Origin of the sequence: endosymbiont of Lamellibrachia barhami (assembly GCF_011947365.2) — a bacterium.
Lineage (GTDB): Bacteria > Pseudomonadota > Gammaproteobacteria > Chromatiales > Chromatiaceae > QGON01.
In genome coordinates, this window is record NZ_JAAVSH020000001.1 from 826,831 (window position 1) to 883,913 (window position 57,083).

Sequence of the window (57,083 nt, forward strand, 5' to 3'; positions counted from 1 at the left end):
ATATTGCTTCGTTCAGTTACGTATTGCTCGTGGACTATTTTTCCGGGAACCTACCCGGAAGAACCTATGCGGTTGGCGACATATTCTGCACTCGTCAGTAGCGCCATCGAAAAATTCAATTCACTGGATGAATTGCCGTTCCAACCATCATCCAGCAGGTTGCCGCCTATCGAGGCGCCAGCGATCAAAACCCAATAAATAGTGTAACTGTTCAAGATGCAGGCCCGATCAAGTGCTTAGCGGATCGGGCCTGTAATGAATTCCCGTCCCTTCAGCACGCGTAGATATGCCATCAATGATGTCAATACCGGTTCCAACTTACGGCGCATCAAAGAGCCGATCGCGTCAGAATGACTGAATACAGGGCGCACGACGCCATACCCCATGCCGGAAAAAATACGCATCGCCTTTAACTCGCCCGCCAACTCAGGCACAGCATCCAGGCAACTCTCAAAGGCGCGACAAGCGGCCTTTCCTGCAAGCAGCTGTTCCGCTTCCTCTTCCAGCGCTTCAAGGGTCAGATCAGGGTTTCCTGCAGGCCTCAGTGGCGCGAAATAGTCTCGCAGGACATCAAGCAGCAGGGTAACCACATCCTGATTAGCGGGTTTGACCATCACCCGCCCGACTGTATCGATAAAGCTTTGGCCCGGGGCAGAGAGTATCTTCAACACTATTTCCGCATAAGGGTTTCCTGCCTCTGAAAGCGCTGCGAGCGTGCCTGCATGGTTATCCCGGTCTCCACGCGATTGCAACTGATCCGGCAACTGGTCCGGGATGCTGGCAAGAAATCCGAGATAGTAGACAGGTTTGCGACTGCAACGTTTCCATAACTTCTGTCTGACTTCATCCGAAACCAATCCCGGTTGAAGTACGAGTTTCAGGCTTTCCACCATCATCTCCGGTTCAGTCTCAAAGGGGAGGTATTCGATCAGAAACTCCGCCAACTCGGCACCCATCTCTCCGGCAACCACGGCAGGATTAGCCAACATCCGCCGGGCATTTTCCGGCTCCTGACCTGACCACCAGGCCAGGCGCGCCAGCTCATCCGTCAGTCCGCTGGCACAGGTAACGGCGACCACCGCTTCCGGTTCACCAAGCAGGAGCAACTGTTCAAGGTTTTCACCCCGGGTCTGACCCATTCGGGTCCAGCGTTTGAGAAAAAGCGGGTAGCCACCGGGTGATCCCGTCGCATGACCGGACAGTAGTTCCCGCACCCGGACAAGATATTGGTCGTCACGGCAGTTGGGATTGAGCTGAATCTTGGCCTCACCCTTGTCAGAGAGACCGTAAAGCGTCATTGAAGACTCATTGATTCTGATGGCGCGGGGTTTAGTGGCAAGCAGCACATTCAGACGCAGCGCGTCTTCATTGGATAGATCCATCAGAAGGTGGCTCCGGGAGTGGTTGGGTGCTTCTATCCTGTTAAAGGGGACAGGCTGTTTTGGTCTAGGCAGTACCGCTACTCGATGAGTGGAGAATCACTCCCCCTGATCGGTGTTCTCAGCTACAGGAGGAACATAGTTGGCGTCTTTCGGATTGATGAAGATGAATTGTTTCTCGCCATCTTCCGTCTCCACGTAATCCATAGTCGTTTCATTTAGCATCGGAACATATTCGGGTTCCATAACCAAGTCGATGCCCTCAGAGATAAAGGTTATATCGTCATCCTTCACCTCGTCGAATCCCATCAGATAGTCAAACGCCCCATCTTCCTTCTTACGAGTTGCAAAACGTAGCACCATACCCTCTGTTCCGCCCTGCTCTGCTGCCTGGGCAATCTGTTTAGCCGCCCTTTTGGTCAATTTAAACATCTTTATTACTACCTTAATTTCCCATTTCCAGTGCTTTTATCGCCCTGACATGCGACAAAAAGCGCTCTACCCAGTGACATCCACCCACATTTCGCATGTGCGTGTAGTTAGCAAGCAGGTTTTTGTAGATATAGCCATCATGCCTGCTGTCGATTCCTGTGCCTCGGACCACTTTATAGGCAAAATCGCTACTTTCAGCATCCAATCCTTCGAGAGCCGAGTAGTGGAACTCATGAGCGTTGATGATGCCATCGCCATCTTTTTCCGCGATTTCTCCCCAGCGGGAGTTGCCAGATTCCGTGAGACGGACGTAGCCCCGACCTTGTGGCCTTTCATGCATGACCGCATCAGCAGGAATTATACCGACCATTCTACATTTTTTGCCTTGCCAGGTCAGGCTTCTGCAAAGGTACATCAACCCTCCACATTCTGCGTAAACCGCCCCACCCTGCTCGATATAGTCTCTGATTGCCCCTCGGATCGAACTATTTGCCTCAAGCGCCTCCATCGACGCCTCGGGAAACCCCCCACCGATAAAGATCCCGTCGACCTCAGGCAGTCGTTCATCGTTCAGGGTGTCGAAAGGAACCAGTTCAGCCCCATGATGCCGCAAAGCCTCCAGGTCATCGGGGTAGTAGAACCCAAAGGCCGTATCTTTCGGGTAACCTATGCGCAATGTTCCATCTTGGCGTGAAGTCTCCTCCACAACCGCCAAACGGGGAACACTGCGGGCTTCTCCGGCAATCTCTATCAGCCTGTCGAGATCGACACAGTCGGTTACCGTCTTTGCCAGATAGTCGATGACCTCTTCTGCCTGCGAGCGCTCATTGTTCGGCACCAACCCCAAATGCCGCTCATCAATTCCCAGTAACGGATCATTGGCGACGGCCCCCAGCACGGGAATGTCAGTATAGTGCTCTACGACATTTACCAGCTTCGATTCGTGGCGGCTGCCACCGACTTGATTGAGGATGACACCTGAGATAGAGATGTTGTGGTCAAAAGCCTGGTATCCCAGCAGCAGCGGAGCAATTCCGCGGGTCATGCCCTTTGTATTGATAACCAGAACTACAGGAACATCCAGCAGGGCTGCCAGAGCGGCATTGCTGTTGCTGCCTTCAATATCCAAGCCATCATAGAGTCCCTTGTTACCCTCGATGAGGCCAATATCTGCTCCTTGCATTCGACGACGATAGAGCGCTTCGATCTCTTCCCGGTGCATGGTGTAGAAATCGAGATTGTAGCAGCCACGCCCAGTTGCTGAGTGCAGCCAAAGCGGGTCAATGTAGTCGGGACCCTTTTTGAAGGGCTGAACCGTCAGGCCGCGGCTGGCGAGAGCACGCCCCAATCCAATAGAGAGGGTGGTCTTCCCGGATGACTTATGCGCAGCAGAGATATAGATAGAGGCCAAAGGCTTTTTCTTTCGTGCAAAAAAATACCCACCGTCAGCACATGCTGACGGTGGGTATTCTTATTGTCTTACAACCAGATTACAAGCTGTAAATCAGGCGCTCTCCCCTGGATCTTCCAGGGATTCAGGAAACACCTTGAACATGCGGGCACCGACAGCAACCATCGTCATGGCGATGGCGATGCCACCAATGCCAAGCAGCATTTCCGGAAGGCTGGGCGCATAGGCGTTCACGGTTCCATCATAGAAGCTGCTCTCAAGCACTTCCTTACCCGGAAAAATCGACATCGGGAAGGCCTGTCCACCTATTACTATCACATAGATCTGGAAGAAACCGCCGATCAGCACCATCACAGAAGCCACAGCCACCGCCCAGCGGGCTTTATCAAACGCCGGAGAGTAGATCAGGAACAGCGGAATAACACCACCGATCAATATCTGGCCAATCCAGAACATTGCGGTATACACGCCGCCATTGAGTAGGATAAAACTCTCGATGCCGTGGTGTTGAGTCACATACAGGTTGGTGAGGTGATAGGCCAGAGCAAAGTAGAGTACCGCACCGACAAACACACCAAGCAAATTTTTCAAGCGCGCCAGACGCAGATCACCCAACTCGCGATTACCCCAGACATAGGCGGCAATCAGCGTAATGATGAAGAAGGCCAGACCGTAGCTGAAAGACATGATAATGAACATCGGCGCCATGATCGCGGCATCATAGGCCTCACGGGCGACCAGGAAACCAAAGATGGAGCCGGTACCGGTGGTCAGTGCGAGACGCCAGAAAAACGCAGCGAAACCAAGCGTGCGGTAGTAACGGTTGGCCTTTCTGTCCATCATGGTCCAAAGGTAGATACCCACGATAGCGAAGAAGCCCGAATAGAGAATAATATTCCAGGCAAAGATCGATTTGAAATTATAGTAGGTCATGGCGATGATCAGGCGGTCGGGCCGACCAAGATCCAGCAGCAGCACTACCAAGCCACCCGCCAGCAAACCAATCGCCAGCAAACTCGAGAAGCGTCCGAGGGGCTTGTACATCGGCCCGCCAAACACCGAACCAATCGATGCCACATTCAATGCGCCGGATGCAGCGACAATCAGGTAGATTGCAAAGACATGCGGCAGTCCCCAAACCACCTGATTGGTCATTCCAGTTACCCAGTGACCATTGTGTTCCATGTAGAAGGCAGCCCCCAGTGCGACCGCAACAATCGTACCGAGCAATGCCATCCCTGCCCAATAGCGGACAGGTGTTCCACAGTAGAGCTCACGATAATACATCTTACTCATGTTCTATATGCCCCCTGCTATCACAGATTCTGATACCGGACACCGGTATTCAGTTTGAGGTCAGCGCGAATCTGCTGACTGGCCTGTGATTTAAGTGCTTGACTGATTTCGCTATCGGGATCTTTCAGGTCGCCAAAGACAATCGCGCCATGTCCGTCCTTGTGACAGGCTTCCTGACAGGCGGTCATCGTCTCACCACGATCGATCCGGTGTACGCACATCGTGCAGCCCTCAACACATCCCTTACCTCGAGGAGCGTTAACAGATTGATCCTTGAGGTCTTCATGCACGAAAGAACGTGCCTTATAGGGACAGGCCATCATGCAGTAACGGCAACCGATGCATGTATGACGATCCACCAGCACAATGCCATCAGCGCGTTTGAAGGAGGCGCCCGTCGGGCAGACATCGACACAAGGCGGATGTTCGCAGTGCTGGCACATCATTACCAGACGGTTGATATGTCCGGTATTGAGATCCTTCAGTTTGACGGTGCGGATCCACTGGGCATCCGTCGCCGGACGACCGTGGCTGGTCAAGCCGTGTTCACTGTTGCAGGCATCGACACAGGCACTGCAACCTTCCGCACATTTATTCGTGTCGATCAACATTCCCCAACGATGCTTGGCAGACGCGCCCTGGGATTCAGGGTCAGCGCCGGCCACTGCATGCAGTAGCATACCAGGAGCGACGACAACCGCTCCCGCCGCTGCAACTGTCGTTCCGACAAATTTGCGGCGGTTCATATCCGGCTGGTCATTTTTAACACTCACGATCAGTCTCTCCGCATATTACCTGGCAGACTCGCTGCCGGCATGGATAACAGGATGCCACTCTTTCAACGATGAGGCATTGAGGCTCTGGAACTGCATCTGTTCAAGGTCTACTGCCCCAAGGGAACCCTTACCCTGCATAGGCGTCGTCCGGTGACACTGAAAACAGGCAGGACTCACAGCCACATAGGCATGACAAGACTGGCAGAACTGGCCTTCATCAGTCACCGGAACCGCATTGCCATCATTATCTTTGGATGCATGGCAATCGACACAGCCAATAAGACTGAACTTAGCTCCGCGAATACCGTCACGCACGGTCTCAACCCGCTGGTGCTTGAGGTAATCCATGTGGTTTCGACGCATATCATTCGTCTCCGCCACACAGTTTTCCATCGAAGCGGCCTTCGAGCCCTTGATTACAGCGGTATCACCTGTAGCCTGCAGGCTGGTCACTGCAAAAGCAGCACCTGCCAACAGGTAGGTGAAACGCCTGATGCTGTTGAAAGAACTTCGCATCACAGCTCCTATTTATTCGCCGAGACCCATCTGAATGTAGCCTGTAGGACAGACATCAGTGCAAACGTGACAGCCAATACACTTGGAGTAGTCGGTATCTACATAACGACCGGTGGTTGATTCGCCACGTTTGACACGGAAGACCGCATCCTGGGGACAGAAAATCACGCAGTTGTCGCACTCAAAGCACATACCACAACTCATGCAACGCTTCGCCTCTGCCTGAACCTGTTCCGAATTCAGAGGAATCAGACGCTCTTTGAAGTGGCCAAGCACGTCGTCCGAACTGGGAACTTCCTCACTACGGATATTGCGGGCCGTCGGCTCGAAGTAACCCAGAAAGAGTTGATCGGCGGGGATGATCTCGTGCTTGGAACGATCCTCAAAGTTATGCACCGCATATTTGGCAAAATCGGTGCCTCGCAGATCACCATCGGTTTTGTCGAAGTGCTCAGGTTCCATGTGAGCCTCTTTCAGCTTATCCAGGAGGCTGAAATGGTGAACATCGACCTTCGGACGCTTGCCCTGTTCTTCGTGCTTGAGGAAGTGATCAATACTTTCGGAGGCGATGGAAGCCTGACCAATCGCAGTCGTCAGCAGATGCGGGCGGATGATGTCGCCTGCCACGAAGTGACCCGGCTTCCCTGGTATCTGATAAAGCTTGTCGGAGTCGATGAGACCACGACCATTATCGAAATCCTCAAGGCCAGTCATGTCACCACCCTGACCAATCGCGGCAACGATGAGATCCGCTTCGAGAACACGCTCGGTGCCCTCTGTGGGGATGGGCGTCATGCCATCCATGGTACAGTCGCACACTCTCAGCGCCTTTGCCCGGCCGTCTTCACCCTTGATGACTTCCAGGGGCATCACGCCGTCGAGGATGGTAACACCCTCAGTCGTCGCATCACTGATCTCGTGTTCTGCGGCCATCATCTCAGGTTTAAGGAAGAGAGAGGTCAGTGTCACATCAGAACCCTGCGCTGCAGCGGCATTTGCGGCATCATGAGCCACGAAACCATCCTTCACAACCAGCTCAGGACGGTCCGTCGGGTTGGTATGTTCGATGTGACCAAGGCGGCGGGCAACCGACACCACGTCGATAGAGGTATCACCACCACCGATACAGATCACCTTGTCGGCGGTCACTTTCATGCGACCTTCGTTAAAGGCCTTCAGGAATGCAACACCGCTAACGCAGTTGGGGGTATCGTCCCAGCCAGGAATAGGCAGGCCCCGGCCACTCTGACAACCCAGTGCCCAGAGAAGCGCATCAAAATCTTTCTCGACATCTGCAACCGACACATCTTTACCAACTCGTGTCTCCATGCGCAGTTCAACGCCCATATCGACAATACGCTGAAGTTCAGCGCCCAACTTGTCACGGGGAATACGATAGCCGGGGATGCCATAGCGCATCATGCCGCCAAGCTCCTTGTTCTCGTCGAACAGGGTGACGCCATGACCCATGCGGCGCAGCTGGAAGGCTGCCGCCATACCGGCAGGACCACCACCGATGACCGCTACCTTTTTGCCGGTATCTTCACCTGCGGTAAACGAGTAACCCTGCTCGATGGCATTGTCGCCGATGAACTGCTCCACAGAGTTGATGCCGACGAAGTCTTCAACCTCGTTACGGTTACAACCATCCTGACATGGGGCGGGGCAGACACGTCCCATCATTGAAGGGAAAGGATTGGAGCCGGTGGCACGTTCGAACGCATACTGTTGCCACTCTTCACCCTCTACCGGCTTCTCCTGTTCGCGAACAATCGCCAACCAGCCTCTGATATCGTGTCCGGAAGGGCAGCTGCCCTGGCACGGTGGGGTGCGATGGATATAGGTAGGACACTTATGGGAGGTATCCTGGGCAAAGATCATGTCTGTCCAGTCATCCCACTGATCATCACCCTCTTCATACCGCCGCCAAGTGATATCTTTTTTCATCTCTTCACTAGGAGTAGCCATTTTTGTCTCCTTAACCTATATCTAATTTTTTGAATCGCCGGTCAGCATCACAACTTACCGGTGAATATTAACCGCTAGTCTAAATCTTAATCGTCATCATCTTCGCCATAACCGGGAGCCTCTTCCGGCGGCGTTTTTCTGTTCAGCACGATGGCATCGCTTACCAACTGGTGAACACTGACAATCTGATACATGTCCATGCCGTAGTAGGGCAGAACCTTGGTAAACTGGCTCTTACAGATGGCGCAGATCGCCGCCATGTGGGTAACACCCTTCTCGTTCATGACATTCTGAAGCGCTGTCATGCGAGGCAATGCACCCTTGACTCGAATTTCCATCAGGTCATCGGTAAGAAGACCACCGCCGCCACCGCAGCAGAAGGTCCGTTCGTGGATCGTATCCCACTCCATGTCATGGTAGTTGTTGCAAACCGCCTTGATGACATTACGAGGGATATCAAACTGGCCCCCCGGGGTGTCCCCCATGCGGGTGGCGCGCGCAATATTGCAGGAGTCGTGGAACGTGAGCGTCTTGTCATCGTTCGCGGACTTATCCAGCTCCAGGGTACCCTGCTGGATCTCATTCCAGGTATATTCGCAGATATGCTGCGGCACCGGGTAGTCCGGATCCAGGAAGTCGAAGGGACCTGCCAAGGTATTCAGAAAACTGTAGGCCACGCGCCAGGCGTGTCCACACTCACCAAACACAATGCGTTTGACACCCAGTTCCAGTGCAGCCTCACGTACCCGCAGCGAGATGCGCCGCATGTTCTCGTAGGAGCCGATGAACATACCGAAGTTGGCCGCCTCTGACGCCGTGGTACTCAGAGTCCAACTAACACCCGCTTCGTGAAATACCTTTCCGTAGCCGATCAGGCCGTCTACATGGGGCTCTGCAAAGAAGTCGGCAGAGGGGGTAACCAGCAGAATATCCGCGCCCTTGACATCCAGAGGATATTTGACGGCGACTCCATCCTCGTCGTAAACATCCTCTTCCAAACCTTCGAGGGTATTGGCCAGCGCACGTCCAGGCAGGCCCAGGTTATTGCCGATCTTATATACCTTGGCGATGATCTCATTACAGTATTTCTGACCAATACCCACGCTCGCCAGGATCTCACGGGCAGCCATGGATATCTCTGCGGTATCGATGCCATAGGGGCAGAAGACCGAGCAACGACGGCACTGGGAACACTGATGGAAATAGCTGTACCAGTCGTCGAGCACCTCTTCCGTTAGATCTTCCGCACCAACCAGTTTCGGAAAGTATTTACCCGCGAAGGTAAAGTAACGACGGTAGACCTTTCGCAGCAGATCCTGACGCCCTACGGGCATGTTCTTGGGATCCTTGGTGCCGAGGAAGTAGTGGCACTTGTCCGTACAGGAACCGCATTTTACACAGGAGTCCAGGTAGACCCGGAACGAGCGGTAACGACTAAGCAGATCGCCCATCTTCTCGATGGCCTTGTCATGCCAATCCTCCACCCTCTCACCTGGAAAGTTCAGTGGTTCCTGGTGCTCAGGTTTGGCCACAAAGCACGTGGAGTGCGCCATAGCCCCTTCTTCGATATTCGGAACATCAACATATTCTGAAAGTTCCGGTGTTTTAAATTTCGCCTTAGCCATCTGCAGCCCTCTTAGGCCAAGTTGATATTCTTAGGATTCTTCGAGCTTTTTCGCCCAAGGAGCCAAGTGTCGTTTCTCGCGTGGATTATCGACCTGGTTTCTGGACGGGCTGAAGAATATGCCAGGGATATGCAGCAATTTGCTGAAGGGCAAAATGATCATCAGCAGAGCAACAAGTGTCAGATGCATGATCAGCGCAAAATCCATCGGCAGTTCGCCACCACTAAGGGTAAACAGTCCGCCGAAGAACTGTTTGACCATAACAATGTCAGTGTGGATGAAGAATGTCATCATCAGGCCGCTAAAGCCGATGAAGATGAGCAGTAGCAACATCAGGTAATCTGAAGGCGCTGAAATATAACGTACACGATCAACGAAAATACGCCGCAGGAAGAGACCGCCGAGTCCGGCAACCATGGCAAATCCTGCATACATGCCAAAAGGCTGGATCAGTGCGATCGGAAGCGGAACGGGATCGACAAAATAACGGACATGCCGTGCCAACACCAAAAACAACCCCATGTGGAACATCCAGGAAAAGATCCAGGTCCACTTGGTGCTCTTGAAAAGGCTTTCAAAGAAAACCACTTCACGGAACATTCGCATTACCACACCGGCCTGAGTCACAGGAGCCGGGGTAGTGGGAATCTTTAATGGTGCAGGTGTCCTGGCGTATTGCACGATTTTCCGTGCCAGACCAAGTACCAGAACGATGGTCGCTACGATAAACAGCAACGCGTAGGCAGTTGACATGTTCCTGCGTTCCTCAGAAGGATTAATTGACCGGGAGGAAAAACTCCTCCCAGACTTCAGCTACTGTTTAGATGCAGCCAGTAGGCTTGGGCAGACCGGCAAAGCGGCAAGCCTGCTTGCCAGGACCGTAAGGGAACAGACCGTACAGGTACTTGCTGTTACCCTTCTCTTTACCCAGTTTCTTACCAACAGCCTTGGTCAGAACGCGAACAGCAGGAGCGATCTGATACTCTTCGTAGTATTCACGCAGAAAGTTGATGATATCCCAGTGCTCATCAGTCAGTTCAAGGTCATCTTCCTTCGCCATCTCTTCTGCAACTACGGGCTCCCAATCAGCCAGAGTTACCAGGTAACCCTCTTCGTCAGTCTCAAAAACTTTACCGTTAGCTTCGATAGCCATAAGTATTTCTCCAATTTAGAGTTAAATTATTCAGTTGGGATCTATCAAACCCAGGCTGAAACTTTATCGTTTTCGACAGCCAGGTTGACAAAACCCGCGTAATCCACAATTTCAATGCCTTCAGCAAGCTTCTCTTGCGAGATGCCGCGGGCCTTCAGGTCAGGGCCAAGGGCATAAAACTTGACACCCGTTGCTGCAGCCACCTTCTCAGCAACGGCGCTACCCTTCATTGCCCCATAAACGCCATCTTCATACATCAGAACAGCGCTACCCTCTTTTGCATAACCCAGGCACTCTGCCAGTGAGTTCTTCTCAAAAGGGGATTTGTTAACAGTATGCAAAGTACTCATGCGATCTCTCCGCCTTTAGAAGCTATAGATAATATCCTGGTCATCCAGGACGTCCGCCAATTCAGCGCGACTGACGAGACGGATGGAATCCTTCTCTGCCCAATCTTCATCTTCGTCTTCCCAGGTAAGAGGCATCAGGTCATCAAGGGTCAGACCTCTCTCTTCCAGAGACTCTTTCTCCACATAGAGCTTGGTAACATCGTAATCACCCAGCGCCTTGTAAGTGGTAGAGAAGTTCTTCATACCGGACTCAGAGGTATCCTGACCTTCGAGCAGCTGATAGACCCCGTCTCCGATAAACGCCAGACTGACATCCTGATCGAATGCAGCACCGATCAGCACAACCTCCAGTGACTCCCACGCATAGATAGTGCCATAGGGGGCACGGCGGTTGAGATACATGAATTTCTTGATAGTTTCAGACATCGTTCAACCTCTAACCTCAATCACCGAAAACCATGAGACGCTCGGACTGGATACCCGCCTCAATCAGCTGACCGAGACCGGAGATCCGGAATCCGTCAGCGATATTCTGCGCATCTTTACCGTTACGTTGCATCTCACCCTCGTCCACGATACCGCGACGTTGTGCGGCTGCCACGCAGACAACCATGTCGAGATCGTGCTCCTTGGCCAGTTCAGACCAGCGGTTGACGATGTTCCTGTCATCCTGGGGAGGTGTCGTCAGATTGGTACCGTTGTTCACGCCATCATGATAGAAGAAGACACGCATGATCTCGTGCCCTGCATCCAACGCGGCTTTGGTGAACTGGTAGGCCGAGTCAGTCGCTTGATGCTGATAGGGCCCCTCGTTTACCTGAATCGCAAATTTCATCAGTTATAACCTTGTCCGTTGAAAGACTTGAGCTTCGATCCGAATCAGAAGCGGATATGAGCAGAAGCATTCAGGTTGGCACGACCGCCACGCCAGTTATCGATATGATACTTGGTGAAAGGCAGTCCGGTCTTCTCGAAGAAGCTCGGCCATCCGATACGATCAGCCCACTCGCCGATACGCTCGTAGTCTTTTGCGTCTGCCTTGTAGGCAGCCAGGATCTGCTTGACGATCTTGGAGACCTCAGGCCAGCGCGGAGGATTGTTCGGTATACCGGACGCGACCAGCTTGTGGAAGGTAGGTTTGGAACGTGCGTTGGAGTGCTTGCCACCGACCCAGATTGCGAAACAGGAGTGCTCCGGATCGTTGATCTGCATCGGCGGACAGGGCGGGAAGCATGCGCCGCAGCAGATGCACTTCTTCTCATCAACTTCGAGAGAAGGCTTGCCATTGACCATCGCGGGACGGATAGCCGCTACCGGGCAACGCGCCACAACTGTAGGACGCTCACAGACGTTACCGACCTGAGAGTGATCGATCTTCGGCGGCTTGACGTGCTGTATGTTGATCGCGATATCACCCTGACCGCCGCAGTTGATCTGGCAGCATGAAGAGGTCAGACGAACACGGTTCGGCATCTCTTCGTGGGTGAACTCATCGATAATCTCATCCATCAGCGCTTTAACAGCACCGGATGCGTCCGTTCCGGGAATATCGCAGTGCAACCAGCCCTGGGTATGGGATACGGTGGAGACGGAATTACCGGTACCACCAATCGGGTTGCCGTGAGCCGTCAACGCATCGATCAGCGGCTGAACCTTTGACTCCTTGCTAACCATGAACTCCATGTTGGAGCGAATGGTAAAACGGATATAGCCTTCCGCAAAATCATCAGCGATATCCATCAACTCGCGAATCTGATGAATGTCCATCTGACGGGATGTGGCCGCACGGACAGTCCAGATCTCGTCACCACTATGAGCCACATGATGCAAAACACCCGGGCGCGGACGATCATGATACTTCCAGTTGCCGTAATTTTTCTTCATCACAGGATGCAAAAACTCCTGTATATCACGTACGCCTATCTCATCTGGCATGCGAGGTGCGTCAGCCATGCTAACCTCCAAATTTCAAAAATCGAATTCTATTCTACGCAATAGCGTTGATATGTGGTTGACATGAGACAAGTCACCGGGAAATACCCGGTGACTTGCTCCATCAGTTTACTAAGCTTTACGCTCTTCCCACTTGGCTACCTCTTCATCCCATTCATCCATACGGACATAAGGGTTGGTGCGAGGCTGGGCGATCATATTCGGATCGATCTCGATACCGATACCTTCCAGGAAGTTGGTCAGACCAATGCGCTCGATCATCTCACCGGTACGTTCGTGCTCCAGTGCGTTCTCCGCAAAGAAGTCCAGAACTTCGGTACCCAGCTCTTCCAGCCACTCAAAATCCTCATCGGTTTCCATCTTGTGGAAAGGCACGATTACGGTACCCATCAGATCTCCGATCTTCAGGGTACGCTTACCGCCAATCAGGATGCTAACGCCACCATCATCACCCGGAGAGAGGGCCTTGTTCATGACGTTCAGGCAGTGCATGCAACGCACGCAGTTACCGTTATCAACAGCCAGGGTATCGTCGTCGTTCAGTGAGAGTGCCTGGGTCGGGCAGCGGGTGATGACATTGTCGATCACATACTTGCGGCCTTTGTTCTCCACGAAAGCCTTGACCTCAGCCTGGTCGACCTTCATGTCGTCGCGCCATGTACCGATGACAGCGAAATCAGAACGATGAATGGCATTCATGCAGTCGTTCGCGCAGCCGGAAACCTTATACTTCATCTTGTAAGGCAGAGCCGGACGATGCAGATCGTCAAGCGCATTGTTCACCAGGGTGCGCATTGCCCGACCTTCGTCGAAGTTGGACTGCTCGCAACGGGCAGCACCGACGCAGGACATGGAGGTACGCACAGCGGGACCAGCGCCACCCATGTCAAACCCCATCTCATTGATTTCATCAAAGAAGGGCTGAACGTTTGCAGAGGAACAACCCTGGAACATGATATCGCCGGATTGGCCAATACCGCAGATCAGGCCGGATCCGTATTTCTCCCAGATATCGCACATGTTGCGCAGTGTCTTGGTATCGAAGTGAGAGCCAGGAGGCGGCATGATACGAATGGTATGGAACTCAGCCGCATCGGGGAACTTGGGGGTTCCATCCTCGTTCTTCAGCTCGGTAAAGCGGGGAATAACACCACCACCGTAGCCAATAACACCGACTGTGCCGCCCTTCCAGTAGCCCTTCTTGGTCTCGTAGGAAGTCTCCAACTGACCCAGCAGGTCAACTGCAATGTCGTTATCTTTTGCAAGGCGCTTTATACCGCTGATAAAGCTCGGCCAAGGGCCGCTCTCCAGCTGATCAAGCATGGGGGTGTCATGCATCTGTTTTGCCATCACTCTTTCTCCGGTCGTTTGTGTGGGGTGTTTGGCCAGTTTCTATCCTGAATTATTAGCCCGGCCATAACACCGAGCGCAGGAACAGCCATTTCCCCTACAATACAATTCCGCTGCAGGCGAAGACCTGCTCCTACTGGCGGCCAATTTTAGGAGTTCCTAATGCAGCACCATATCCTTCCGATGGGGGGGGGATCTGACATTCTTCTATCCCATATGGGATAGATGCCACTCGCTCCACGCTTTATTGCACACTTATCAGCTCACTAAATATCCAACGATTACAATCAGTAGTAAGAAAATATAATTGAGCTTGCAGACATATAAAGCACCGTAAATCCTAATTAAGCTATATCCCCATATATAAAATATGCTTAATTCAACAACCTGGACCGTGAACTCCAAATACCTCACGAATAGTTGAGTAAATTACTATGTAATTACTCTCTCCAATTCGTTATAATCTCACCCCTGAAACAATTTTGACCCAAGCGTGGCCTAAACAATGCTCTATTTAAGTGAAGTAATGATTCAGAATCCTGACTTCGAAACCTTTGAACAGCTTCAGACCTCCATCAAAGAGCACTCAAAAACAGAGATGTTTTTCCGTATTGACGTAAAGCCGCCCTATCCGGATACACCGGAGAACTGGGAAGACCGACTGGAAGCCAGCTTTACCTAGCTCCTGCACATAGCGAGAAGTACCCGTGAAATATCTCGAATCAGAAACCTTCATCGGTGATGCAGAATGCTCAGATGATGCCATCAAACCGACCCAGCAGCTTGAGGAACGACTCAAAAAGCTGCTTGGAGAGGTCAGCACACTTCCAAACGACGTCTCTATCGAGCAACGCCTCAAGCCCCTCCTTGAAAGCGGCTATATCATGCTTGATCTTGACCGCCTGGACGAAGCCTGGGAGATAACCCGCCCCACACTCGACCAAGCCATCTCAGCCGGGTTGTGGCTGCAGGCGGTCGAAGCCTGCGACATTCTCTATCAGACCGGCAATGATGACGCCCTCAGGGCGCTGGCCCACGGCATCTGGCTCGGCGTCACCTTCCCCATCGAACCGGGGCTGAGCGTCGCCATGCTGCAGCACCTCATCGACGAAACTCCGGACAATTCCGATGGCGCGGCCGTTGCTGCCGCCACTGCCGGCTATATTGCCGACATGCGTGCCAAGGGGCCGGACAGGGAGGAGTTGAAGTTTTTCACCAACCAATTGATGGGCCAGGTCGCCCGCCGCCACAGTCAGGTCGAGGAGCAGGAGATCTTCGACTTCTGGGTGGAGCGCATGGAACTGGATGATCCGTCCAAGTTTTTACCCCGACTGGCCCAGGTGCTGGACATCGTCAACGAGAACGGCTGGTGGTTCGATCGCGATGAACTGAGAGGCAGGATCCCAACGGATCAGTAATTCAAGAGATATCTATCATGCACTGGGAAGAAGAAATCGATGAAACGGTCTATATCGTTCCCGACGACGTAATGGACCTTGCCTACCAGATAAAATGCCGGACACTGCCGGTCGACCACGCCTGGCCGCTGGCTACAGCGATACATCAGGCATTGCCTTGGTTTGCAGAAGAGCCGTTGGCTGGATTACATCTCATATATGGCGCCGACTCCGGCAATGGCTGGGAGCGTCCCCGGGATGCCGCCGATATCCTCTATCTCTCACGCCGCACCCGCCTTGTCCTGCGCCTGCCCAAACACCGCCTCCCCGATGCCGAGGCGCTCACGGGACAGACACTGGAGGTCGCCGACAATCTATTGGCGATCGGCAAGGGCACACCCCGGCTGCTCAGCACGACCACCACCCTCTACTCTCGCTTTGTCGTGGATGAAACGGACGGCGACGAGGATCAGTTCATAACAGCTGCAGTCGAAGGCCTGCGCGCCCTGAATCTGCATTTCAGCAAAGTACTCAGCGGCAGGCGCTTCGCCTTCTCCACACCAGAAGGCGGAATTTCGACTCGGAGCCTGATGGTGGCCGGCCTGCCCCTGGATGATGCGGTGAGGTTACAGGAGAACGGCCTGGGTCCCCTCCGAAATCGTGGATTCGGCTTGTTCGTTCCCCAAAAGTCTGTTTAATATATAGCGTTTTAATGATTTTCTTGATTGACGGATACACATAAACCACCCGTCAGAAATGCACACGAAGGAGAAAACAATGTCGTACGAAGTAAATGGCGCAACCGTCGAGGCCGACGACCATGGTTATCTGGTCAATTCAGCCGACTGGAATGAGGATGTTGCCAAAGCCATCGCCGCTGCCGAAGGTGTTGAACTGTCCGAAAAGGGTTGGGATATCGTCAACTACCTGCGTGATGAGTTCCTCAACAACAACGGCAACCAGCCCAATGAACGCAACATGGTCAAGCACTTCAAGAAAGTCTGGACCGATCTCCCAAAGATGGACACCAAGGTACTCTACAATGAGTTCCCCACCGGCCCCGCAAAACAGGCGGGTAAGATCGCCGGCACGCCTGAGACCAAACGTAAGGGCGGTTATTGATCTAGGCGAAAGGTAAAAAGGCTAAAGGTGAAAGGAGGCCGCCCCGATGGAAAGGCCGAACTCTGTCGTTACCATCGTTGGAGGCTGTAGGTTGGTTCAAGCGTAGCGGAACCGGCAACCTATATCGTTCTGCCATAGCTTGGATGCCCGATCCGCTACGCTTGATCGGGCCTACATGCTTGGCACATGATCCAGGCGAATCTTCGATTTGCCCGCCTTTAGCCTTTAGCCTTTAGCCTTTAGCCTTTAGCCTTCAACAAGTTAGCTCCCCGTCACACTATCTCCAACAACGCCTCCACATCCGACTCCCGAACAGGAAAGGCACAAACCCCAAACAGCGGATAGCGCTGCTGCACCATATCGAGCCGGTATTGGTGGTTGGGATCGTATAGGACGATGACCCGGCTATCTGGACTGTATTTCTGCAGGCTCGCCATCAGTGACTCGAGATTACTCATCCTGTCACGAAATTCTGCATCAAAATTGAACTCAGTGACCACCACCGCAGGCATGTGTGTTTTCAGCCAGGCCTGCGCCTTTCGCACCGAATTGACTGTCTCGACCTGATAGCCGTGACGTTGATAGAGCGGCGTGAAATTGGGATAACCACCAAACTCCACCACCGCAAGTAATTCCCGATCTTTCATGTGCTTGATTTTGTCACGTTAGGAAAAGAAAATTTAAACCGAAGTTTAACTGCCAAGGCGAGTTTGTTTATGCTACTGAATCTGATTATTGGTGAATATTCCATGGATATGGAGATCCAGGAGAACTACCTGGAGACGATGACCGACTCCTTCGACAAAATGGATCAGGACATGAGTCAGGGTGTGCAACTCGGTCAGCAGTGGGTGGAAAAACCCTCTCAACTCCAGCGTTGCCAGGTCGCAGCGGACAAACTGCTGTCCGCGATTGAGAACCACAATGAAACCCTGGCCATGTTGACGGGAGGGTATATCGTCTTCCACCTTTCCGGCATCAAGCAGATCAAGATCAACACCGACGGCGAACCGGCGGAGACTGAGTTCCACTAGAGAGCATACAGTCCGTAGGCCTGATCAAGCGTAGCGGATCAGGCAGTAGGTTCTGCTCTCTCATAGTTTATTCTGTTCAACCAATGCCGCAATCGGCTGAGCCGATTCGTCACCGTACTTGTCGAAAAGATTGAGCAGACGTCTTCCCAGATGTGCCCAGTGCTGTTCCCCGCTGGCGGCTATACGCGTCAATCTTGACAGATCCCCGGTTGCAGCCCACCTATCATAGGCACTGATCAAGGCGGGAAAGATGGTCTTGCGCATCCCCCCGAAGCTGCCGACATAGAAGTGCAGCGAGGCAGTATCCGCCTTCTTCACAAGCGCCGGAAGGGTCACCATGCAGTCGGCCCAGTGGTCCCGTACGGCACGGACCATGAGCTCCGCCGGCGTATGGATCACCGACATCACCATCTCATTCCAGAGGTTGCCGACCTCCTTGCCGACCCGATACTCACCCTGCTCATGCAGCAGCACAGCATTCAGCTCATTCTCAACCATGGCATCGAGTGAAACATCCAGATCATCTTCGAAATCGTAACAGGCAAAGGCCCGCCCCAACGCATTATCCGGCCGTCGCCAACGCCAGCTCTCCAGCTTCTCCCACAACAGGCGCCGGAAAGACTCGCGGCGGATATAGATTCTGTTACCCTGAATCATGGCCGCCGGCGCTGCCAGGTCCCGGGCAAGCTCACGGCCCGCCACCAATACGGAGACCGTCCCCGGCTCCTCCCTGCGTTCCAGGTGACCCAGAAAAAACAGCGGCTTGTTTTTGACCCCATAGCCAGCGCTGTAAACCAACCCCAGAGGTTCCAGCTCCCGATTGATCTCCTCCACCGCAAAGGGATCGAAAACCCGCCCACCCAGGGACAGATCGGCAAAAGCCACATCATCGAGTTCACCCCAGAGGGCCTCCCGCTCGCTCAGCCAGTCCCCAATATCGGCTTTCGGCAGTTGGACATCGTAGGCCAACCCCTTCTCCCAACGGTAGAACTCCCGCATCTTCATAAGATAGGTACAGAGGCCGTACTCCGCACCGTGATGGGCATCGGAGATATGGCAGTTGTGCTGCACCGCAGCAGCAAACTGTTGCAGGGAATCACGCATAAATCTGGCCGTTGAATTTCACTATTTTCCTAGTAAAATAGTTGGGTATTCGTTGAAGGTAGCACGCCCATCGAACGCATCCAAGTCGGAATATCCCGCGAAAAAGTGCCTAAACTCACAGCCACTCAGGCAGTTGAGATATGGACGCGTGCAGTTACAGGAGAAATTATTTTGGGCATCCGCATCAAAAGCCACTGGCACCGCGAGGAGAGCGACCGTTCACCCAAGGAGATCGGTGGCGCCATCGCTTTCATCGCCTGGAGGATCGCCCTCGACAAAGCGATCACCCTCCACGGTGAAGACTACGTTTACAGCAATGACCAGCAGCGCCTCGGCGTCATCGCAGAGTACCTGGCATTTGAGACACAGATCGCCGACCGCATCGTTTACGAACAGATGAAACCGGAGGAACGCCAGGAACTTGTAACCGAACTGGTGCTGAAACTGGCGAACCACTATCAGGACAATGCCAGGGAGATGGTCGGTCCAGGCGATCACGCCGACCAGTTCATCAAGCTGTTCAACCAGCGTTCCAGCGAATATGCCGAGTTCAAACTCACCGACGACGGTCCAAGCTATCCCTTCTACCGCCATCTCGGCTTCGAGATTCAACAGGTTATGGGCGGAGAGCAGGAGAATCACTGGGTCATCGATCAGGTGATGGATAGAGACGCGCCAGACGTCTACAAACAGTTGACCCGTGCGGTCAAAAACCTCTTTTACTAGGATTCAAAATGCGTCCCACACAGTTGTTGACCATTCTTGAGCAGGAGTTCACCAGCACCCGCTTCGGGCACCACACCCCGGTCATGCTCTGGGGTCCACCCGGTGTCGGCAAATCCGATATGGTGCGGCAGGTGGGCGAAAGCCACGCCGTACCGGTGATCGATATCCGCCTCTCCCAGATGGAACCCAGCGATCTGCGCGGCATCCCTTTCCGGGTGGAGAGCCGGGTCGATTGGGCGATCCCCTCGATCCTGCCGGATGCGACGCGTCACGGAGAAGCGGGCATTCTTTTCCTGGACGAGATCACCTCAGCCCCACCCACCGTCTCTGCTGCCGCCTACCAGTTGATCCTTGACCGCCGGCTGGGGGAATACCAGGTGCCAGACGGCTGGGCCATCTTCGCTGCCGGCAACCGCCAGGGCGATCGGGGCGTCACCTACAGCATGCCTGCACCGCTGGCCAACCGCTTCTCTCACTTCGAGGTGGAGGTAAATCTCGACGACTGGGTAGCTTGGGCCTATCGCCACAACATCGATGAACGGGTCATCGCCTTCCTGCGCTTTCGCCCGGAACTGCTGTTCGACTTTGATCCGGCCCACAACCCGGTAGCCTTCCCCTCCCCCCGTTCCTGGGAGTTCGCCCATCGGGGACTGCACAAATTCGACAGCCACCCCAGCTTGCTGCAGGGGGCGTTGCAGGCCTGTATTGGTCCCGCTGCGGGCATAGAGTTGAAGGCATTTGTGGACAGTCTCGACAAGATGCCCGACCTCGATGCAATCCTTGCCGGCGAGGATGTCCCGGTACCCACCGAGATCGACCTGCAGTACGCCGCCGCCTTGGTGGGACGCGCCATCCGCGCCCAGGAGGGAGACGACCGCAAGGAGATTCATGGCCGCATTCTCGACTACGCCGGACGTTTCCCACAGCGCGAGATGGGGGTGATGCTGGTCTCAGACATGCATCGCGCCATCGGCAACGAACTCTTCGAGGTGCCGCAGTTTTCCACTTGGGCGCAGGCAATCTCGGATGTGATGCTGTTTGAATAGAGTGGGGTGCTGCTATCGCAGTGGCGAAGCCAGAATGAATCCATGGACATAGAACATATCGAAACCAAGCTGGCCGCAGCCCGCACCAAGCTGATCCTGGACAAGCCGTTCCTGGGGGCGCTGGTCTTGCGCCTGCCCATGGAAGAGGCCGATGAAGCATGGTGCCCCACCACCGCCACAGATGCTCGCAAGTTCTACTATAACCCAGAATACATCGACCGGCTGACCCTGGACGAAACCCAGTTCATGCTGGCCCATGAGGCACTGCACTGTGCCCTCTCCCACTTCGCCCGCCGCCAACATCGCCACAAACTGCACTGGGATATGGCCTGTGACTATGCCATCAATCCACTGCTGATCGGCGAAGATCTGAAACCGCCTCCGGGCTCCCTCATCATGCCCATGTTCAAGGATATGACCGCAGAGGAGATCTACCCCTGCCTGGATGAGAAGGACGACGACGTACCGCTGGACAACCACGTCTACGACCAGGAGAACACCAAAGGTTCCGGCAGCAGCAAGACCGAAAGAGATCTCTCCTCCCGTGAACCGGATACCGAGACCTCGGAATCGGGGGATGGCAGCCAGGACGACGGTGACGGCAGCGGCGGTGCCTCCCAGCCTCCACCCCTGTCGGCAGAGGAACAGGAGACCCTCAATATCCAGTGGCAGCAGCGTTTGGCGGGAGCCGCCCAGCAGGCGATGCAGGCCGGCAAACTGGATGGCGCCATGGCCCGCATGGTGGATCATCTGTTGCAGCCCCAGCTCCCCTGGCGGGTTCTGCTGGCCCACTACATGACCGCTGCGGCAAGGGATGACTTCAGTTATATGCGCCCCTCACGCCGCGAGGGGGAGTTCATCCTGCCCAGCCTGCGCAGCAACCAGGTGGAACTGGTTGTGGCACTGGACACCAGCGGCTCCATTCAGGAGCAGGAGATGGGAGAGTTTCTGGCGGAGGTCAATGCCCTCAAAGGCCAGATACGCGCCCGGGTCACCCTGCTCGCCTGCGACTCGCAACTGGCGGCGAAGTCACCCTGGATCTACGAAACCTGGGACGAGTTCAAGCTGCCGGAGGCCATCTCAGGTGGTGGCGGCACCAGTTTCAGGCCCGTGTTCGAGTGGGTAAACAAGCAGGGTCTGCAACCTGATCTGCTGGTCTACTTTACCGATGCAGAGGGAGCCTTCCCTGAACACGAGCCGCCCTACCCCGTGATCTGGCTGGTCAAGGGCAAGGAGAAAACCCCTTGGGGACAGCGCATTCAGCTCAACTAGGAACGTCAGCCTAACGCACCACGCTGGCACAACCGGCAAACAGGCGATATTATTAAGGGAACTCCAACCGCCAAATACAATCCACTATGGGTATGGATAGACGCAGCAGTACCCCGATTTTTCCACTCTTCACCCTCCTCATCTCCCTCTGCATCGGCTTCACCGCCACCGCATTCGGTGCAGTGCCTGGAAATGGGACAAGCGAGGAGAAGATCCTCCTGCCGGAACTGGGATCACCATCGGATCAATATCTGACCCCCGCTGACGAGGCCCGCCTCGGGCGCGCCTTCATGCAAAGCATCCTGGAGACACAGCCGGTCCTGGATGACCCGCTGATCACGGAATATATCCAGACGCTGGGTAACCGGCTGCTCAATAAAAGTGAAGCTGCTGGTCAGGAATACCGCTTTTTTGTCATCGAAGAGCCGATGATCAATGCATTTGCCGGACCCGGTGGCCATATCGGTATCTACACCGGCCTCATACTGGCCACCCAGAGTGAAAGTGAGCTGGCTTCTGTCGTCGCCCACGAAATCGCCCATGTAACGCAGAAACATCTACTGCGCGCCTTCGATGCCGCCAACCGCATGAGCGGCAAGACCGCAGTACTCATGCTGGCTGCCATCCTGGTGGGCATCGCCGGTTCCACCGATGCCGGTATCGCCTTGGCTTCGGGCGTCCAGGCCGGGGCACTGCAGGAACAGATCAACTTCACCCGCAGCAACGAGCAGGAGGCAGATCACGTCGGCATCAAGATCCTGGCAGACGCCGACCTTGACCCCCGCTCCATGCCGGTCTTCTTCGAGCGCCTGACCCACGCCAACCGACTCTTCGACAGCGGCATCCCGGAGATACTGCGCACCCATCCGGTCACCACCAATCGTATTGCAGACGCCTTGGGACGCGCCGAGACCTATTCCTACAAACAGTACAGCAGCGACCTGCGTTACTTCCTCACCCGTGAGACCCTGCGCATGCGGCAGTTCGAAAAGTCTGACGAGGCGGTGGAGCATTTCCGTAGCGGCCTCGAAGAGGGACGTTATCTGAACAAGGAAGCACACCAGTTTGGTTTTGTCCTGGCACTTACCAGGGATCGCAACTTCCCAGCTGCAAATAAACTGGTCACCGAACTGTTGAAAAAACGGCCTGACCAAGTCGAATATATCCTTGCGGAAGCTAATATCGCCAAGGAGAGCGGGGGGCGCCAGAAGGCCATGAGATCACTCGAAACGGCCCACACACTACTTCCCGACAGTTATCCCGTCACTATCGCCTACAGTGAAATCCTCCTGGAGGCAGGCGAGGCGGAAGAGGCGAAAAAGACCATTGATCAGGCCCGCACATTTCGCCCGAATGACCCCCGTCTCTTTCGCCTGCTTGCAAAAGCGGAGGAAAAGCTGAAAAACAGCGCCCAGTCACACCGACTGCTTGCGGAAGCCTATGTCGCTGAAGGCAAGCTGGGTGCCGCAATTCAGCAGTTGGATATCGCCCTGAAACAGAAGGAGACGCAGGATTTTTATCAGTCTTCACAAATTGAGGCCAGACTCAGGGAACTCAAAGCACTGAAAAAGCTCGAAGATACAAAGCAAAAGAAGTGACGACTTTTAACCTAACAAAAAAACAGGGATTACGGTTTACCCCAAGGAGAGATCAACTAAACCCAAGCCACCCACACAAGGAAACCCAAGCAGCGCTAGGAGAAGTAGCGCCAGAAACATTATAAATTGCTAATAGATAGGCAATTTTTGCTTGCCATAGCCCGGCATTTCGGTATTCTAACGGCCTACCTGTTAAGGGTATTAAGTAAGCGCACCGATATAGATATTATAATGAGCGCTGCTTTGTGTGTGGAACCAGGAGGATTGAATGCGGGTAACCGCAGCTCAAACAGCCTTTGCTGTCTCCTCCATGTGTACTGCTTAGCGGACTTACTGCAATTTCATCTGTCCATGCAACGGATATTTCAAATATTGCCGAAGGCAAGAAGATTGCCTTCGACAGAGAGCGAAGTAACTGTCTTGCCTGCCATATGATTGATGATGGGTTCAGCCCGGGTGACATAGGTCCCCTCTGATCGCCATCAAAGGCCGCTAACCCGGATAAAAAAGAGCTTCGAGCTCAAATCCGGGATGCAACAAAAAAATAATCCCGACAATCGGATGCCGCCGCTTGGGAGACACAAGATTCTGTCGGAATGTGATATCGATAAAGTAGTCGATTTTTTTTACACCCTTTGAAACAACCTATTCTCAATCTGGAGAGTATTTGATGAGTACTGACATGAAACGCAGGATCTTCCTTAAAGGATCTTTGGCCGCTAGCGCGGTCGGTGTTGCTGCAGGCGCCGGCCTGCTGATGCCCCAGCAGGTGCTGGCTGCATGGCCTAAAGCCGCTTTCGAAGCCAAATCGATTCCCGATGCGCTAAATGCACTGATGGGTTCTGGCGATACCACCACTACCGACAAGATCAAGATAAAGGCCCCGGATATCGCGGAAAACGGCGCTGTTGTACCGATCACCGTCGAGTCTTCCATGGAAGGCATCGAATCGATAGCCATCATCGCCTCTGCCAATCCGGTTCCCCTGATTGCCTCTTTCAACCTGTCAGGTAGCGCGATGGGCTTCGTCTCCACCCGCATCAAGATGGGCAAGACCGGTGATGTCATCGGTGTCGTCAAGGCTGGCGGCAAACTTTACAGTGCCAGCAAGAGCGTAAAAGTCACCATCGGCGGTTGCGGCGGTTAATCAACCCCCGGACAAAAACGACCCGAATATTCTAGAGGTAAACTGAACATGGCAAAATCTAGCATTAAGATCCGCGCCAAGGCCAAGAAAGGCGTCACTACTGTAAAGGCACTGATGACCCATCCTATGGAGACTGGCGGCCGCAAGGACAAGAAAACCGGCAAGCTGATCCCAGCCCACTACATCCAGGAAGTCGTCTGCAAGCACAACGGTGCAACTGTACTGACCGCAGACTGGAGCGGCGGTGTTTCCAAAAACCCCTATGTGTCATTCAAGTTCGCTGGTGGCGCCAAGGGTGACTCCATCGAGATCTCATGGAGTGACAATAAGGGCGGCAGCGGCACTCATAGTGTAAAAATCAAATAAGGCACGCCTGAAAGGCGCTCTATCAAACCTGCTTTGATGAAACGCAGATCCGGGGCACCGCAAGGTGTTCCGGATCCCAACACCACAGATCTCCGCTGAGGAAACTCCTGTTATCCTCCCTGGTCCTTTCGATGCTGGCCAGTTCCTACACTGCTGCGGCAAGTAACCCGGATCCCACTATGCAGCAGGAACAATTGATCGCACTGGATCGCAAGATCGTCTGGCACCCCTACAGCGCCATCGGTGCCGACCTGCCCATCTATGCCGTCGAATCAGCTCAGGGTGTACGACTGCGTCTGTGCGATGGCCGGGAACTGATCGACGGCATGTCATCCTGGTGGTGCGCCATCCACGGCTACAACCACCCACAGATAAACGCCGCACTGCAACGGCAGATGGCATCAATGTCCCACGTCATGTTCGGTGGTCTTACTCACCAGCCTGCGGTCGAACTGGCGGAAAAACTGGTGGCAATCACACCTGAACCGCTGCAATCGGTCTTCTTCGCCGACTCGGGTTCCGTCCTCTCCAACCGAAGTTGCCAGCGAAGATGGCGCGTCAATGGCACGCCAGGGTAAGAGAAAACGAAAGCGTTTCTGGCTACGTCACGGCTATCAAAGTGAAATACGAGTGGCGCCATATCGGTCTGCGACGGATTACCATGCAACCTCTTCAGTGAAACACTGGCACAGCAGTTTTTCGTGGAGCGTCCGGCATGTCGTTTTGGCAAACCCTGCACAACGGAGGATATTGCGCCGTTGGCCGACGATCCTGGTAAAATCATGAAAAGATTACGCTTTGATTTTGACCGATCCGTGCAGGGCGCCGGCGGCAATTTCTACTCGCCGACTATTTACATAAAACCAAAGGGCATTGTTAGCGACCAGCCGCGGCGCTGCTCATCCTCGATGAGATCGCCACCAGTTTTCAGGCACAGGCAAATGTTCAGCCTGCGAGCATTCTATCTCGCCGGATATCCTCTGTCTCCGGCAAATCACTGACCGGTGGTTATATGACGCTGGCGGCTCGCCAGCCACCAGGAAGTCAGCGGCGCCATCGTAAGGAGATCCGGATATAACTTTATGGCCCGACCTTCATGGCCAACCCCTCGCCTGTCTGCCACGCTCACCAGTCTGCAACTGCTATGAATCCCCTGGCAAAAACGGTTGCCGATACAACAAAGGTCTGGAGCAGGACTGGCGCCCTGTCGTCACTTCAAGCATGTCGCGAAGTCAGGGTACTAGATTACCAATCGGTGTTGTTGAAATGAAAGACCATTAGATATGAAGGAATCAGCCCAGGTTGGTGGAGATGGCGGATATCAGTGCCTTCTGCTATCTGGACTTTGAAGCGTTTGATGAGAAGGCCGCTAAAAAGCACCTGCGGCTCGCTGCCCGGGAACCATTGGAAAAGATACGTGAAGCACTGGAGGGGTTGCAGGATTGGACCCCGGAGGCTCTGCATGAGCAGGTGCAACAGGTATCCGAGACCCTTGAGGTGAAGATGGGTAAGGTCGCCCAACCGCTAAGGGTTGCGGTCGTCGGTCGGGCTGCATCGCCGGGGATCGACGTAACCCTGTATCTGGCCGGCAAAGCAGCGACCTTGCGGCGCATCGATATGGCGCTGGAGTATATTCGGCGGCGTGAAGCCCAGACCTGAGGGATAGAGAGACGATGAGTAGTTCAGAGACACCTGCACCCACCAATTTTATCCGTCAGATTATCGATCAGGATCTGGCTCAGGGGAAAAACGGGAGCAGGGTACATACCCGCTTTCCACCGGAACCCAATGGATATCTGCATATCGGTCATGCCAAGTCGATTGCGCTCAATTTCGGTATTGCCGAGGACTATCCAGGCGGTCTGTGCAACCTGCGTTTCGACGATACCAATCCCCACAAGGAGAATGTCGAATTCGTGGAGAGCATTCAGGAAGATGTGCGCTGGCTGGGTTTCGACTGGCAGGATCGACTCTTCTACGCCTCCGATTACTTCGATCGGCTCGCTGATTTTGCGGTTGAGTTGATCAATACGGGCAAGGCCTATGTCTGTGATCTCGATGCCGATGAGATGCGCGCCTATCGGGGAACCCTCAAAGAACCGGGCAGGGAGAGCCCTTACCGCGCCCGCTCGGTGGAGGAGAACCTGGATCTCTTCTCGCGTATGAAAGCGGGGGAGTTCGCCGACGGTGAGAAGGTGTTACGCGCGAAGATCGATATGGCCTCGCCCAACATGAACATGCGTGATCCGACGCTCTATCGCATTCGTCATGGGGTGGTACACCACCAGACCGGTGAGGCCTGGTGTCTCTACCCCATGTATGACTTTACCCACCCGATCTCCGATGCGCTTGAAGGGATTACCCATTCACTCTGTACCCTGGAGTTCGAGGATCACCGCCCACTCTACGATTGGGTGCTGGAAAATATCACCATCTCCAATCAGCCGCAGCAGATCGAGTTCTCCCGGCTCAACCTGGAATATACGGTGATGAGCAAGCGGAAACTGACTCAACTGGCGGATGAGGGGTATGTGGAGGGCTGGAACGATCCGCGGATGCCAACGATTGCCGGGCTACGGCGGCGGGGATATACCGCCGCCTCGATTCGGGATTTCTGCGCACGCATCGGTGTTACCAAGTCAGACAATCTGGTCGAAATGGGGGTGTTGGAGAACTGTATCCGCGAGGATCTGGATAAAAATGCCCCGCGTCGCATGGCGGTGATGCATCCTCTGAAGATGGTGATCGAGAACTTTCCCGAGGGTGAAGAGGAGGCGCTGCAGGCAGCCAACCACCCCAAGGATGAGAGTAAGGGAACTCGCACCATCCATTTCACCCGCGAGGTCTATATCGACCAGGCGGATTTTCGCGAGTCTGCCAACAAGAAGTACAAGCGTTTGGTGATGGGCGGTGAGGTGCGACTGCGCAACGCTTATGTGGTCAAATGCGAAGAGGTAATCAAGAACAACCAGGGTGATATCGTCGAGTTGCGCTGCAGCTACGACCCGGAGACGCTTGGCAAGAATCCAGAGGGACGCAAGGTCCGGGGCGTGGTCCACTGGGTATCTGCCAGTTTGGGTGTCAAGGGCGAGGTGCGCCTCTACGACAGACTTTTTTCCAAGCCCAATCCTGACTCAGTGGAGGAGGGTGGCTTATTCACCGACAATCTCAATCCCGACTCTTTGCGGACCTTGACCGACTGCTATCTTGAGCCGCTCCTGGGAGAAGCCAAGCCGGGGGAGCGTTTCCAGTTTGAGCGCGAGGGTTACTTCTGCATGGATAATGGAGACTCTACAGCTGATAAGCTGGTGTTCAATCGCACCGTTACACTCCGCGATTCCTGGGCGAAGATTGAACAACAGGCAAAAGCTGAGAAGCCCTATGAAGACAAGATACTTTAGTCTTCGTCCCGGCAATCTTTGCGCTCCGGCGGTCTCTGTCTTTAACTGAGGTGTTTCCAGGTGGCCTATGGGTGGTTTCCCTAATGCCCCTAAGTGATTGTCAGATAAAAAGAAACACAAAAAAGAGATACCTGTATCTTTATCCTTGAAACCGTTATGTGATTCTGCTATTTACTCTAAGCAAGTGGGAGCAGTAACAAAATCTTTTGCAGCCTGACTGCAAACAGCTCCTCGGTTTTGAATGCTGATTTTTTGCAGCGACGGACAATCTGTTTCGCTGTCTACATAAAGATTTCTGGAGGATAGTCATGAGTGAAAAAAGCTTGCAGTTATTTGGTAACGTTTGTACATCCTGTATCACAGTCGCCTTGGTGGTAATGGCAGCCGTGAGTGCGGCTACTTTGTTGTGGGTGATGTATCTGCAGTAAAACTTTCCCGAGGGCAAAAAAGCTAGAGCGTTTTCGCTCTCCTTCGGTCATCGATTCAGTGGGTGACTTGAAATAGCAGATCGGGTTAAAAAACCGGTGGACAAACCTTAATTCTTGTCCTAACATGCGCCTCTCTTCGGGGCCATAGCTCAGCTGGGAGAGCGCAACACTGGCAGTGTTGAGGTCGGCGGTTCGATCCCGCCTGGCTCCACCAGATCAAACCCTGCTGCATTGTTGCAGCAGGGTTTTTTCGTTCTGACAAGTAGCGATTTTGTGAGAGGCGGCCACTTTTCGTGGGCTTTTGAATAATTCGCAACTGCCCCATGCTTGTTGTAAAATCCAGATGAATTTCCGGCGCCACTGACTCTTTCTTGCCTATGTCCTGGATCGATATCCTCATCATCGGAATCATTCTCCTCTCGTCCATCATCAGTTTGGTGCGTGGTTTTATAGGTGAAGCACTCTCTCTTGTGACCTGGGTGGCAGGATTCTGGGTGGCCTGGTTCTTTTTTCGGCCGGTTGCCGAATATTTAGTACCCTGGATAGATCTCCCCTCGATACGCCTGGGTGTCTCCTACGGTTTGCTATTGTTGGCCACCCTGATAGTCGGTGGTCTGGTTAACCGTTTTATGGGTCTGTTGGTCGACAGTACCGGGCTATCCGGCACAGATCGCTTGATCGGCGTCTTTTTCGGCGCGGCAAGGGGTGTTGTTGTTGTAGCCATATTGGTGCTGCTTGCCGGATTGACACCTATGCCGAATGACCCCTGGTGGCGTGAATCACAGCTGATCCCCTATTTCCAAGAGATTGCGCTCTGGTTAAGGGAGTTTCTGCCCAGCGACATCGCAAGTAATTTTCGCTATTGACGGTGTGTCCCGCATGAATAACGGCGTATCGATACACTTTTCTCCTCACCTGTTCGAGCAGATCAAGCCTTTGGAGACCCGGAAATGTGCGGCATAGTTGGACTTGTCTGCAAAACGGCGGTTAACCAGTCACTCTACGATGCTTTGATGGTGCTGCAGCATCGAGGTCAGGATGCTGCCGGTATAGTGACCTGCGAGGGTGGCAAACTGCACCTGCGCAAGGGCAATGGCCTGGCGAGCGATGTCTTTCGCACGAGTCACATGATCAAATTGCGGGGCAATATGGGTCTGGGCCATGTGCGCTATCCAACCGCTGGATGTTCATCATCTGCAGAAGCGCAGCCTTTTTATGTCAACTCCCCCTACGGCATCACTCTGGCCCATAACGGTAACCTGACCAATGCGGAAGAGCTGAAACAAGACCTGTTTCGTGAGGATCTGCGCCACATCAATACCTCCTCCGATTCGGAGATTTTACTTAATATCTTTGCCCATGAATTACAGGCGCAGAATAAACTGCGCATCGCTCCGGAAGATGTTTTTCGTGCGGTGGCCGGTGTGCATCGTCGTTGTCGTGGCGGGTATGCCAGTGTCGCGATGATACCTGGATTCGGTATCATCGCTTTCCGTGACCCTTATGGTATCCGTCCGGTGGTCTATGGACGCCGCGAGTCCGACCGGGGAACGGAATATATGGTTGCCTCTGAGAGCGTCGCACTGGATTCACTGGGTTTTGAAAGGGTGCGGGATCTGGATCCAGGTGAGGCGATCTTTATCAGTCATGACGGTCAGCTCTACTCACAGCAGTGTGCCGCCAATCCCATGCGTTCACCCTGTATTTTCGAGTTTGTCTATTTTGCCCGGCCTGATTCGATCATCGACAATGTCTTCGTGCACAAGGCCCGTTCAAGGATGGGACAAAAACTGGCGAAGAAGATCGAGCGGGAGTGGCCCGATCACGATATCGATGTAGTGATCCCGATTCCTGACACCAGTCGTACTGCGGCGCTCTCCCTGGCAGGAAAGCTCAATGTTCGCTACACCGAGGGGTTTATCAAGAACCGATACATCGGCCGGACCTTCATCATGCCGGGACAGACCGTACGCAAAAAATCGGTGCGGCAGAAACTCAATGCCATCGATCTGGAATTCACGGGTAAAAACGTCTTGCTGGTGGACGACTCCATCGTGCGCGGAACGACTTCGCAGCAGATCGTGCTGATGGCAAGGGAGGCCGGCGCGAAAAAGGTCTATTTTGCCTCCGCCGCACCGGCCATACGTTTCCCCAATGTCTATGGCATCGACATGCCTTCAGCCACTGAGCTGGTGGCTCACGGCAGGACAGAAGAAGAGGTGCGTGAATATATTGGTGCTGACAGACTGATCTATCAGGATCTTGATGATCTCATCAATGCCGTGCAGAAGAAGGGCAAGACCGATATTACTCGCTTCGATACCTCGGTTTTCAACGGCGACTATGTTACCGGCGATGTCAGCGAGAGTTATCTGGAGCAGCTGGAGTTGCTGCGTAATGACAGTGCGAAAAGCGAAGAGGATGCGGCGGGCCGTTCCATACTTGATCTGCACAACAACGCCTAGCCGGCCAGGTAATGCAGGTTAAAGGCGAAAGGTTAAAGGTTAAAGGCTAAAGGAAAAAGGAAACAGTGCCACAGGAAAGGCCGAACGTTGTCGTTACCATCGTTGGAGCATGTAGGCGGGTTCAAGCGTAGCGGAACCGGCAACTTCAAAGCTCTGCTAAGTCCTGAGCGCCCGATCCGCTGCGCTTGATCGGGCCTACCTGTATTCCGTGTGGAAAAAGTGTTTGCATTCGGTTGGCCCTGACACATACTTGCTTCGCCTTACGCTTGTCACCTGCCACCGCCCCCTGAGACTCTGCCCAACACCCAATCCATGCCGCGTGTGCTTAACAGCCGTTTGAGTGTGCCAAAAAGGTAAGTGGGGAAGGTGACATAGTAACGGGCTCTGGGTCTGGGGGATTCGAGCGCATGGATCACCTTTTTCAATACGGCCTCCGGCGGCAGGGTGAATGGCACGGCAGGGCCTTCTTTCTCCAGTCTTGCTGCCATGGCGAGGTAATTCGCCTTGTGGACTGAGTGCTCGCTATCGATGTTCCTCTTCCACATCCTGTGGGCATTGGCCCGGAAGTGGCTCTTCACCGGGCCTGGTTCGATCAGGGATACATGAATGCCGCTGCCTTGCAGTTCCATGCGCAGGGTATCGGTGAGTCCCTCGAGGGCATATTTGCTGGCATTGTAGGCACCCCGATAGGGCAGTGCGACCAGCCCAAGTACCGAGCTGTTCTGGATGATCCTTCCCTCTTTCTGGCGGCGCATGGCCGGCAGCAGCAGGCAGGTCAGTTCGTGCCAGCCGAAAAGGTTGGTTTCGAATTGGGCGCGCAGCACATCCCGGGTCAGGTCTTCCACCGCGCCGGGCTGTCCGTAGGCGCCATTATTGAACAGGGCGTATAGTCTGCCACCACAGAGTTCCAGTGCTTGCTCGACCGCCTGCGCAATGCTCTCAGAGTCGTCCAGATCCAGTTGCAGCGCGTCCAGCCCCTGTTCCCTCAATTGTTCCACATCCTTCTCTTTTCGGGCGGTGGCGATTACACGATATCCCCGCGACTTCAGGCCGAGGGCCACACAGTGTCCGATACCGCTGGAGCAGCCGGTGATCAATATGTTTTTCTTTTCTGACATCTTTTTAGCCTAAGCCCTGAGGTGGGGTTGCGCAAAATCGAGCAAAAATGCGGGCGGAATGTTTTTCTTTGGGAAATTAAAGTTTCCCGGGCATTGACCGCTACCTTTAGCGAGTCGGAATTTGATCATGGAATATGCGCTTGAACAATCAAAAATGATGACAATCAGGCCAAACACAATCATACAAATACAGATGCACTGGCGCAGTGTTGGAATGCGGAGAGTAAATTAGGTGGATATTGCGACACTGGTAGGTTTACTTGGAGGACTCGGCATAATCATCGCGGCCATCGCCACGGGCGGTGATGTGATGCTGTTTGTCAATGTCCCATCAATCCTGATCGTGGTGGGTGGCACCTTCATGGTGACGTTGATGCAGGTCTCTCTGGGTGATTTCCTGGGTTCCTTCGGAATGGGTATGAAGGCCTTTTTCTACAAAACCGATGATCCAAAAAAACTGATCGAAGAGGCAGTTGAACTGGCTGATATTGCACGTAAAAATGGTTTGTTGGCACTGGAGGGCCAGGAGATCAGCAACGATTTTTTAGAGCGGGGTATTGGGTTATGTGTCGATGGTCATGACCCTTCGCTGGTCAATAAACTGCTCTCCAAAGATATCAACCTGACCATTGAGCGTCACGAAATCGGACAGACCATGTTCAAAAATATGGCGGTCATGGCCCCGGCGATGGGCATGATTGGTACGCTTATCGGCTTGGTGCAGATGTTGGCGAATATGTCGGACCCGGCCAGTATTGGCCCGGCAATGGCCGTTGCACTGCTGACTACTCTGTATGGCGCGGTCATCGCCAACGTCTTCGCTCAGCCGATGGCCGACAAACTGGCCCGCTCCAGCGCCATGGAAAAGACCAACAAGTCCCTAATCATCGAAACGATTTCCGGTATTCAGGAGGGCATGAACCCCAGGGTCCTGGAACAATTGCTCAGTACCTATCTACCCTCCAGCAAACGTCCTACCGGCGATAGCGATTAACGGGGTCAATCAAGATGGCTGACGATTGCCCAAAATGTGAAGAGGGTCTTCCCGCCTGGCTTGCAACCTTTGCAGACCTGATGTCCCTGTTGATGTGCTTCTTTGTCCTGCTGCTCTCTTTTGCGGAGATGGATGCTATCCGTTTCAAAAAGATGGCTGAGTCGATGAAGGATGCCTTCGGCGTCCAGAGAGAGATTCCCACCAATGAGATCGTGAAAGGTACCAGCGTTATCAAGCAGGAGTTCAGTCCGGCAAGCCGGAAGGAGACACTCATGAAGGAGATCCGGCAGCAGACGACGGATGACACCAGGGACAACCTTGACGTTCACGACGGCCAGCAGAGTGCCGATGAGATCGAGGTGGATGAAGCGATGAAAGCCGCGATGCTGGCGCAGATTGAGGCGGAGGTCGAGCAGCAGGCTGAAGAGCTGGCAGGGCTACTGAAGGAGGAGATTGAGAGGCATGCTTGAGGTCGAAGCCGAGCAGACCAAAATCATCATCGGATTCAGGAGAGGTCGTTTCCCTCCGGTCGAGCCAGCCTGAACCCTGATTTTTGATGTCTCACACAGGTCACCGATATCGTGGCGCAAACTCCTGGGAATATCGTGGTAGCTGGTTTGCTGACAACATACCTATCTCACCCAACGCTTCCGTTCAAACTGGGAACTCTCGTCGGCGCGATGCGGTAACCGTGGTCATGCTATGTTTGATAATTTCGATCTGGATCCTGCGAGTCTTGATTAAAACCGATGATCCAAAAACTGATCGAAGAGGCAGTTGAACTGGCTGATATTGTAATGTAAAATGGTTTGTTGGCAATTCGAGGGCCAGGAGATCAGCAACGATTTTAGAGCGGGGTATTGGGGTTGTGTGTCGATGGTCATGACCCGCTGGTCAATAAACTACCCAAAGATATCAACCTGACCATTGAGCGTCACGAAATCGGACAGACCATGTTCAAAAATATGGCGGTCATGTATTCCGGCGATGGCATGATTGGTACGCTTATCGGCTTGGTGCAGATGTTGGTGAATACGCGTCGGACCCGGCCAGTATTGGCCCGGCAATGGCCGTTGCACTGTTGACTACTCTGTGTATGGCGCGTCATCGCCAACGTCTTCGCCTCAGCCGATGGCCGACAAACTGGCCCGCTCCAGTGCCATGGAAAAGACCAACAAGTCCTGATCACGAAACGATTTCCGGTATTCGTGAGGGCATGAAACCCCAGGTCCTGAACAATTGCTCAGTACCATTCCACCCTCCGGCAAACGTCCTACCGGCGATAGTGATTAACGGGGTCAATCAAGATGGCTGACGATTGCCCAAAATGTGAAGAGGGTCTTCCCGCCTGGCTGGCAACCTTTGCAGACCTGATGTCCCTGTTGATGTGCTTCTTTGTCCTGCTGCTCTCTTTTGCGGAGATGGACGCCATCCGTTTCAAGAAGATGGCTGAGTCGATGAAGGATGCCTTCGGTGTCCAGAGAGAGATTCCCACCAATGAGATCGTGAAAGGTACCAGCGTTATCAAGCAGGAGTTCAGTCCCGGCAAGCCGGAAGAGACACTCATGGAGGAGATCCGGCAGCAGACGACGGATGACACCAGGGATAACCTTGACGTTCACGACGGCCAGCAGAGTGCCGATGAGATCGAGGTGGATGAGGCGATGAAGGCCGCGATGCAGGCGCAGCTTGAGGCGGAGGTCGAGCAGCAGGCTGAAGAGCTGGCAGAGATGCTGAAGGAGGAGATTGAGGAGGGCATGCTTGAGGTCGAGACCGAGCAGACCAAGATCATCATCCGGATTCAGGAGAAGGGGTCGTTTCCCTCCGGTCGAGCCAGCCTGAACCCTGATTTTTTTGATGTCATCACACGAATCACCGATGTCGTGGCGCAAACTCCTGGGAATATCGTGGTGGCTGGACATACTGACAACATACCTATCTCCACCCAACGCTTCCGTTCAAACTGGGAACTCTCGTCGGCGCGTGCGGTAACCGTGGTCCATGCTATGTTGAGTAATTCCGATCTGGATCCTGCCCGAGTCTTGATTGAGGGACATGCGGATTCCAATCCTTTGGCACCCAATGATTCCAGGGAAAATCGTGCGAAGAACCGGCGTGTTGAGTTGGTTATTGAACGTGGACAGGATGAGGAGAGCGGGGAGGTTCTCAATGTCTCAGGATAATGTTGGAGCTGTAGCTGAACCGACTCCGAGCCGGAGCCCACTAGCCAAGATTAGGGGTCAGTACAGCCCCGGGGAAACGTGACCAATGGTCATTGAAGAGCAAGCAGGTGATCAGGCGGATCGCCGTGAATTTTTTCGTATCGATGACTCGATTCAGTTGAGTTACCGTATTGTAGACAGTGTCGAGTTATCGTTGCGGTTGGAGAAACTCGACAACAGTGTCAGCAGCAGCTTCACAGTAATGACGCGTTTGCAGGCGTTAAGCCAGCACCTTTCGGCATCTTTGCATCGTATCGAGCAGAAAGATCCTGACGTGGCCGATTACCTCAAGGCGTTGGATAAAAAAGTCGAGCTGCTGGGACAGAGTTTTCTGGCGGATGAGATTGACCTGACGGAACAGCCCGCAAAACCAATCAATCTTAGCGCGGGTGGTATGTCTTTGTGCACTACCGAGTCCCTCGAAATCAGTACTCAGCTTGAGATCAAGATGCTGCTACTGCCGTCGTTTACCGGTGTTCTTATCTATGGTGAGGTGGTGGGAAGTGAAGCGGCGCCGGATGATGCCGATTTTCCGTGGAACCTGCGAGTCAATTTTTCTCATATTCGCGATGCGGACAGAGATGCTCTGATCAGGCATATCCTGCGTCGTCAGGCTGCAGTGTTGCGCCAACAACGGGAGGATCGGGAACGGCTGGAGGATGAGTGAAAAAACCAACAAACGAGGATATCTCCCTAGCCCTGGAGGCCGCCCATGGACTGCTTGGTGGGGAAGACACTGGTGATGCTGTCGGCAGATACCTGCTCTATCTGGAACACCGCAATGAGCGGTTGGAACGGTTGGCTGAGTTGGCGGAACGTTACTTCCGCTTCGGCCAACCGGAAGAGGATCATGCCCGCATAGTGCGTCTGCTGGAGTCCATCCGGGAGGAGACACGGGCTGAGGAAGAGACTGATAATGGTGAATTTGGGCTGGAATAAGCAGCGGATTTTGGCTTCAAGATGCGAGTTCACGAATAGATCAGATGCTCCTTCAAGGTGTGGTAGAATTCCCCGCAATTAAATGCCGCCTGCTTCTGCCGGACGGCAGACACGAAATTACGAGGACACCTGCCATGCCGATCTACGAATATCGCTGTGATTCCTGTGGGCACGAATTTGAAGCGCTGCAAAAGATGAGCGATGCGCCGCTGACTGTGTGCAGCGAGTGCGATAAACCGGACCTGAAAAAACTGATCTCTGCTGCGAGTTTCCGTCTCAAGGGCGGCGGTTGGTACGAAACCGACTTCAAGAGCGGCAAGAAAAAGAATATTCACGATACCGGCAAGAAGGATTCCAAACCCTCCTGTGGCGGTGGTTCCTGCTGTAACTGACCCCTCTTATGGTTCAACTAAGACGCTATCTGGTTGCCGGTCTGCTGGTCTGGCTGCCGCTGGGCGCCACTTTCTTCGTTGTCAGATTGTTGGTCCGCTGGATGGACAACAGTCTGCTGCTGGTACCGCAGGCATATCGGCCTGAAAACCTGCTTGGTTTTGCCATTCCCGGCCTGGGGGTGGTGCTCACCCTGGTTATCCTGCTGTTCACCGGACTGGTGGCAGCCAATCTGTTTGGTCGTAAACTGGTCAGTCTGTGGGAACGGGTGTTGGCGCGGATTCCCCTGGTGCGTTCCGTCTACTCTGCGGTGAAGCAACTGGTGGAGACCATGCTTTCCGATGGCGGTCAGTCGTTCCGGAAGGTGCTGTTGGTCGAATTTCCCCGTCGTGGCCTCTGGACACTGGCCTTCCAAACCGGCACCGATCAGGGTGAAGCTCAGAAGAAGACCGGGCGCGACGTGATCAACGTCTATATCCCCACCACGCCCAATCCCACCGGTGGCTACTTTGTCATGGTGCCTCGGGAGGACGTGCAGGAGCTTGATATGAGCGTTGATGACGGCCTCAAAATACTGCTCTCCATGGGGGCAGTGGTGCCGGACCACCAACCAACGGACGCTCCAGAGTCTGCATAGAAGACTTCCGGGTTGCACAGGCCGGAGCCAGGCCGTAACATTCCCGCTTTTTACCGGGCGTTTTTTACAGGACAATCCTCCCATGCGCAGCCATTATTGCGGACAGCTCAACAGCTCTCATATCGATCAGGAAGTGGAACTTTGCGGTTGGGTTCACCGCCGCCGGGATCATGGTGGGGTGATCTTCATCGACATACGTGACCGCGAGGGGTTGGTGCAGGTGGTCTACGATCCCGACCTGCCGGAGGTTTTTTCCGCCGCTGAGCATGTGCGCAATGAGTTTGTCCTGCGGGTGAAAGGCCGTGTGCGTGCGCGGCCGGAAGGTACTGTCAATCCGGACATGCCCACCGGCGAGGTGGAAGTGCTGGGACTGGAATTGGAGGTACTGAACAAGTCTGATACTCCTCCGTTCCAGCTTGATGAGCACGAAAAGGCCTCCGAAGAGATTCGCCTGCGCTATCGCTACATCGATCTGCGCCGCCCCGAGATGCAGGAGAAGATCCGCATCCGGGCAAGGACGACTCAGGTGCTGCGCCGTTTTCTTGATGACCGGGGGTTTCTTGATATAGAGACCCCGATGCTGACCAAAGCGACCCCTGAAGGTGCGCGGGACTACTTGGTGCCCAGCCGGACCCATCCCGGTGAGTTCTTTGCGCTGCCCCAGTCACCCCAGCTCTTCAAACAGTTGTTGATGATGTCTGGGATGGACCGTTACTACCAGATCGTGCGCTGCTTCCGCGACGAAGACCTGCGTGCCGACCGTCAGCCAGAATTTACTCAGCTCGACATCGAGACCTCGTTCATGGACGAGAATGAGATCATTGAGCTGAACGAGGAGATGATCCGCCAGCTCTATAAAGAGATCCTCGACGTCGATCTGCCGAACCCTTTCCCACGCATGACCTACGATGAGGCGATGGATCGTTATGGCTCCGACTGTCCCGACTTGCGGGTTCCCCTGGAGTTGGTCGATCTGCAGGATCTGATGCAGGAGGTGGAGTTCAAGGTCTTCTCCGGACCGGCGAAGGATCCCCACGGCCGTGTCGCCGCGCTGCATGTGCCTGGTGGCAGCTCTCTGAGCCGCAAGAAGATCGACGGATATACCAAATTCGTCGGTATCTATGGCGCCAAAGGTCTTGCCTATATCAAGATCAATGAACTGGCCAAGGGGCGCGATGGGCTACAGTCACCGATTCTGAAGTTTCTGCCGGACAGTGCGGTAGATGGCATCCTGGAACGCACCGGCGCCAAAGATGGCGACCTGATCTTCTTTGGCGCCGACAAGACGCATGTGGTCAATGAGGCCCTGGGAGCCCTGCGAGTCAAGGTTGGTGAGGATCTGGGTCTGATGGAGGGCGCCTGGCGGCCTCTGTGGGTGGTGGATTTTCCCATGTTCGAGTGGGACGATCAGCACAACCGCTGGAATCCACTGCATCACCCCTTTACCTCGCCGAAGGATGACCAGGTCGATCTGCTGGAGAGTGATCCCGGCAAATGCAAGTCCCGAGCTTACGACATGGTCATCAATGGGACGGAGCTGGGCGGCGGCTCGATTCGTATTCACAGCGAGGAGCTGCAGCAGAAAATCTTCAAACTGTTGGAGATCGGCGAAGAGGAGGCTCAGGAGAAGTTCGGCTTCCTGCTCAATGCGTTGAAATATGGTTGCCCGCCCCACGGTGGGCTCGCTTTCGGTCTCGACCGGCTGGTGATGTTGCTGACGGGTTCGAAATCGATCCGCGACGTGATGGCCTTCCCCAAGACCCAGTCCGCTGCCTGCCAGTTGACCTCTGCGCCTTCGGAAGTGAGTATGGCGCAACTGCGTGAACTCTCGATCCGGGTGCGCAAACCCCAGAGTGAAGAGGCCTCCTGAGCAGGTTAATCAAGTGCATTGTCGGATTACGCTGCACTAATCCGACCTACGGATTTGAATCCAGATGACCAACAGGCGATACAAACGTCCCGAGTCGGTGCTGGTGGTGGTCTACACTCCCGCCGGCGAGGTGCTGATGCTGCGCCGCAAAAGCCCCGATGATTTCTGGCAGTCGGTTACCGGCAGCCTGCGCTGGGGCGAATCCCCTTTGCAGGCGGCGCGCAGGGAACTCTACGAGGAGACGAGGTTGATGGAGGGCTGTGCGCTGATCGATTTACATCACCAAGTGGAGTTTCCGATCATCACCCCCTGGCGCGCCCGCTATGCGCCTAACGCCAGAACCAACCGTGAACACTGGTTTGCGCTGCCCCTCAATTCACGTCGCATCCCTCATCTGAATCCGACGGAACATACGGCCTACAGATGGCTTTCCACGCTTGAGAAGGGGGCGCAGCTAGCCACTTCCTGGACCAATCGGGACGCGATCCGTCTGTTGGCGGGGCGCCCGATCCGCTACGCTTGATCGGGCCTACATGCTGAGTCTATCACTGCTGTCCCGTTAACTTTCACGGTGAATTGTAGGCCGGTTCAAGCGCAGCGGAACCGGCAATCATGTGCTTAATAGTCGAAACGCCGTTCATCCTTTTTCCACAACTGGAAGACAGCAAGACTCTCTTCCCGTAACAGCTGTCGGGATTGGATCTTCCTCTCTTCAGGGGGACGTTGCAGCTCCTGACAAATAAACTGGTCGGAGAAACCGATCCCGGCTGCATCATTGGCGTCTGCCGCATAGACGATGGTTTGAATGTGTGCCCAGTAGGCGGCACTCAGGCACATTGGGCAGGGTTCACAACTGGCGTAGAGTGTGGCTCCGTTGAGATGTATGCTCTCCTGTTGCCCACAGGCCTCGCGGATGGCATTGATCTCAGCATGGGCAGTGGGGTCGTTGTTATTGACCACCTGATTCCAGCCACGGCCGATGATCCGTCCATCCAGCACAACGACTGCGCCGAAAGGGCCGCCATGATGCAGCTCCACACCGCGACGCGCCAGATCTATCGCCTCCTGCATGAACGCCTTCTCGCCATGACCCATGGTGACTACTCCCAACGGAAGGTTTTGGCCCCAATCCAGATAAAGATAACACTAAAGCCGGTGAGTGCGGTGAGCTGGTGCCAGATCTCTATCGGGCCTGCGCCGTCGATCATGATCGCCCTGGCGGCGTCGATCATATGGGTCAGGGGCAGGGCAAGCGCTAACTGCTGCACCAGTGGATGAGAACCTTCCAGGGAGAACCAGACACCGGAGAGCAGCATCATCGGCCAGCTGATCAGATTCAACAGGCCGTTGGCAGCCTCCTCGCTGGCCATGCGCGCCGCGATCAACAGGCCGACGCTGATCATGCTCAGTCCGCCCAGGATGAGAACCGTTAGAAGCAGCCAGTAGGAGCCATACATGCGGAATCCGATAAGCAGATCGGTGCCAATATAGACCAGGGTAGTAAATGCGACGATCATCAACAGCCGGGAGACGATCTGCGCCAGGAGGAATTCAAATGCTGTCAGGGGCGTCGCGCTGAGCCTTTTCAGGACGCCGTTCTTGCGGTACCGCACGATCACATAACCGACACCGAAGAGGGAGCTGAACATGATGTTCATGCCCAGTACGCCGGGAATCACCCAGTCCACGTAGCGGATCTCCCTGCCGCTTACCGACTCTTTCTGCAGTTCGCTGTCGTCCAGCAGTCGTTCCAGGATATACCCCTTGGCCGAACTGCTGTTGATCCAATAGCGGTTGCCTGGGATGTCTATCAGCATATCCAGTTGATGGCGGTCCACCTTGGTGACCGCATCTGTCTGTGATTCGATGGGAATAAACTGGATATGGCGGGTGGTAAGAAAGGTTTCCAGTCTGTAGTTATCCGCTGTGTCTCCCTGGATGCCTACTTTGTAGAGATCCTGTTCCTCGGAACCAAAGGCAAAGGCGAAGCCGATGACGATCAGCACCGGCATGATGATGTTCCAGCCAAGCGCGGTGCGATCCCGCAGAAACTCCTGATTGCGGGCCTTGAGAAGGGCGAGAAAACGGTGTGGTGACATAGTTCAGGTTCGCAGAGAGTGGCCGGTCAATTCAAGGAACAGGTCTTCCAGGGTGGGGGAGCGCACCAGCAAATGGGTCAATGAGATCTGGTGTTTGATCAGATGCTCGATGCTGGTGTTCACCTCCCTGGAAAGAATCTCCACCCGGTTTCCCTGTGGATGGAGTCTGGATCCCGGGTCAGGTTTGAAGCCTGCCGGCAGCGCATCTGCGGGAAGGGTAAGAATCGAATTTTTATAGTGTTCGGCAAGCAGTTCCCGGGGTACGCCACGGGCGATGATCTTGCCGTGATCCATGATCAGGATCTCATCACAGAGTTCATAGGCCTCTTCCATATAGTGAGTGGTGAGTACCAGGGTCTTGTTCTCCCCCTTGATCCGTCTGACCTGTTCCCAGAGGTTGCGTCGCGACTGGGGGTCCAGTCCGGTCGTGGGTTCGTCGAGGAAGACGATCTCGGGGTTATTGATCAGGGCAATCGCCAGCAACAGTCGCTGACGTTGGCCACCGGAGAGTTTGCGGGTGTCCCGTTCGAGAAACTCATCTAATGCGCAGACCTCAATCAACTCATCCAGAGATCGGGTATGGGGATAAAACTGCTGGAAGAGCTTCAGCACCTCACGGACGGTGATGTGCTCCTGCAGGGCAGTATGCTGAAACATGATGCCCGCTTCGTTACGGAATTCGGCGCCCAAAGGTGCGCCCTTGTAGAGAATGGTGCCGGAAGAGGGGCGTAGAATGCCTTCCAGCATCTCTACCGTGGTGGTCTTTCCCGCGCCGTTAGGACCTAGCAGACCAAGGCAGATGCCCCGGGGAATAGTGAAGCTGATGCCATCCACCGCCTTGAGACCGGCATAGTGTTTGGTTAGGTCTTTTACCTCAATTATCACCTGGATAGAGTACTAGGCCAGAAACATCACTTCGACCTCTTTTATCTCTTCTTCAACCCCTTCGATATCCACTACGTTGATCTCGGGTTCCAGGCCCACCTTTTCGAAGGCGGGGATGATGCCCCAATCCTTATCGGCCAGAGAAAGATCGTTACCTAAGACGGTCTGCAGACGGGCGACAAGGACGACGTCGACATAGTCCGCCTGTGTACCCCCGTCATAACCAAGATCCTGGAAGTGTGCCGGCACCTTGATCAGGGATTCCGGAAAATCCCAGTCGTCGAGAATGCGTTTGCCGATCTTGGGGCTCAGGGCCTCGATAACACGGTCAAGCTCTTCCTGATCACTGATCAATTCCGGAGAGTGTTCCGCCATGGTCAACACAGGAAGGGCGCCAATATTGTGGATCAGCCCTGCAAGCATCGCCTGTTCTCTATCCAGGTGTTTGATATTCTGCGCCAACACTCTACTGATGGCGGCAATCTGTACGCTCTCTTCCCAGAGCTGCCGAAAACGTTTGTCGAGGATATCGCAGGTGGCCTGGAAGATCTGCTGCATGATCAGGCTGACCACCAGGCTGCGCACCAACCGTGTACCCAACCTGGCTACCGCCATCTGCAGGTTGTCGATAGGGTTGCGTCCACGATAGAGCGGACTGTTGGCGACCTGTAGGAGGCGGGCGGAGAGGGCCGCGTCGGTGGCGACGATATTGGCGATCTGTTGGGCCGTGGAGTTTTCACTTTCGACCGCATCCCTGACCCGTAATGCAACCTCCGGTAGCGTCGGCAGGGTCAGTCTATGTTCGTCGATGGCTTTGAAGATAGCGTCTAGAAAGGCGTTTTCGTCAATCATGTCCGTGTCTTGTTATTCCCGGTGGTTACTGCGGATCAATGTGTTGCCGCATGGCCCGTGGTGATGTGGTCAGTTCCTCTCTGTTAGCGGCAGGGTTACTCGGATTCTGAAGTAAATTCATAAGGCAGATTACGAATCTCCAGTGCCGGCCCGGTTTCACCCAATGTGATCTTTTCGTTTTCCGCGTTGGCGACCTCGATAACCACCAGCAGGTCGAATCCTCCGTCAGCGGCTTGTGCGTCCACGACCTTGCCGGCGCCTTGGCGCGACTGACTGCCGGCTGCGTAGAGCGCGTCACCCGGTTTCGGTTCAATATCTCCCGAAGCGTGGGCCAGGTACATGCGGCGCTTGAGTTTGCCCAGATAATGCATGCGCGCCACCACCTCCTGGCCGGTGTAGCACCCTTTGGTGAAGCTGACGCCATCGATAAGCTGCATGTTGGTCATCTGGGGAACGAAAGCCTCTGCGGTCTCCGGAAAGATGGTTGGAATTCCGGCCCGGATATTCTGCAGCGCCCAATAGTGACTATCACCCATCGTGGTCCCGGACTCCAAAGCCTCCCAGAGACTGATCGATTCATCCACCGGGCCGATAATCTCAAAGCGGGGTACCTCACCAGACAGGCGGATCAGGATGAGGTTGTTCTGCTCCACCACACTGTTTATCTCATCGGGAAGGCCGGCGAAATGGGGTTGCAGAAGCGCCTCTGCACAGTTTCCGGTGAGTCCGAAACGAACCAGCTCGTCACTCGCATCAGTGATAATGACCTTGGATCTCATCACAAACATCTGCAGTCGTTTGAGGCTTTCAGCCATATTGCCGGCAGGTGTTTGCAGGAGAATGTCGTCACCCTGACGTAATGCCCGGTAATTTGCCAGCATACGGCCCTTGGCCGTACACCAACCGCAGAGATTGCTGTGCCCGGCGGTGACCTCGCGCATGTCGTTCGTCATCTGACCCTGCAGAAAACCTTCTGCATCCTCTCCGCTGACCCGCAACAGGCCAAAGTGGGAGAGATCGTTCAAAACGCAGGCCTCTGCGGTGGGCTGTACGGCTGAGGCAGGGCGTGACTGCATGAATGCTGACCACTGTGTGTTCATGGTGTGGACGGACTCCTGGGTTTGCTCCTGTTCTGTGCGTATCATACCCCATCGTCAGGGGTACGAAACGCCCATTGTGGTGGGGTTTCGTACACCACCACCAAACACTATTGGAATCCGCATGAGTAGTCCCGCCGCAGGCAGTCTGGTCCTGTATAAAATACGTCCCGCAAAAGTGGTTGAAGTCAGCGACAAGATCACTATCGAGTTGGAGGGGGGCAAAACCAAGCGTGTCAGAACCAAGGATATCGTCCTGCTGCACCCCGGTCCTCTCACCAGTCTGAAGGATCTTACTCCACAGACAGGTGAGATCGAGGAGAACTGGGAGTTGCTGGAGGAGAGCACCACCGAGATTCAGGAATTTACTGAACTGCTGTTTGACGAATACACGCCGGCGACTGCCTGGGCTGCCTGGGAAGTGGTGGTGGATGGTCTCTATTTTGCGGGAGAGCCTCAGGCCATCACCCCCAGACCGGCGTCAGAAGTGCAGGCAGAGCGGGAACGGCGCGAGGCCAAAGCGGCAGCGGAGACGGCCTGGACTGCCTTTGTCGACCGGGTCAACCGTGGCGAGCTGGTGGAAGAGGATCGCAAGCTGCTGGGCGAGGTGGAGGCCCTCGCCCTGGGGACGCGTAGCAACAGCCGGATTCTCAAAGAGCTGGGTTTTCAGGAGACACCGGTCAATGCGCACCGGCTGCTGGTGAAGACCGGTTACTGGAGCGAGAACGAGAACCCCTATCCGCGCCGTTTCGGCATCAATCAGGAGACCCCGGAATATGAGATACCCACGCTGCCGGATGAGTCCCGGCTCGATCTGACCCACCTGCCTGCGTACGCCATCGACGATGCGGGCAATCAGGATCCGGATGATGCCGTCAGTCTCGACGGCGAGCGCATCTGGGTGCATGTGGCGGATGTTGCCGCACTGGTGCCCCCCGATAGCGAGATGGATCTGGATGCACGTAACCGCGGCGCTAATCTCTATATCCCGGAACAGGTCATATCCATGTTGCCTCCCGGCTTGACCCATCGACTGGGGCTCGGGCTGGAGGATGAGTCACCGGCGCTGTCGATCGGTTTCTCGCTTTCCGATGCGGGAGAGATCGATGATATAGAGATTCAGCCCACCCGCCTGAAAGTGACCCGAATAAGCTATCAGGACGCTGACCAGCGTTTGCTTGAGGCGCCTTTTGCCGAATTGCAGCGCAAGGCACAGATCTACCGGAAACGTCGTGCAGCAGCAGGCGCCGCCTTCATCAATCTGCCCGAGGTGAAGATCAGGGTTGAAAACGCAGGCGTCCGGGTGACGCCGCTGCCCCCGCTGGCTAGCCGTGAGATGGTGATGGATCTGATGCTGATGGCGGGGGAGGCGGTGGGCCGATACTGTATCGATAAAGATATCCCGGTACCTTTTGCCACCCAGGCGCCACCTGATGAGCCGTCGACGCCTGAGGGGATGGCAGCCATGTTCGCCTACCGGAGGAAGTTCAAGCCCAGCCAGGTCAAGACGCAACCCGAGCCCCATTCAGGTCTTGGTCTGGCGTTTTATATCCGGGCGACCAGCCCCTTGAGACGCTATTCTGATCTACTGACTCATCAGCAGCTTAGGGCCCACCTGCGGGGTGAGGACCCACTCGATATTCACGCCATATCGGAGAGAATAGGGCTGGCAGAGGTTGGCAGTGCAGCAATCCGTAAGTCGGAACGTCTCTCCAACAGTCATTGGCGTTTGGTTTTTTTGCGCGACAATCCGGATTGGCAGGGTGAAGCGGTAGTCGTTGCCAGAGAGGGTGAACGGGCAACGGTAATGATTCCTGAACTCGGTATGGACACCAAGGTCAGGGTGAAAAGTGCACCTGCGCTCAATGAGACGATCCGTCTCAAACCGAGGGAGATCGATCTGCCGGATTTGGCCTGCTATTTCAGTGTGTTGGGCTAAAGTTGATTCAGTCCTTTGGGCTACACTGGGCTGATACGGGGGTTTGAATGAAAACGTCATTTGTCATAATTGCACTGTCATTGCTGGCGGGCTGCGCAGGTTTCGACAGGGTTAGCGGGGGTGAATCGGATGTCTATGCGATGCCTCCGGTGGGAACCACGATTGTACTTAAGGCGTCCCTGTTTGTGCCTGCCGGGCAGACCCGTGTCTATCTGCAGGGTGGTGCTGTCGTGAGCAAGGCGAAGATGGATCGTTATCTTCCCAACTGCAATTTTGAGATTCGAACGCTCTCGGAGGATGCGCAGGAGATTCGACCTGAGTCGTTCATCGTCAGTCGGCTACAGCGGGAGATGGCGCAGGTCGTTATGTTGGATGCCCCCCTGCTGGTGGCGGGTCTCAATCTGGCCGGGCTCGATGGCGGCGTACCGATGGTTTTCCGTGGCGTACACCTGTGGATCAGTTCCGATATCCAGCCGGAGGTCATGCGCCTGACCTGCCGAGGCGTGTTGGAGGATATGATCTGGGCGCGCCCTCCATCGATCCAGGAGATGCGGACGGCCATGGGTGATAAGGCCGATCTCATTTTTCCAGAGTAATCCGCATATTGAAAAACAATGGGTGAGAGGAGGTCGTGTCCGAAATTCAGATGATACTTTCAAGCCAATAATATGGCTGACCGGGTGCAACTAAACCCCCTGTAGAGCAAGGTCAAACTCACCCTCGCTACCCCATTGGTTATATAAAATCTTCCAGCAAACCTGCTAGTCTGGTAATAAGAGTGATTCGCATTCTTATTGCCTGTCAAGTGTGAGGCTTTTGATGAAGATTCATGCAACGCCGATGATTGATCAGCTTGAAGAGGGGGTATGGCCGAGTTTCGTTACTGGAATCAAACGGTTGCGGGATAAGCATCCAGATAAGCGGATCAATGAGATGACGAATGATCTGCTGGGACAACTTGAGCACTCCTATGAAACCCGCAAAGGCTACTGGAAGGGCGGCACCGTCAGCGTCTACGGTTACGGTGGAGGTATTATTCCCCGCTTCTCCGAGGTAGGGGATTTATATCCGAAATCAAAGGAGTTTCACACTCTGCGAGTTCAACCGCCGGCAGGCAACTACTACACCACCGAAATTCTGCTGAAACTGGCGGATAGTTGGGAAAAGTACGGGTCAGGCCTGGTTACCTTCCACGGCCAAACCGGCAACATCATGTTTATCGGCGCCACCACTGAGAATACCCAACGCTTCTTCAACGAGATCAATGAGTATGGATTTGACCTGGGTGGCGCAGGTCCCTGTATGCGTACCGCTCAATCCTGCGTAGGTTCAGGCCGCTGTGAACAATCCTGTGCCAATGAACATAAGATCCATCGGTTACTGATAAACGACTTTATCGATGAAATGCATCGGCCGGCCCTGCCCTACAAGTTCAAATTCAAGGTTTCAGGCTGTCCAAATGACTGTGTGAACGCCATCGAACGCTCCGATTTCGCTGTCATCGGCACCTGGCGTGACGCCATGAAGGTGGATCAGTTGGAGGTCAAAAAATATGTCGTCAAGAAGGGACGCAAATATCTCAACGACCATGTCATCTCCCGCTGTCCCACCCATGCGCTCTCCCTCGATGATGACGACACGCTGCAAGTGGACAACAAGAACTGCGTCCGCTGCATGCACTGTCTGAACGTGATGCCAAAAGCGCTGTCGCCGGGCGATGACAAAGGCGTCAGTATACTAATCGGCGGTAAACGCACCTTGAAGATCGGTGATCTGTTTGGTTCTGTCGTGGTGCCCTTCATGAAACTGGAGACCGAGGAGGACTATCGGAAACTCCAGGAACTTGCAGAGGAGACTGTGGATTTTTTTGCCGAAAACGCCCTGGAACATGAGCGCATCGGGGAGATGATCGAGCGTATCGGTCTGGTTAACTTCCTGGAGGGTATTGGCCTGGAGATCGACCCCAATATGGTTGTGCATCCACGGGAAAACTCCTACGTTCGTACTGATCATTGGGACGAAGAGGTGCAAAAGTGGCAGGAACGCAAGACCAAGATGGAAAAAACGGTCATTGACGCAGCCTGATTGCGGCGTTCCCCAGATCCTGGAGTGATGAATTCGGAGACAACCATGGCTAAAGTCCCCCCCCGCACCCCCATCGAGAGCGGCTGCCCCGACGGCATTCAGTATATGCATCCGGTAATGCGCAGCAATTTCGGCCAGTGGAAATACCATGAAGACCCGCAACCCGGCGTACTGCGCCATGTGGCAAAGGGGGGGGGATGAAATCTGGACAGTGCGGGCCGGCACTCAGCGGATTCTCGATCTCTTCACTTTGCGCAAGCTCTGTGAGATCGGCAACCGTTATGCCGACGGTTATGTGCGTTTTACCATCCGCAGCAATATTGAATACATGGTGGCGGACGGAGCTAAAGTCGCGCCCCTCATCCAGGCACTGGAGAGTGAAGGGTTCGTCGTGGGGGGTACCCGCAACTCTGTCACCTCCATCTCCCACACCCAGGGGTGGTTGCACTGCGACATACCCGCCACAGACGCCTCTGGGGTGGTCAAATCGATGATGGATGAACTGGTGGATGAGTTCACAAGCTGGCAGATGCCAAACCGGGTGCATATCACAACCTCCTGTTGCCAGATCAACTGCGGTGGCCAGGGCGATATCGCGATCAATATTCAACACACCAAACCTCCCAGAATTGACCATAGTAAGGTCGCCAATATCTGTGAACGGCCTTTGGTAGTGGCCCGCTGTCCCGTGGCTGCCATAAGGCCGGCGATGGTAAACGGCAAACCCTCACTGGAAGTGGATGAACGAAAATGCATCTGCTGCGGTGCCTGTTACCCACCTTGTCCGCCCATGCAGATCAACGATCCCGAACACTCCAAGCTCGCAATCTGGGTAGGGGGTAACCATTCGAATGCCCGCAGTCGGCCCACTTTTCAAAAGCTGGTTGTGGCAGGTATCCCCAACAATCCACCCCGCTGGCCGGAGGTCACGGCCATCGTAAAGCGTATACTCGCTGCCTATAAAAACAGCGCACAGGATTGGGAACGGATCAGTGACTGGATCGATCGCATCGGCTGGAAGCAATTTTTTGAATTAACGGATCTCCCGTTCACTAAATACCATATCGATGATTGGCGCTATGCCAGAAAGAGTCTGAACTCATCGAGTTATATCCATTTTTGAACAGGCCTACCCCTATTTATTGGTAGGGGACAAGGTATCAGTCGTCGAGGGACAGCAGCCGGGCATTACCTCCCACTGCCGCAGTGTTCACCGTAATACTCCGTTCCGTCGAGTAACGCAAAAGGGTATAGGGACCACCCGCCTTGGGGCCGGTTCCGGAGAGTCCCTCGCCACCAAAGGGTTGCACGCCTACCACTGCACCGATCATGTTGCGGTTGACGTAAGTGTTGCCGATGGGCAGCTGTTGCTGGATATAGCGCACCGTCTCATCGATACGGCTGTGAATACCCAGCGTCAGTCCATAACCGGTTTGCCGAATCGAGGCCAATACCTGATCCAGTGAATTCGCCGGGTAGCGAATGACATGCAGGATGGGGCCAAAGACCTCTTGGGGCAGTTGCGACAGGGCATCAATTTCGTAGAGATGAGGTGCAAAGAAGCTCCCCTGCTGGTGTTTGGCTGCAAGTGGCAACGCGTACAACCGGCGCCCTTCAATATCCATTCGATTGACATGCGCCTGCAGCACTTTACAGGCCTGGTGGTCAATCACGGGTCCCACATCCGTGGAGAGGCGACTTGGATCTCCCATCGTCAACTCCTCCATAGCGCCTGACAGCATCGGCAGAATTCTGGGGGCAATCTCCTCTTGCAGAAAGAGTACGCGCAACGCAGAACAACGCTGCCCTGCACTGTTGAAAGCGGATTGAATAACGTCTGAAACCGTCTGTTCCGGTAGTGCTGAACTATCGACAATCATCGCGTTTTGCCCACCGGTTTCAGCAATCAGCGGGACAATGGGGCCTGGGCGATTAGCCAATACCTGATTGATCTGCCGGGCCGTCTCCGTGGAGCCGGTAAACGCCACCCCGGCAACCCGCCGATCCTTTAGCAGCAGTGCACCCAAATCAGCACCCCTGCCGGGGAGAAGCTGTACCACTTCCAGCGGAATGCCCGCTGTATGCAGCAGCTCAACAATGCGCATAGCCGTCAGCGGTGTCTGACTGGCTGGCTTGGCGATCACCGTGTTGCCCGCAGCCAGTGCAGCCGCAATCTGGCCACTGAAGATAGCAATGGGGAAATTCCAGGGGCTGATGCAGACAAAGAGCCCACGGCCGTGCAGACTCATCCGGTTCTCTTCTCCCGTGGGTCCGGGGAGTATTCGTGGCTGGGCAAATTCACGCCGCAGTTGAGCGGCATAGTAGCGAAAAAAATCGATCGCCTCCCGCACCTCGGAGAGGGCGTCAGGGATGGTTCGGCCACCCTCCAGAATGGAGAGCGCCGCCAATTCCAGCTGATTTGTTTGCAGCTGTTCAGCCGCTTTATCCAGCAGTTCCGCTCTCTGCAATGGGGCCACCCTTTCCCAGGATCCGGCCGCAGATTCAGCCGCTTGCATCGCTTGATCGACACTGGCTGGGGAGGATTCAACGACACTGCCGATGACGGATTGGTCGGCGGGATTGAAGATGTCTTTCGTTTCACCCTCCAGCCCTCTGCCGGAAATGAGGGGCATGGCTTGCCAGTTGACGGCCTGGCATAACTCCAGCGCACGATAGACTTCTTGCCTGACAGAGGTATGGTCCAGATTAAGCCCCAGGGAGTTTTTACGTTCGGCGCCATAGAGTGCAGGTGGTATCGGAATGGCCGGGTGCCTGATCTGTTCATAGCCATCAAGCTTCTCAAGGGGGTCGGCAATGATCGAATCGAGTGATACCGCCTCATCCTCAATACGATTGACAAAAGATGAGTTGGCGCCATTCTCCAGCAGACGTCGAACCAGATAGGGCAGTAGTGCTTCATGATCGCCCACCGGTGCGTAGAGACGGCATGGGACCTGAAACTCCTTATCTTCAGTGATGCAATCAAAAAGCGCATCCCCCATGCCGTGCAGTCGCTGTAATTCATACCCACCCTCTCCTTCAGCCATTATCTGTAGGCTGGCAATGGTATGGGCATTGTGGCTGGCAAATTGAGGATAAAAACAGTCACCCGCTGCAAACAGCTGCTGCGCACAAACCAGATATGAGAGATCCGTTGCCGACTTGCGGGTGAAGACCGGATAGTCTTGCAGTCCCAACTGTTGCACCCGCTTAATCTCACTGTCCCAGTAGGCGCCTTTGGCCAGACGGACAGGGATGCGTCTACCCACATCACGGGCCAAAGTCTGCAGCCACTCAATCACCGCCGACGCACGTTTTTGATAGGCTTGGACCGCAAGCCCAAATCCCTCCCAGTCACCCAGTCTGCCATCTCTGTAAACGGCTGAAAACAGCTCCAATGAGAGGTTGAGACGGTCTGCCTCTTCGGCATCCACAGTCAATGTCAGACCGGTCTGCGAAGCCTGCAGCGCCAGTTCAGTAAGGCGCGGCGTCAGCTCTCTGATAACCCGTGACCGCTGACAGAATTCATAACGGGGATGGAGTGCAGAGAGCTTGACGGAGACGCCATCGGCAGCGGCACCTCCCTGGGAGTCTGCTGGTGTCAGTCGGCCTAACAGGCTGATGGCATTTTTGTAGGCGCTGAAGTAGCGGTCGGCGTCAGCCTGAGTCAGGGCGGCCTCACCCAACATGTCAAAGGAGTAGCGATAATTTTGGGGATAGTGATTCCGTCCCCGCTCCACCGCCTCCTCGATTGAACGTCCAAGCACAAACTGGTGGGCGATGATCCGCATGCCTTGTTTGATGGCGGTTCGGACCAGAGGCTCGCCACTTCGTTTGGCCAGGGCATGCAGCGTTGCCTGAGCGTCACCCAGGGAGTCCGGCAACTTCACCAGCCTGCCGGTCAACATCAGTCCCCAGGTCGATGCGTTGACGAACAGCGAGTGGCTCTGTCCCAGGTGCCCCTTCCAGTTTGCGCGGGTCAGTTTGTCCCGGATCAGGCGATCAACCGTGTCGCTATCCGGAATCCGCAGTAGCGCTTCGGCCAGACACATCAATACCACCCCCTCATCCGATGAGAGGTCGTACTCATGCATAAAGGCTTCGATGCCGCCCTTGGCGGCCTGCTCCCGGCGCACGGCAAGCACCAGTTTCCGGGCCCGTTGCTGGATTCGCTGCCGTTGCTCAGAGGTCAGCTTGAAGGTGGATCGCAGGGAGCGTACCCACTCATCCTCATCAGCGAGATAGGCACGGTCGATGGCTGCTTGCAGTGGTCCGCCGCTAGATTCAGAGTGTCTGGAAGCCATCAGATCCCACCCTGCCGGCACCGGGTTTGTTGCTGCTCGGGTTTGCCTGGTGTCCGTCAGAAATAGCGGGCCAGGTTGAATTCAATATAGTCATCCTGACTGATAGTGTAGAGCGGATCCTCTTCCGGTACATTAATCCAGAGGCGGATTTGAGCGGATGCCTTCCAGGCATCACCGATGCGGCGGCTCGCCTCCAGATTATATAACCAGGCGCTTGAATCCATGTCCTTGATGATGCCGGTCAGCAGTTCACTACTCTGCTCGTCGTTGGCAGTCAGGCGCAGACCGATAAAAGTGTCGTTCTCGAAAGCGATGGGGGCATTGTCGCCCCGTTCGTCATACATGTACTCGGCCAGCACCCCAAGGTCCATATTGCTATCGCCCAGACCGATGAAGGTGTATTCAAAACCACCGGTGTAGGAGAAGACATCCTCCCTATCCGATCTGCTGTAGAGCGCCTCAAGTTTCCACAGCCAGTCTCCTTTGGTTGCCTGCAGGTCGAGACTGGTCTGATGAATGAGTTCGTAATAGGGCGCCAATACGATCTCATTGGCGCTGTTTAGGACGGGTTGCAGGAGAGGATTGCGGTTGGTGCCGTAGAAGTGGGCGAGTCCGATATCCCAGTCGCCAAGCGAGTGGGACCAGCGCAGGGCCAGATCGACGCGCTTGTTCCCGGCGCTGGACTCATAGCTTGCCAGATCGTTGCCCACTCTGGGATGTGAGCGCAGACGACCCTCCTCACCAGGAAAAGTCCGCTCCCGGAAGCCGGGCAGGGCAAACATGTCCAGTACCCCCCAGCTCTTTTCGAATGAGAGCTTGATCATGGGTTGGCCGAGCTTCTGCTCGCCGTCCGGGTTTTCCAACAAGTCAGTCTGGTTGATGACATCCACCAGATGGCGTGCCTCGGTGACACCCCAGAAGACCTTGCCGATTCCTGCCTGAACCTCCCACTCGTCGCCGACATGGGTCCAGAGCAGTTCGCGGATGTCGGCATGGGTGCGATTGTTATCCTGGGAATCCCAGCGCAGGAAGGGACGAAAGATGAAACTTTGGCGGTCGTTGTCCCAGGCGTGGTAGTACTCGGGTTCGAATGCCAGGGAGAGGGTGCTGTCACTCTGTGCCGGATTGAGTGCCTCCTGGGTGAAGTAGCGCCCCTGGCCTTCGATATAACCTGTCCATTCGCCGGCGCAGGCCAGTGATGGGATGAGGCAGAGGGCTTTGATCCAGTGTTTCATTTATGTGCTGTTTGGTCTTTGATCGGTTTTTCCGGCGTAGGCCGGTTCAAGCGGAGCGGAACCGGCTACCACAGATATTTTTCGGTTAGAAACGCCCGATCCGCTGTGCATGATCGGGCCTGCACTCTGATCTGTTCAGCTGTCTCTGTTGGAAATCACCGGGCGCGTTTGAGACTGTTCTTGCCGAAGTTGGAGGCTTTCAGGCCAGCGCGAAACTTGTAATCCTCCCAGGTGAGCAAGGTGCTCTTCCCGGTCTGGTGGTTCTGCATGAACATTTCACTGGCCCGCCAGAAACGGTCTAGATACTGCTTGTAGTCCTTGAATTCCAGGGTTTTCAGTAGCGATTGTTTCCGGTCATAGAACTCGATCTTCAGCGGGATGTATTCTGCCTTGTCGATCCAAACCACCTGACGGGTGTAGCCGGAGTTGGGATCCACGGGATAGCGTTCCTGAACCATGGCATCTTTGCCGTTGAGCGGTTCATCGCGGATATATTTGTAGGTGTACTTCTCCACCTCCTGCGATGACAGATCCTCGTAGGCGAACTCACTGCCCATGAAGGGACCGGATTTGTTGCGCGATGCGATGCGCTTCACCCGTTTGAGCGCCGGGAGGTAGAGCCACTGATCGTCTGAACCCGTCTTATGGGAGTAGCTCAGAAGGGCGGTGCCTTTTACATCCCGTGGGCGATCAAAAATGATCAGCGTCTTGTCACCATCATTCTCAACCTCCAGGGCCTTGGTGCGCATGTGGCGGAGGCTCTCCTCCCCATGTTTGTTGCGCAGCAGCATGGTCATGGTGGCTTTGAAGTCGTGGAAGCCTGTGTCGCGGCGATCCACCTCCCTGGCAATCTCCAGGCCCTGCTCTTCCGGCGTCATGGCGTTACCGGTTAGCGGCAGCAAGCTGCAGAGAGCGATGAGCAACAATCGTTTCATTTTGTTCGGCCTCCGAAGAGCATCAGCAAGGGTGGCAGGAAAAGGAAGTCGGCCACCAGGGCAAATCCAATGGTAATTGCCGTCAGCAGGCCCATGCCGGCATTCAATTGAAAGTGGGAGAGGGCGAGGATGCCAAAGCCCAGCATCAGCACAAACGAGGTGACCCATAGCGCCGTGCCGACGGTGGAGAAGGCGTAGCGCACGGCATCCTCGGCATTCATACCCTGCTCCCTGCGGGCGCGCAGAAACTTGCTGAGAAAATGCACCGTGTCATCAACCACGATGCCCAGGGTCATGCCGCTGACCACCGAGAGGGCAAGACCAACCTCTCCTACGAGGAGCCCCCAGAGGCAAAGGCCATGCCGATGGGTATCAGGTTCGGCAGCAGGCTCAGTCCACCGATGCGCAGGGAGCGGAAGGCAAGGATAAGGATTGCGGAGATCATCACCAGTGCCGCAGTGGTGCCCTTTAGCATGGAGCGGATGTTCCTGCTGCCGATATGGGCAAACATGATGCTGGGACTGGCGCCATCCACTCTCATGCCGGGTGCGTTCGTTGCCAGCCACTGCTGTGCGCGTTCTTCGATGGCCAGCATCTGCTGGGTGGAGATGCTCTCCAGCGTGACGATGAAGCGTGTCGCCGATTTCCTGACGTTGATCTGGTTGTTTAGATCCAATCCGAAGGGCAGCGAAAACTCATAGAGCAGCAGGTACTGCGCCGACAGGTCACGCTTGTCCGGCAGGCGATACCACTCATCGTCGTCCGCATGCATGTTCCGATTGAGCCGTTTCATGATATCGGTCAGCGTGTTGACGTGCAGGACGTTGGGTTGCTGCCGGTACCACTGGGCAAATTCTTCAATCTTCTGGAGAAATTCTGGATCGCTGACCCCGCCGACCTCTCCGGAATCGAGAGAGTATTCGATCATATAAATGCCTGTCAGATTGTCCGTCGCAAAATCGGTGGCGGTTCTGAACTCATTGGTTTCATCAAAATATTTGACGAACTGGTCGTCCAGCCGATTGTTGGGAATCTGTGTTATCAGGAACAGAATCGAGCCACCCACCACCCAAAGCAGTTTGATTTTGTGCCGGATTACGAATTCGGCAAGTTGCATCATTGCTCTGCTTCCGCGTGAATCAGCGTTCATCGTCTTGACCGGCAGGATCATCATCATCGCCGGCAGCAGAGTGATGGAGAAAATGAATGCCAGGATGACACCCATTGCAGCCATATTACCGAGATCCCGGAACGGCGGTGCATCGCTGAAGTTCAGACTCAAGAATCCGATAGCAGTGGTGATCGTGGTGAGAAAGATCGGCTGCAGATTGATCCGCAGGCTCTCCAGCAACGCATCCCGTTTGGCCAGACCCGCACGCATCCCATGCAGGAAGTTGACCAGGATATGCACACAGTCCGCTATCGCCAGGGTCATGATGACGATGGGTACAGTGGTGGTTGGGGGAGAGAGTTTAATGTTAAGCCAACCTGCGAGTCCCATGGTGCCGAGTATCATCAGGATGATGACGATCAGGGTTGAAAAAGTGCCAGGGATAGAGCGTAACATCAGCGCGAGGGTGATCAATATCGCGACGAACATGGCCGGGTAGAGCGTTTTCATATCTTTTATAGAAGCTGCCGGGAACGCATTATTCATCATCACCATACCGGTGAGGTAGATCTTGATATGAGGATATTTCTGCTCGATCCGCTGCGCCAGTTTTTGCGCGGCCTCGGCAACTTCAGGTACCTCGGTGAGCTTTTTTTCCGCCAGCTGAATCGTCACGTTGACACCCGTGACATGCGCCTTGGGTGAGATGAGGCGATGCACCAGGAGCGGGTCATTCACGGCGATCTTGCGAGCGCGTAGCAGATCATTATCCGACAAGCTGTCAGCCTTGCGGACCAAGTCGTCAACCACAAGATCATCGCCTTCGGCATAGGTATGTTGGAAGTTGGTGACGGAATCGACGCGCAGCGAGTAGGGAATCTGCCAAGCTGCCTTGGTCAGCTCCTCAACGGCGCTCAAGGTTTTTCGGCTGAAGACCTTCCCGTCCTCCGGTGCCAACACAAACAGAACGTTGTCGTTTTTGGCATAAGTATTCTGCAACTGCTCAAAAGCGGTCAGCTGCGGATTCTCTTCGCTGAAGAACATCCGGTAGTCGTT

57 protein-coding genes, 1 tRNA gene and 2 pseudogenes (1 of these 60 running past the window's edge) are annotated in these 57,083 nt (G+C 54.6%); 32 read left to right on the forward strand and 28 right to left on the reverse strand.

Features of this window, described 5'->3' with window-relative positions:
* Positions 1-198: hypothetical protein (locus G9Q73_RS19175; RefSeq protein WP_218649921.1), on the forward strand; the 198-nt coding region annotated here is incomplete at its 5' end.
* A gap of 38 nt (positions 199-236) precedes the next feature.
* On the opposite strand, the gene G9Q73_RS03660 is transcribed toward G9Q73_RS19175, so the two are convergent.
* The 15 genes from G9Q73_RS03660 to dsrA (G9Q73_RS03730) form a co-directional block, all read right to left on the reverse strand.
* A complete protein-coding gene (locus tag G9Q73_RS03660; RefSeq protein ID WP_177418602.1) occupies positions 237-1,382 on the reverse strand; it encodes a sulfur reduction protein DsrS in 1,146 nt (381 codons plus the stop codon).
* A 96-nt stretch (positions 1,383-1,478) separates the two neighbouring features.
* A complete protein-coding gene (locus G9Q73_RS03665) occupies positions 1,479-1,811 on the reverse strand; it encodes a HesB/IscA family protein (RefSeq protein WP_177418603.1) in 333 nt (110 codons plus the stop codon).
* Between the two features lie 13 nt (positions 1,812-1,824).
* Positions 1,825-3,222, reverse strand: coding sequence for a cobyrinic acid a,c-diamide synthase CobB (locus G9Q73_RS03670; protein WP_177418604.1), 1,398 nt, complete (start codon positions 3,220-3,222; stop codon positions 1,825-1,827).
* A 93-nt stretch (positions 3,223-3,315) separates the two neighbouring features.
* On the reverse strand, positions 3,316-4,518 hold the full coding sequence (nrfD, locus tag G9Q73_RS03675; RefSeq protein ID WP_177418605.1) for an NrfD/PsrC family molybdoenzyme membrane anchor subunit: 1,203 nt from the start codon (positions 4,516-4,518) through the stop codon (positions 3,316-3,318).
* 20 nt (positions 4,519-4,538) lie between these two features.
* Positions 4,539-5,264, reverse strand: a complete 726-nt coding sequence (gene dsrO, locus G9Q73_RS03680) for a sulfate reduction electron transfer complex DsrMKJOP subunit DsrO (protein WP_177421232.1) — start codon at positions 5,262-5,264, stop codon at positions 4,539-4,541.
* Positions 5,265-5,309: 45 nt separating this feature from the next.
* Positions 5,310-5,810, reverse strand: a complete 501-nt coding sequence (locus G9Q73_RS03685; RefSeq protein ID WP_218649922.1) for a cytochrome c3 family protein — start codon at positions 5,808-5,810, stop codon at positions 5,310-5,312.
* 12 nt (positions 5,811-5,822) lie between these two features.
* The gene (locus tag G9Q73_RS03690; protein ID WP_177418606.1) at positions 5,823-7,778 is read right to left on the reverse strand and encodes an NAD(P)-binding protein; all 1,956 of its coding nucleotides are present in this window, start codon (positions 7,776-7,778) and stop codon (positions 5,823-5,825) included.
* Between the two features lie 86 nt (positions 7,779-7,864).
* Positions 7,865-9,403 carry a sulfate reduction electron transfer complex DsrMKJOP subunit DsrK gene (gene dsrK / locus G9Q73_RS03695; protein ID WP_177418607.1) on the reverse strand — a complete coding sequence of 513 codons (1,539 nt, stop codon included), beginning with the start codon at positions 9,401-9,403 and terminating at the stop codon, positions 7,865-7,867.
* 30 nt (positions 9,404-9,433) lie between these two features.
* Positions 9,434-10,156, reverse strand: a complete 723-nt coding sequence (locus tag G9Q73_RS03700) for a respiratory nitrate reductase subunit gamma (RefSeq protein WP_177418608.1) — start codon at positions 10,154-10,156, stop codon at positions 9,434-9,436.
* Positions 10,157-10,223: 67 nt separating this feature from the next.
* Entirely contained in the window at positions 10,224-10,556 is a 333-nt protein-coding gene (locus tag G9Q73_RS03705; RefSeq protein WP_177418609.1) for a TusE/DsrC/DsvC family sulfur relay protein, read from the reverse strand.
* A gap of 44 nt (positions 10,557-10,600) precedes the next feature.
* Positions 10,601-10,906 carry a sulfurtransferase complex subunit TusB gene (tusB, locus tag G9Q73_RS03710; RefSeq protein WP_177418610.1) on the reverse strand — a complete coding sequence of 102 codons (306 nt, stop codon included), beginning with the start codon at positions 10,904-10,906 and terminating at the stop codon, positions 10,601-10,603.
* A gap of 15 nt (positions 10,907-10,921) precedes the next feature.
* A complete protein-coding gene (tusC, locus tag G9Q73_RS03715) occupies positions 10,922-11,332 on the reverse strand; it encodes a sulfurtransferase complex subunit TusC (protein WP_177418611.1) in 411 nt (136 codons plus the stop codon).
* A gap of 16 nt (positions 11,333-11,348) precedes the next feature.
* On the reverse strand, positions 11,349-11,741 hold the full coding sequence (gene tusD / locus G9Q73_RS03720; protein WP_177418612.1) for a sulfurtransferase complex subunit TusD: 393 nt from the start codon (positions 11,739-11,741) through the stop codon (positions 11,349-11,351).
* A 44-nt stretch (positions 11,742-11,785) separates the two neighbouring features.
* A complete protein-coding gene (gene dsrB, locus G9Q73_RS03725) occupies positions 11,786-12,859 on the reverse strand; it encodes a dissimilatory-type sulfite reductase subunit beta (protein ID WP_177418613.1) in 1,074 nt (357 codons plus the stop codon).
* A 111-nt stretch (positions 12,860-12,970) separates the two neighbouring features.
* Entirely contained in the window at positions 12,971-14,209 is a 1,239-nt protein-coding gene (gene dsrA / locus G9Q73_RS03730; RefSeq protein WP_177418614.1) for a dissimilatory-type sulfite reductase subunit alpha, read from the reverse strand.
* A 505-nt stretch (positions 14,210-14,714) separates the two neighbouring features.
* Between dsrA (G9Q73_RS03730) and G9Q73_RS03735 the strand changes: the two genes are divergently transcribed.
* The 4 genes from G9Q73_RS03735 to G9Q73_RS03750 all read left to right on the forward strand — a co-directional run bounded on the left by G9Q73_RS03735 (position 14,715) and on the right by G9Q73_RS03750 (position 16,728).
* The gene (locus tag G9Q73_RS03735) at positions 14,715-14,891 is read left to right on the forward strand and encodes a sulfur relay protein DsrC (RefSeq protein WP_177418615.1); all 177 of its coding nucleotides are present in this window, start codon (positions 14,715-14,717) and stop codon (positions 14,889-14,891) included.
* A gap of 25 nt (positions 14,892-14,916) precedes the next feature.
* Positions 14,917-15,627 carry a hypothetical protein gene (locus G9Q73_RS03740; RefSeq protein ID WP_177418616.1) on the forward strand — a complete coding sequence of 237 codons (711 nt, stop codon included), beginning with the start codon at positions 14,917-14,919 and terminating at the stop codon, positions 15,625-15,627.
* A gap of 17 nt (positions 15,628-15,644) precedes the next feature.
* Positions 15,645-16,304: a type I-MYXAN CRISPR-associated protein Cas6/Cmx6 gene (gene cas6 / locus G9Q73_RS03745; protein WP_177418617.1), complete on the forward strand. Its 660-nt coding sequence runs from the start codon at positions 15,645-15,647 to the stop codon at positions 16,302-16,304.
* Positions 16,305-16,383: 79 nt separating this feature from the next.
* Complete coding sequence (locus G9Q73_RS03750) at positions 16,384-16,728, forward strand: TusE/DsrC/DsvC family sulfur relay protein (RefSeq protein WP_177418618.1); 345 nt, start codon at positions 16,384-16,386, stop codon at positions 16,726-16,728.
* A gap of 272 nt (positions 16,729-17,000) precedes the next feature.
* Here the strand turns inward: G9Q73_RS03750 and G9Q73_RS03755 are convergent, their stop codons facing one another.
* Entirely contained in the window at positions 17,001-17,375 is a 375-nt protein-coding gene (locus G9Q73_RS03755) for a response regulator (protein WP_177418619.1), read from the reverse strand.
* A 69-nt stretch (positions 17,376-17,444) separates the two neighbouring features.
* On the opposite strand from G9Q73_RS03755, the gene G9Q73_RS03760 reads away from it, so the two are divergent.
* Positions 17,445-17,762: a hypothetical protein gene (locus G9Q73_RS03760; RefSeq protein WP_177418620.1), complete on the forward strand. Its 318-nt coding sequence runs from the start codon at positions 17,445-17,447 to the stop codon at positions 17,760-17,762.
* A 60-nt stretch (positions 17,763-17,822) separates the two neighbouring features.
* On the opposite strand, the gene G9Q73_RS03765 is transcribed toward G9Q73_RS03760, so the two are convergent.
* Complete coding sequence (locus tag G9Q73_RS03765) at positions 17,823-18,866, reverse strand: Sfum_1244 family protein (RefSeq protein WP_177418621.1); 1,044 nt, start codon at positions 18,864-18,866, stop codon at positions 17,823-17,825.
* Between the two features lie 171 nt (positions 18,867-19,037).
* Here G9Q73_RS03765 and G9Q73_RS03770 point away from each other — a divergent pair, with 171 nt between their 5' ends.
* From G9Q73_RS03770 to purF, 12 genes and pseudogenes are all read left to right on the forward strand, one after another.
* On the forward strand, positions 19,038-19,592 hold the full coding sequence (locus G9Q73_RS03770) for a hypothetical protein (protein WP_177418622.1): 555 nt from the start codon (positions 19,038-19,040) through the stop codon (positions 19,590-19,592).
* Positions 19,593-19,600: 8 nt separating this feature from the next.
* Positions 19,601-20,638: an AAA family ATPase gene (locus tag G9Q73_RS03775; RefSeq protein WP_177418623.1), complete on the forward strand. Its 1,038-nt coding sequence runs from the start codon at positions 19,601-19,603 to the stop codon at positions 20,636-20,638.
* Positions 20,639-20,680: 42 nt separating this feature from the next.
* Positions 20,681-21,910, forward strand: a complete 1,230-nt coding sequence (locus tag G9Q73_RS03780; RefSeq protein ID WP_177418624.1) for a vWA domain-containing protein — start codon at positions 20,681-20,683, stop codon at positions 21,908-21,910.
* An 86-nt stretch (positions 21,911-21,996) separates the two neighbouring features.
* Positions 21,997-23,508, forward strand: a complete 1,512-nt coding sequence (locus tag G9Q73_RS03785) for a M48 family metalloprotease (protein ID WP_246344976.1) — start codon at positions 21,997-21,999, stop codon at positions 23,506-23,508.
* A gap of 670 nt (positions 23,509-24,178) precedes the next feature.
* Positions 24,179-24,655, forward strand: a complete 477-nt coding sequence (gene soxY, locus G9Q73_RS03790) for a thiosulfate oxidation carrier protein SoxY (RefSeq protein WP_177418625.1) — start codon at positions 24,179-24,181, stop codon at positions 24,653-24,655.
* A 48-nt stretch (positions 24,656-24,703) separates the two neighbouring features.
* Positions 24,704-25,021: a thiosulfate oxidation carrier complex protein SoxZ gene (soxZ, locus tag G9Q73_RS03795; protein WP_177418626.1), complete on the forward strand. Its 318-nt coding sequence runs from the start codon at positions 24,704-24,706 to the stop codon at positions 25,019-25,021.
* 179 nt (positions 25,022-25,200) lie between these two features.
* Complete coding sequence (locus G9Q73_RS03800) at positions 25,201-25,599, forward strand: aminotransferase class III-fold pyridoxal phosphate-dependent enzyme (protein WP_177418627.1); 399 nt, start codon at positions 25,201-25,203, stop codon at positions 25,597-25,599.
* 724 nt (positions 25,600-26,323) lie between these two features.
* A pseudogene (locus G9Q73_RS03805) lies at positions 26,324-26,680 on the forward strand (glutamate--tRNA ligase); the annotation flags it as partial.
* A gap of 14 nt (positions 26,681-26,694) precedes the next feature.
* The gene (locus tag G9Q73_RS03810) at positions 26,695-28,422 is read left to right on the forward strand and encodes a glutamine--tRNA ligase/YqeY domain fusion protein (protein WP_177418628.1); all 1,728 of its coding nucleotides are present in this window, start codon (positions 26,695-26,697) and stop codon (positions 28,420-28,422) included.
* Positions 28,423-28,988: 566 nt separating this feature from the next.
* Positions 28,989-29,064 (forward strand) — tRNA-Ala (locus G9Q73_RS03815).
* 163 nt (positions 29,065-29,227) lie between these two features.
* Positions 29,228-29,716, forward strand: coding sequence for a CvpA family protein (locus tag G9Q73_RS03820; RefSeq protein WP_177418629.1), 489 nt, complete (start codon positions 29,228-29,230; stop codon positions 29,714-29,716).
* 84 nt (positions 29,717-29,800) lie between these two features.
* The gene (purF, locus tag G9Q73_RS03825; protein WP_177418630.1) at positions 29,801-31,315 is read left to right on the forward strand and encodes an amidophosphoribosyltransferase; all 1,515 of its coding nucleotides are present in this window, start codon (positions 29,801-29,803) and stop codon (positions 31,313-31,315) included.
* A gap of 269 nt (positions 31,316-31,584) precedes the next feature.
* Here the strand turns inward: purF and G9Q73_RS03830 are convergent, their stop codons facing one another.
* On the reverse strand, positions 31,585-32,433 hold the full coding sequence (locus tag G9Q73_RS03830; protein ID WP_177418631.1) for an SDR family oxidoreductase: 849 nt from the start codon (positions 32,431-32,433) through the stop codon (positions 31,585-31,587).
* A 232-nt stretch (positions 32,434-32,665) separates the two neighbouring features.
* Here G9Q73_RS03830 and pomA point away from each other — a divergent pair, with 232 nt between their 5' ends.
* From pomA to nudB, 10 genes are all read left to right on the forward strand, one after another.
* Positions 32,666-33,427, forward strand: a complete 762-nt coding sequence (gene pomA / locus G9Q73_RS03835; protein ID WP_177418632.1) for a flagellar motor protein PomA — start codon at positions 32,666-32,668, stop codon at positions 33,425-33,427.
* 14 nt (positions 33,428-33,441) lie between these two features.
* Complete coding sequence (locus G9Q73_RS19400) at positions 33,442-33,897, forward strand: flagellar motor protein MotB (RefSeq protein ID WP_246344978.1); 456 nt, start codon at positions 33,442-33,444, stop codon at positions 33,895-33,897.
* Positions 33,898-34,293: 396 nt separating this feature from the next.
* The gene (locus tag G9Q73_RS19405) at positions 34,294-34,512 is read left to right on the forward strand and encodes a MotA/TolQ/ExbB proton channel family protein (protein ID WP_246344980.1); all 219 of its coding nucleotides are present in this window, start codon (positions 34,294-34,296) and stop codon (positions 34,510-34,512) included.
* 222 nt (positions 34,513-34,734) lie between these two features.
* Positions 34,735-35,610: a type VI secretion system protein TssL, long form gene (gene tssL / locus G9Q73_RS03850; protein WP_177418633.1), complete on the forward strand. Its 876-nt coding sequence runs from the start codon at positions 34,735-34,737 to the stop codon at positions 35,608-35,610.
* Between the two features lie 85 nt (positions 35,611-35,695).
* The gene (locus G9Q73_RS03855) at positions 35,696-36,316 is read left to right on the forward strand and encodes a PilZ domain-containing protein (protein WP_177418634.1); all 621 of its coding nucleotides are present in this window, start codon (positions 35,696-35,698) and stop codon (positions 36,314-36,316) included.
* The gene (locus G9Q73_RS03860) at positions 36,313-36,588 is read left to right on the forward strand and encodes a hypothetical protein (RefSeq protein WP_177418635.1); all 276 of its coding nucleotides are present in this window, start codon (positions 36,313-36,315) and stop codon (positions 36,586-36,588) included. The genes G9Q73_RS03855 and G9Q73_RS03860 overlap by 4 nt, the downstream gene beginning before the upstream one ends.
* 134 nt (positions 36,589-36,722) lie before the next feature.
* A complete protein-coding gene (locus tag G9Q73_RS03865; protein ID WP_177418636.1) occupies positions 36,723-36,980 on the forward strand; it encodes an FmdB family zinc ribbon protein in 258 nt (85 codons plus the stop codon).
* An 8-nt stretch (positions 36,981-36,988) separates the two neighbouring features.
* Positions 36,989-37,615, forward strand: coding sequence for a DUF502 domain-containing protein (locus G9Q73_RS03870; protein ID WP_177418637.1), 627 nt, complete (start codon positions 36,989-36,991; stop codon positions 37,613-37,615).
* A gap of 82 nt (positions 37,616-37,697) precedes the next feature.
* On the forward strand, positions 37,698-39,485 hold the full coding sequence (gene aspS, locus G9Q73_RS03875; protein ID WP_177418638.1) for an aspartate--tRNA ligase: 1,788 nt from the start codon (positions 37,698-37,700) through the stop codon (positions 39,483-39,485).
* 64 nt (positions 39,486-39,549) lie between these two features.
* Positions 39,550-40,008, forward strand: a complete 459-nt coding sequence (gene nudB / locus G9Q73_RS03880) for a dihydroneopterin triphosphate diphosphatase (RefSeq protein ID WP_177418639.1) — start codon at positions 39,550-39,552, stop codon at positions 40,006-40,008.
* Between the two features lie 95 nt (positions 40,009-40,103).
* On the opposite strand, the gene G9Q73_RS03885 is transcribed toward nudB, so the two are convergent.
* The 5 genes from G9Q73_RS03885 to ygfZ form a co-directional block, all read right to left on the reverse strand.
* Positions 40,104-40,580 (reverse strand): nucleoside deaminase, encoded by a 477-nt coding sequence (locus G9Q73_RS03885; protein WP_177418640.1) that lies wholly within the window; start codon positions 40,578-40,580, stop codon positions 40,104-40,106.
* A gap of 5 nt (positions 40,581-40,585) precedes the next feature.
* A complete protein-coding gene (locus G9Q73_RS03890; protein WP_177418641.1) occupies positions 40,586-41,584 on the reverse strand; it encodes an ABC transporter permease in 999 nt (332 codons plus the stop codon).
* 3 nt (positions 41,585-41,587) lie between these two features.
* Positions 41,588-42,466, reverse strand: coding sequence for an ABC transporter ATP-binding protein (locus G9Q73_RS03895; protein ID WP_369408937.1), 879 nt, complete (start codon positions 42,464-42,466; stop codon positions 41,588-41,590).
* A gap of 15 nt (positions 42,467-42,481) precedes the next feature.
* The gene (locus G9Q73_RS03900) at positions 42,482-43,321 is read right to left on the reverse strand and encodes an HDOD domain-containing protein (protein ID WP_177418642.1); all 840 of its coding nucleotides are present in this window, start codon (positions 43,319-43,321) and stop codon (positions 42,482-42,484) included.
* Positions 43,322-43,416: 95 nt separating this feature from the next.
* A complete protein-coding gene (gene ygfZ, locus G9Q73_RS03905; RefSeq protein ID WP_177418643.1) occupies positions 43,417-44,421 on the reverse strand; it encodes a CAF17-like 4Fe-4S cluster assembly/insertion protein YgfZ in 1,005 nt (334 codons plus the stop codon).
* Between the two features lie 121 nt (positions 44,422-44,542).
* Between ygfZ and G9Q73_RS03910 the strand changes: the two genes are divergently transcribed.
* The 4 genes and pseudogenes from G9Q73_RS03910 (at position 44,543) to dsrB (G9Q73_RS03925) (ending at position 49,565) form a co-directional block, all read left to right on the forward strand.
* Positions 44,543-46,357 carry an RNB domain-containing ribonuclease gene (locus G9Q73_RS03910; RefSeq protein ID WP_177418644.1) on the forward strand — a complete coding sequence of 605 codons (1,815 nt, stop codon included), beginning with the start codon at positions 44,543-44,545 and terminating at the stop codon, positions 46,355-46,357.
* 47 nt (positions 46,358-46,404) lie between these two features.
* Positions 46,405-46,953 (forward strand): hypothetical protein, encoded by a 549-nt coding sequence (locus tag G9Q73_RS03915; RefSeq protein WP_177418645.1) that lies wholly within the window; start codon positions 46,405-46,407, stop codon positions 46,951-46,953.
* A 223-nt stretch (positions 46,954-47,176) separates the two neighbouring features.
* Positions 47,177-48,442, forward strand: coding sequence for a dissimilatory-type sulfite reductase subunit alpha (gene dsrA / locus G9Q73_RS03920; RefSeq protein WP_177418646.1), 1,266 nt, complete (start codon positions 47,177-47,179; stop codon positions 48,440-48,442).
* 45 nt (positions 48,443-48,487) lie between these two features.
* A pseudogene (gene dsrB / locus G9Q73_RS03925) lies at positions 48,488-49,565 on the forward strand (dissimilatory-type sulfite reductase subunit beta).
* Between the two features lie 37 nt (positions 49,566-49,602).
* Here the strand turns inward: dsrB (G9Q73_RS03925) and putA are convergent.
* The 5 genes from putA to G9Q73_RS03945 form a co-directional block, all read right to left on the reverse strand.
* Positions 49,603-52,746 (reverse strand): bifunctional proline dehydrogenase/L-glutamate gamma-semialdehyde dehydrogenase PutA, encoded by a 3,144-nt coding sequence (gene putA, locus G9Q73_RS03930; protein ID WP_177418647.1) that lies wholly within the window; start codon positions 52,744-52,746, stop codon positions 49,603-49,605.
* Between the two features lie 56 nt (positions 52,747-52,802).
* Positions 52,803-53,981 (reverse strand): hypothetical protein, encoded by a 1,179-nt coding sequence (locus tag G9Q73_RS03935; RefSeq protein WP_177418648.1) that lies wholly within the window; start codon positions 53,979-53,981, stop codon positions 52,803-52,805.
* Positions 53,982-54,136: 155 nt separating this feature from the next.
* Complete coding sequence (locus tag G9Q73_RS03940; RefSeq protein WP_177418649.1) at positions 54,137-54,916, reverse strand: outer membrane lipoprotein-sorting protein; 780 nt, start codon at positions 54,914-54,916, stop codon at positions 54,137-54,139.
* Positions 54,913-55,224 (reverse strand): MMPL family transporter, encoded by a 312-nt coding sequence (locus G9Q73_RS19410; RefSeq protein ID WP_369408829.1) that lies wholly within the window; start codon positions 55,222-55,224, stop codon positions 54,913-54,915. The genes G9Q73_RS03940 and G9Q73_RS19410 overlap by 4 nt, the downstream gene beginning before the upstream one ends.
* Before the next feature lie 23 nt (positions 55,225-55,247).
* Positions 55,248-57,083, reverse strand: the 3' portion of a protein-coding gene (locus tag G9Q73_RS03945; RefSeq protein WP_246344984.1) for an efflux RND transporter permease subunit. It continues 111 nt past the right edge of the window; 1,836 of the gene's 1,947 nt are visible here — the last part of the coding sequence; its start codon lies off the right edge, out of view — the gene reads right to left on this strand; it ends in the stop codon at positions 55,248-55,250.

What these genes read in the sequence shown, in the direction of transcription:
- G9Q73_RS03660 (WP_177418602.1), bottom strand. Translation starts at nt 1,382, where the DNA reads ATGGATCTATCCAATGAAGACGCGCTGCGTCTGAATGTGCTGCTTGCC.
- G9Q73_RS03665 (WP_177418603.1), bottom strand. Translation starts at nt 1,811, where the DNA reads ATGTTTAAATTGACCAAAAGGGCGGCTAAACAGATTGCCCAGGCAGCA.
- nrfD (WP_177418605.1), bottom strand. Translation starts at nt 4,518, where the DNA reads ATGAGTAAGATGTATTATCGTGAGCTCTACTGTGGAACACCTGTCCGC.
- dsrO (WP_177421232.1), bottom strand. Translation starts at nt 5,264, where the DNA reads ATGAACCGCCGCAAATTTGTCGGAACGACAGTTGCAGCGGCGGGAGCG.
- G9Q73_RS03685 (WP_218649922.1), bottom strand. Translation starts at nt 5,810, where the DNA reads ATGCGAAGTTCTTTCAACAGCATCAGGCGTTTCACCTACCTGTTGGCA.
- G9Q73_RS03690 (WP_177418606.1), bottom strand. Translation starts at nt 7,778, where the DNA reads ATGGCTACTCCTAGTGAAGAGATGAAAAAAGATATCACTTGGCGGCGG.
- dsrK (WP_177418607.1), bottom strand. Translation starts at nt 9,403, where the DNA reads ATGGCTAAGGCGAAATTTAAAACACCGGAACTTTCAGAATATGTTGAT.
- G9Q73_RS03700 (WP_177418608.1), bottom strand. Translation starts at nt 10,156, where the DNA reads ATGTCAACTGCCTACGCGTTGCTGTTTATCGTAGCGACCATCGTTCTG.
- G9Q73_RS03705 (WP_177418609.1), bottom strand. Translation starts at nt 10,556, where the DNA reads ATGGCTATCGAAGCTAACGGTAAAGTTTTTGAGACTGACGAAGAGGGT.
- tusB (WP_177418610.1), bottom strand. Translation starts at nt 10,906, where the DNA reads ATGAGTACTTTGCATACTGTTAACAAATCCCCTTTTGAGAAGAACTCA.
- tusC (WP_177418611.1), bottom strand. Translation starts at nt 11,332, where the DNA reads ATGTCTGAAACTATCAAGAAATTCATGTATCTCAACCGCCGTGCCCCC.
- tusD (WP_177418612.1), bottom strand. Translation starts at nt 11,741, where the DNA reads ATGAAATTTGCGATTCAGGTAAACGAGGGGCCCTATCAGCATCAAGCG.
- dsrB (WP_177418613.1), bottom strand. Translation starts at nt 12,859, where the DNA reads ATGGCTGACGCACCTCGCATGCCAGATGAGATAGGCGTACGTGATATA.
- dsrA (WP_177418614.1), bottom strand. Translation starts at nt 14,209, where the DNA reads ATGGCAAAACAGATGCATGACACCCCCATGCTTGATCAGCTGGAGAGC.
- G9Q73_RS03735 (WP_177418615.1), top strand. Translation starts at nt 14,715, where the DNA reads ATGCTCTATTTAAGTGAAGTAATGATTCAGAATCCTGACTTCGAAACC.
- cas6 (WP_177418617.1), top strand. Translation starts at nt 15,645, where the DNA reads ATGCACTGGGAAGAAGAAATCGATGAAACGGTCTATATCGTTCCCGAC.
- G9Q73_RS03750 (WP_177418618.1), top strand. Translation starts at nt 16,384, where the DNA reads ATGTCGTACGAAGTAAATGGCGCAACCGTCGAGGCCGACGACCATGGT.
- G9Q73_RS03755 (WP_177418619.1), bottom strand. Translation starts at nt 17,375, where the DNA reads ATGAAAGATCGGGAATTACTTGCGGTGGTGGAGTTTGGTGGTTATCCC.
- G9Q73_RS03760 (WP_177418620.1), top strand. Translation starts at nt 17,445, where the DNA reads ATGCTACTGAATCTGATTATTGGTGAATATTCCATGGATATGGAGATC.
- G9Q73_RS03765 (WP_177418621.1), bottom strand. Translation starts at nt 18,866, where the DNA reads ATGCGTGATTCCCTGCAACAGTTTGCTGCTGCGGTGCAGCACAACTGC.
- G9Q73_RS03775 (WP_177418623.1), top strand. Translation starts at nt 19,601, where the DNA reads ATGCGTCCCACACAGTTGTTGACCATTCTTGAGCAGGAGTTCACCAGC.
- G9Q73_RS03780 (WP_177418624.1), top strand. Translation starts at nt 20,681, where the DNA reads ATGGACATAGAACATATCGAAACCAAGCTGGCCGCAGCCCGCACCAAG.
- G9Q73_RS03785 (WP_246344976.1), top strand. Translation starts at nt 21,997, where the DNA reads ATGGGTATGGATAGACGCAGCAGTACCCCGATTTTTCCACTCTTCACC.
- soxY (WP_177418625.1), top strand. Translation starts at nt 24,179, where the DNA reads ATGAGTACTGACATGAAACGCAGGATCTTCCTTAAAGGATCTTTGGCC.
- soxZ (WP_177418626.1), top strand. Translation starts at nt 24,704, where the DNA reads ATGGCAAAATCTAGCATTAAGATCCGCGCCAAGGCCAAGAAAGGCGTC.
- G9Q73_RS03800 (WP_177418627.1), top strand. Translation starts at nt 25,201, where the DNA reads ATGCAGCAGGAACAATTGATCGCACTGGATCGCAAGATCGTCTGGCAC.
- G9Q73_RS03810 (WP_177418628.1), top strand. Translation starts at nt 26,695, where the DNA reads ATGAGTAGTTCAGAGACACCTGCACCCACCAATTTTATCCGTCAGATT.
- G9Q73_RS03820 (WP_177418629.1), top strand. Translation starts at nt 29,228, where the DNA reads ATGTCCTGGATCGATATCCTCATCATCGGAATCATTCTCCTCTCGTCC.
- purF (WP_177418630.1), top strand. Translation starts at nt 29,801, where the DNA reads ATGTGCGGCATAGTTGGACTTGTCTGCAAAACGGCGGTTAACCAGTCA.
- G9Q73_RS03830 (WP_177418631.1), bottom strand. Translation starts at nt 32,433, where the DNA reads ATGTCAGAAAAGAAAAACATATTGATCACCGGCTGCTCCAGCGGTATC.
- G9Q73_RS19400 (WP_246344978.1), top strand. Translation starts at nt 33,442, where the DNA reads ATGGCTGACGATTGCCCAAAATGTGAAGAGGGTCTTCCCGCCTGGCTT.
- tssL (WP_177418633.1), top strand. Translation starts at nt 34,735, where the DNA reads ATGGCTGACGATTGCCCAAAATGTGAAGAGGGTCTTCCCGCCTGGCTG.
- G9Q73_RS03855 (WP_177418634.1), top strand. Translation starts at nt 35,696, where the DNA reads ATGGTCATTGAAGAGCAAGCAGGTGATCAGGCGGATCGCCGTGAATTT.
- G9Q73_RS03865 (WP_177418636.1), top strand. Translation starts at nt 36,723, where the DNA reads ATGCCGATCTACGAATATCGCTGTGATTCCTGTGGGCACGAATTTGAA.
- G9Q73_RS03870 (WP_177418637.1), top strand. Translation starts at nt 36,989, where the DNA reads ATGGTTCAACTAAGACGCTATCTGGTTGCCGGTCTGCTGGTCTGGCTG.
- aspS (WP_177418638.1), top strand. Translation starts at nt 37,698, where the DNA reads ATGCGCAGCCATTATTGCGGACAGCTCAACAGCTCTCATATCGATCAG.
- nudB (WP_177418639.1), top strand. Translation starts at nt 39,550, where the DNA reads ATGACCAACAGGCGATACAAACGTCCCGAGTCGGTGCTGGTGGTGGTC.
- G9Q73_RS03885 (WP_177418640.1), bottom strand. Translation starts at nt 40,580, where the DNA reads ATGGGTCATGGCGAGAAGGCGTTCATGCAGGAGGCGATAGATCTGGCG.
- G9Q73_RS03890 (WP_177418641.1), bottom strand. Translation starts at nt 41,584, where the DNA reads ATGTCACCACACCGTTTTCTCGCCCTTCTCAAGGCCCGCAATCAGGAG.
- G9Q73_RS03900 (WP_177418642.1), bottom strand. Translation starts at nt 43,321, where the DNA reads ATGATTGACGAAAACGCCTTTCTAGACGCTATCTTCAAAGCCATCGAC.
- ygfZ (WP_177418643.1), bottom strand. Translation starts at nt 44,421, where the DNA reads ATGAACACACAGTGGTCAGCATTCATGCAGTCACGCCCTGCCTCAGCC.
- G9Q73_RS03910 (WP_177418644.1), top strand. Translation starts at nt 44,543, where the DNA reads ATGAGTAGTCCCGCCGCAGGCAGTCTGGTCCTGTATAAAATACGTCCC.
- G9Q73_RS03915 (WP_177418645.1), top strand. Translation starts at nt 46,405, where the DNA reads ATGAAAACGTCATTTGTCATAATTGCACTGTCATTGCTGGCGGGCTGC.
- dsrA (WP_177418646.1), top strand. Translation starts at nt 47,177, where the DNA reads ATGAAGATTCATGCAACGCCGATGATTGATCAGCTTGAAGAGGGGGTA.
- putA (WP_177418647.1), bottom strand. Translation starts at nt 52,746, where the DNA reads ATGGCTTCCAGACACTCTGAATCTAGCGGCGGACCACTGCAAGCAGCC.
- G9Q73_RS03935 (WP_177418648.1), bottom strand. Translation starts at nt 53,981, where the DNA reads ATGAAACACTGGATCAAAGCCCTCTGCCTCATCCCATCACTGGCCTGC.
- G9Q73_RS03940 (WP_177418649.1), bottom strand. Translation starts at nt 54,916, where the DNA reads ATGAAACGATTGTTGCTCATCGCTCTCTGCAGCTTGCTGCCGCTAACC.